The sequence below is a fragment of the Marinobacterium aestuarii genome (assembly GCF_001651805.1).
Taxonomy (GTDB): domain Bacteria; phylum Pseudomonadota; class Gammaproteobacteria; order Pseudomonadales; family Balneatricaceae; genus Marinobacterium_A; species Marinobacterium_A aestuarii.
In genome coordinates this window covers 3,739,144-3,796,814 of sequence record NZ_CP015839.1, presented here as the reverse complement: position 1 = coordinate 3,796,814, position 57,671 = coordinate 3,739,144, and the positions used below count along the sequence as shown (strand labels likewise).

Genomic DNA, 57,671 nt, shown 5'->3' with positions numbered 1-57,671 from the left:
GAACTCGGCCTGAAAATGCTTTTGGTTGCCCAGGTAACCCCGGTTGCTGAAGTCGAACAGGCTCCAGTATTCCAGCAGCCGGTTTTCCACCGGGGTGCCGCTCATGCCGATGCGGATATCCGCCCGTATTTTCTTGATGGCCTTGGTCTGGGCGCTGCCCGGGTTCTTGATGTTCTGGGCCTCATCAATCACCAGCGCGCGCCAGTCGGGCTTGCCCAGCACTTTGGCGTCTGTGCGCACCAGGCCATAACTGGTGAGGATAATGTCGTGCTCAGCCAGTGCCAGGTTGCGGGCACCGCCGTGGTAGATCTGTACGCGCAAATCGGGGGCAAAGCGCGTGATCTCGCGGCTCCAGTTAGTCAGCAGGGAGGTAGGCGCCACCACCAGAGCCTTTTGTGTGTCGAGCTGGCCGGTTTCTTTCAGATGCAGCAGGGCGGCGATGACCTGCAGCGTTTTGCCCAGGCCCATATCGTCGGCGAGCAGCGAGCCAAAGCCGATGCGTGCGTTTTGCACCAGCCATTCATATCCGCGCAGCTGGTAAGGGCGCAGGCTTGCATTGAGTCCTGCGGGCAGCGGGGCGGGTTGGCGCTGCTGCAGCTGATTAAACAGTGACTGGGCACCGCCCACCAGATCCACCCGGGTATCATCCAGTTCTTCGGCCAGCCCGGCCTTGAGCAGCTCGACGCGCGACAGCGATTCGGGCAGCGCATCCAGGCGGGTCATCAGACGCTGCAGCTCGGTATCGTCGACCAAAACGTACTGATCCAGCAGCCGCACTATGCCGGAGGAGGCCTGCACCAGCTGCCGGAATTCACTCAGCCCCAGGCGTTGATCACCGATGGCGATCTGCCAGTCGAACTGCAATAGCTGATCCAGATTCAGATAGTTGACGGCGGCCTCGGTGCCCTCGCCGGACAGCGCCAGGCTGAGACGAGGCTGGGCCAGGTCGCGCAGGGCCTTGGGCAAAATGACCTGAATGCCGAGCATGCGCAGCGCCGGCAGGGTCTGGCGGAAGATGGGGGTGAACTCCGCCAGGCTGAAGTCGAGCTCGGCAAGCCGGTCCTGCTGGCGGTAAAGCTGCTCGATCTGCGGCAGGTAGTCTGCCAGTACCGCAAGGTCGGCCAGCACCTCTACCCGGGTTTGCGACAGCTCGGGCGCGGCCAGCAGGCTGTCCAGAGTTTGCAGTGGACCGTCTGCAGCGGTCGCTGTGGGTTGGTGGGTGCCGTTGCTGCGCTGCTCAATGCGGATATCCACGCTGAGGCGATCATCGAGGCGCTCTTCAACCTGCAGGAACAGTCTGTGGCTGCGCTCGCTCAGGGACAGGCGGTTGAGCCAGTGGCGGATAACACGGGGCGTTTCGGCGCTTTCAAAGCGCTCGAATCGTTGCGCTTTGCCGCCGAAAAACAACTGCTCGATGGGCTCGCAGGCGACGGTCGCCGACGCCGGGCTATAACCCCGGGCGATAAAATGGGAAAGGATCAGCTGTAGCGCCGCCTGAATCTGTGTCTGTGCATCGCCATACAGCTGCACTGTTGTGCGACGCCCTTTGGGCTTGTGCTGCAGCTGTATCAGGTTGGGTGGGCAAAGTGATTGCAGGGCACTTATCAGTGCCAGAACCGGGGCACTGCTGGTGGCGGGGCGCCAGTGTATCAGGGTCTCATCAGCACTATTATTCAGCACCGCCGGAACATAGGCACGCTGTTCAATCAGCTTCAGTGCGACGCGTAGCAGCAGGCGCCAGAGTAGCAGCGGGTGCGACAGATAGGGCTCAAGACCCGGCGGCAGGGCATTCAGACGCTGCAGCCAGGTATCCAGCGATGTATCGATCGTATCGGGTGCGGCGGCCGTTGGGCGCTGGGTCTCATCGTTGTGGTTGAGCGCGTGCAGGAAGTGGCCGTTTTCATCAATGATGAATGTTAGCCCCCGCAACTGATCCGCCGCCATCCAGGGTTCCTGAGCTTCGTCATCAAAGCGGCTGGCTTCGCGGGCCGTGCGCTTGTACTGGCTGGCGAGGGTGGCGCGAAAATCTTTCGGGTAAAACAGCGGCTTGCCAGACAGTATGGTCAGGACTTTGTCCTGCAGCGGCGGTATTCCGGTCAGGTCGATGGCATCAAACTGACAGGCCTCGGCCGGTGTCCAGCCTTCAACAGCCGGCGTCTGAGCCCAGAATGTTAGCGGTGTAGGCAATGCCTCCAGGGTTTCCAGCCGCATGCCCACTCGGGCTTCCAGCTCCGCGGCCAGATCCAGCCCGTGAAGCTCAAACACCCGGAAGGGGTTCTTGTCGATTTCATTGGCAATCAGATAGATCACGGCGGCGATGTGCTTGCAGGGCATGGCCCAGTCGGGGCAGGAGCAGTTGGCCCTGATGTCATGCCAGCGCCTTGGAAACAGTTGAATATCGAGCGCCCGGGCAATATCCAGCACCGGCTGCGGCAATTGTCGGTTCAGCAGCCGGGACAGTATTGCAGGGTCATCACTGATCGCCACTAACAGCTGCTGGCGTTGTGCTGCGTTAAAGGCATCCAGGCTAATGGCCACTCTATAGGGTGTGCGCTGGCTGCCCCGTACCCTTGCGTCCACGCGGGTGCCCTGGATCTCAATGCGCAGCACTGAGCCGTTGGCGGCATAACGTCGGCCGCGGGGCAGTCGGTTAGTGTCATCGATGCCGTTGAAGGCGCTGAGCCATTGCTCGCCCCACCAGGTGTGGCCGAATGTTGCCATGTGTGGAAGCTCGGTCGGTAAAGTGCGTCAAGGCTAAAAGGTGTCAATCCCAAAAGCCAGAGCCTTTTGGCAGGGCCAGACCAGATAGCTGCTTTTGGTCGGTTGGAATGAGCTTGCGAATTCCGACAACCATCGCGCAGCGGTGGCGTTATTGGCTTGAGTCTCGCAGCCGCGGTGCGGCGGGGGTTCAATCGGCCGGGCTGCAGCCAGGCTCTGCCAGGGTTTTGAGGGACAGCAGCCAGGCCAGCACGAGGCCGATGAGGGCACCTGCCAGTATGCGCTGAAAGCTGATGTCCCAGTCGATCAGAAAACCCAGCAGCGCCGGTGCAATACCGGTGGCAAAGACCATGCAGGCACTGAGGGTGGAGCGCACCCGGCCGAGGTTTTCACCCCCCCAGAGGCTGACCAGCAGGCTGTTGACCACCGGTTCCTGCATGCCCATGGTCAGGCCGCCGCCAATCAACAGCAGCCAGATGCCGAGATCGCCGCCAACCAGCAGGGCGAGTATCAGCGCCAGCGCAAAGGGCAGAATAAACAGCCGGGCGATACGCTGCGGACCTATCTGGTCCACCCAGCGCCCCGCCAGCAGTGCCCCTGGCAGTCGTGCTGCGCCCATGGCGGTCAGGGCCAGGGCATAGGTGGTGAGGGAGGCGCCAAAGTCACTGGTCATCTGGGCCTGGTAGATGAAAATGCCGGTCATGGTGATGGGCAGCGTCATCAGCAGCGGCAGCAGGCGCCAGAAACGCCGTTCGCGCAAAGGTCTGGGGCCATTGTGGCGCTGGTTGCGATCAGGTCTTGCTGCCGGGGCGCTGGGCCAGGGTAACAGTGTCATCATCGTCAGCCAGGCCAGCAGCAAGACGCCGATAAAGCTCCACCAGAGCGCCTGCCAGCCAAGCACCAGCAGTACCAGCGCCACCAAAGGCGGCAGCAGCATTTCCCCCATGGGCACTCCCAGGCTCACCAGCCCCAGGGCTCTGCCGCGGGCGATGGTGAACTCACGCCCGGCCAGGGTATTGCCCAGGTGCGTAAAAAGCCCCTGGCCACAGAGGCGCACCAGCCCCAGACCCAGTACTGCCGGCAGAAACCAGGGTGACAGCGTCAGCAGCAGGATGCCGCCGGTCATGCCGGCCAGTACCATCAGGGCAAAGCGTCTGGGGGGAATCCAGTCCAGGGTCGGACCTATATTCAGCACCAGAAAGCCGGCGCACAGGGTAACAGCCGCATAGGCGCTGCCAAATTCACCGGCGCTCAGACCGAGCTTTTCAGCCAGCGGTGCCTGAAACAGGCCGATAAAAAAGCTTTGCCCCAGGTTACCGGAGAACACGGCCAGCAAGGCAATGCCCAGCAAACCCTTTTGATTTTGCAGCAGATATCCGTATCCCGGCGTGCTCATTCAGGTTCCCTGTGACGGCTGAACAGAAATAGTGTGGCAAATTGGGTGCCCGGCCACTGTGATGCTGGTCTTTGATGCCGGGGCGGGTACTATTCTATGCCAAGCAACAGCGCGCGTTGACCGCTTTTTGCGTTCGCTGCATCAAAGCTCGTTTGAACCACATTTTTTAGAGTTGCGCCCGCCCGCAAGAATGGAGTCACAACATGGAAACCACGGCGATATTTCTCACCATCATTCTGCCGGTCTTGGCGTTTATTGCTGCCTGGGCCATCGCCCGCTGGCGGGCCCAGGGTGACACTCAGCAGCTGCACAGGGATCTGGATATGGCACGGGCGGAACTTGCCCGCGTGCAGCAAGTGCAGAGCGAGCAGCAGACTGCGTTGGCGGCCCTGACCCAGGCCAAGGCCGCGCGGGATATGGACGCCGTGAGGCTGGAGTCGGAGCGTGACAGTGCCCTGAAACAGCTGGCGGCTCAGGAGCGAATCAGCGCTGAGCAAAAAGCGGAAATCGGCCAGCTGCGCCAGTCCGAGCACCAGGCGCGGGAGGCACTCAAGGGTGCTCAGATCCAGGTACAGGAAAAACAGCAGGCGCAGGACAGTTACCAGCGCTGGTGGGAGGAGGCCAAGGCGGAGCTCAAAGTACTGGAGGCACGCTATGGTGACTTGTCGAATCAGCACAGTGAGCTTAAAACCTCGCTGGAGGAAAAGCAGCAGAACTTCGCCGCGCAGCTCAAGTTGCTGCAGGACAGCCGTGAGTCTCTGAAAAAGGAATTTGAACACCTGGCCAGCGAAATACTCGAGCGCAAGGGCAAGGCCTTCAAGGAGCTGAATCAGGAAAGCATCAGCAATCTGCTGAGTCCGCTGCATACCGAGATGAAAGGCTTCAAGGCCAAGGTGGAGGATATCCATGCACGGGATGCGGAGCAGCGCGTGCAGCTGCGTACTGAGCTGCAGAACATGCAAAAGCTCAACCGGGAGATCACCGATCAGGCCGACAAGCTAACCACGGCGCTGCGCGGGCAGAAGAAGGTGCAGGGCAACTGGGGTGAGCTGATGCTGGAGAACGTGCTGGATAACTCCGGTCTGCGCCTTGGCATCGATTACAGACGCGAGGTCAGCTTCAACACCGACGAGGGCCGGCAGCGCCCCGATGCCATCGTTTATCTGCCGCAGAACAAGCATCTGATTATCGACGCCAAGACATCGCTGGTGGCTTACACCGAGTATGTGAATGCTGATACTGATCTGGTGCGCAACCAGGCAATTGCCGCCCATGCCCAGGCGGTGGGCGATCGTATCTCCGAGCTGGCCGACCGGGATTACTTCAAGCTGCCAGGGCTGAATTCACCGGAAGTGGTGGTCATGTTCATTCCCATCGAGTCCGCCTATGTTGAGGCGCTGAAGTACGACGACACCCTGTTTCAGCGCGCCATCGAGCGCAATGTGCTGGTGGCCACTCCGACCACCCTGCTGACCAGCCTGAATATAGTGCGCCAGCTGTGGCGCTTTGAAGACCAGAACAAGCACACCGCTGAGCTGGCGAGCCGGGCGGAAAAATTCTACAGCAAGCTTAACGGCTTTCTGACCAGCATGCAGGGCGTCGGCAACCAGCTCGACCGCGCCCGGGCCAGCTACGACAAGGCCTTCGGCCAGCTCTACAGCGGCAAGGCCAACCTGATCAAGCAGGCGTCCGAGTTCAAGGACCTGGGTGTTTCGGTACAAAAGGAGCTGCCGGCCGAGCTGGTGGAGCGGGCCAACCTGGAACTGGGGGAGGAGTTGCAGGAATTGCAGGGCGTGCAGGTGGAGTAAGCGGAAAATCGGCGCCGATACAGTGGTTGTATCGGTATGCAGGTTGGGTGCAGGCCCGAAGGGGCGTAACCCAACAAGGGGCGTAACCCAACAATGGGCGTAACCCAACAATGGGCGTAACCCAGCACCGAATCTGCCACCGATTGATGGGTTTCGCTTCGCGGCACCACATCCTACTGGGTGGGAATACTCCGTGCGGGGCTGGGCGCAGTATTTGAACGGCCGCGTTTACCCAAAGGAGCCTATTTCATCGGTGCTGAGATAGCGCCATTGCCCCACGGCAACATCCAGGCCTATCTGGCCGATTCTTTCACGGTGTAGCGACAGCACGCGATTGCCCACGGCGGCAAACATGCGCTTTACCTGGTGAAATCTGCCTTCGGTGATGGTCAGCAGCACTTCCTTTGGGGTTACCACTTCCAGCACCGCAGGCCGGGTCAGCTTCTGTTCGCCCTGTAACTGCAGGCCATCGGCAAATCTTTGGGCAACATCATCGGCAATGGGGTAGCTCAGCCCCACGCGGTAAACCTTTTCACAGCGCCTGGTGGGCCTGATGATATCGAAGGACCAGCGGCCATCGTCGGTGACCAGCACCAGCCCGGTAGTATCAGCATCCAGGCGCCCGGCCACATGCAGCTCTGCGGGGTTCTCAACGTCTATATGCGTGAAGACGGATGGGTAGACTTCGTCCACATTAGAGCAGATGGTGTTGGCGGGCTTGTGAAGCAGGATATAGCGAAAGTCCCGTGCCTTCAGAATCTGGCCATAAAGGCTGATGCGGTTGTTTTCATGCACCTGAGTTGCGGCGTCCAGAACAACGTTGCCATTAACGCTCAGCTCCCCAGCATTGATAGCCCGGGTGGCTTCAGTTCTGGTCAAGGCAGTGCTTTTACAAACAAATTTATCCAGACGCATGGCAGGCAGCATTTCAGGGTGTGAGGGTGGAGGCTCATTATCCCTGGCTTGCGGCTGGAAACAAGGGCCGGATACGCCAGGGTGACGTCGATCTGTGCAGGGAAACTCTCTTTGCGCTGGCGGGACGCTGGACATTGGTGCTGGGAGCTACAGCTGCGCGCTGTTAGCGGGCAGCGCGAACCATCAGGGAGCATTGTTTCGTCAGGGGGCAGGTGGTACAGGCTCGCTTGAAGGGCCCCGAGTGTCACTCAGGCAGGCATTTTTCGGGCCACCAGCTGCATTGCAGGCCCCGCTGGCCTGCGTTTTGCTGCCTTTTTCAGACGATGGCGCGGCGCCGGCGAGTCTGGCGATGGCCGTAATCAAAGTGGCGGTATAGGTGATTGATAATCAAATCTCAACGCACCGAGTCTGTTTGGGTACAATGTGCGCCCTCGGTGCCCGGGATTTGAACATTAACAGGAGCTTGGAATGACTTTTAATCTGACAATGATGCCGACGACTCTGGATGCGGGGCACCTTGGCCTTGCGGTGCTGGCATTGATATTACTGCTTCTGTGGCTGGCCAAGGGCACCGGCGGCGCTACGGATTCCGCTACCGAGCAGGCTCCGGCTGCTGCGCCTGCGGTAGCAGCCAAGGCCGAAAGCGCGCCCGCGTCTGAGCCCCAGGTGCCGGCGCAGGCCAAGCCCGCGCCCCAGGCTGCGGTACAGCTGAAGGAAATCACCCCGGATACGGCGCTGCAGCTGTTGTCGCTGTTGCAGCAGGAAGCGCGCTTTGTGGATTTCGTGCGTGAAGACCTTGGCAGCTTCTCCGATGCCGATATTGGCGCCGCCGCCCGTGTAGTGCACGAGGGCAGCCAGAAAGCGCTGAACAGCTACTTTAGGCTGGAGCCGGTGCGTACCGAGGATGAAGAGACTCGCGTTACCCTGGCCGAAGGCTTTAACGCCCAGGAAGTGCGCCTGACCGGCAATGTCGTGGGCACGGCGCCCTTTACCGGCACCCTGGTACACCGTGGCTGGAAAGTGACCGAGGTTAAATTGCCCAAGCTGGCCTCCGGTCATGATACCCGCGTTATAGCCCCGGCAGAGGTTGAGCTATGACCACCGAGCAGAATTCAGGCGCCAGCCGCTATGCCGTCGGTATAGACCTTGGCACCACCCACTGTGTGCTGTCCTATGCCGACCTGCAGTCCGATACCGCGCAGCCGGATGAAGCCCCGCGGCTCGAAGTCATGCCGATTCCGCAACTCACGACTCCCGGTACCATAGACGAGAAATGGCAGCTGCCATCCTTCCTGTATCAGGCCCATGAGGCCGAGCTGTCGGCCGATGAGATTCGCCTGCCCTGGGCTCAGGCGCCGGTGATCGTGGGTACCCTGGCGCGCGAGCTGGGCAGCAAGACCCCGATCCGCCTGGTCTCCAGCGCCAAGAGCTGGTTATGCCACGGCGATGTCGACCGTCATTCCGCCTTTCTGCCGCTGAACAGCCCGGAGGAGGTGCCCCGCGTATCACCGCTGGATGCCACCGGCCTCTACCTTGAGCACCTGCGCGAGGCCTGGGACTACTGGTATCCCGAGGCGCCGCTGAGCGAACAGGATGTCACCCTTACGGTGCCTGCGTCCTTTGACCCGGCCGCACGGGAGTTGACCGCCAAGGCTGCCAGCAAGGTCGGCTTCAGGCATCTGACCCTGCTCGAGGAGCCCCAGGCGGCGGTATACAGCTGGATTGAAGCCAGCAACGGCAGCTGGCGTGACCAGGTGGGCGTGGGCGATATCATCCTGGTGGTGGATATAGGCGGCGGTACCTCCGACTTTTCCCTGGTGGCGGTAACCGAAGACGACGGCAACCTGGTGCTGAACCGTGTGGCGGTGGGGGATCATATACTGCTCGGCGGTGACAACATGGATCTGGCGCTGGCCTATCGCCTCAAGGCGAAGCTGGCCCAGCAGGGCACCCAGTTGCAGCCCTGGCAGGTTCTGGGTATTACCCAGGGCTGCCGCGATGCCAAGGAAGCGCTGCTGGCAGATCCCGAGCTTGCCTCGGTCGCCATCTCGGTGCCGAGCCGCGGCTCGAAATTGCTCGGCGGCACCCTGCGTACCGAACTGACCCAGGAAGAAGTACAGCAAACTCTGGTGGACGGGTTTTTCCCCCAGGTGTCCATCGCCGAGCACCCGGCCCAGCAGACCCGCAGCGCCCTGACCCGCATGGGCTTGCCCTATGCGCAGGATGCCGGCATTTCGCGCCATCTGGCGGCTTTCCTGAGCCGTCAGCACGCCGCGGCCGATGAGCTGTTCGAGGCGGTAGAAACGCCTGAACAGGGCGACGACTTTATTCGCCCCACCCGGGTGCTGTTCAACGGCGGTGTGCTCAAGGCGCCGCTGCTGGCCGATCGCATGATGGGCATTATCAATAGCTGGCTGGATGACGCCGCTGCCCCCAGGGCAACCTTGCTGCCGGGGCTGGATCTGGACCTGGCGGTGGCCCGGGGTTCGGCCTATTACGGTGCCGTACGCCGTGGCCAGGGCGTACGTATTCGTGGCGGTATCGCCAGTGCCTTCTACGTGGGTATCGAGAGTTCTATGCCGGCCATTCCGGGTATGGAACCGCCGTTGCAGGCGCTCTGTGTGGCACCTTTTGGCATGGAAGAAGGTACTGAAGTAAGCGTGCCTGGGCTGGAGTTTGGTCTGGTCGTGGGGGCGCCGGTGCGCTTTCGCTTCTTCGGCTCCACCACCCGGCGTGACGACGCCGCCGGCATGTTGCTTGAGTACTGGGAGCCGCAGGAACTGGAAGAGCTGCCCGAGGTGCAGGCGGAGCTGCCGGTGGAAGGGCGTACGCGCGGTGAGGTGGTCGCGGTGACGGTGGCCTCAAGGGTGACGGAACTTGGCACTCTGCGCCTGGAAGCCATTGCGCTTGACGGCGGTCAGCGCTGGCAGGTTGAACTGGATGTAAGGGAAGGATAATTACACGGATGCAGTCTCCCCGCTTTATCGTTGGCATTGACCTTGGCACCACCCACACGGCGGTGGCGTTTGCGGATATCAGCCAGGGCGCCGCTGCGGCGCGGCCTTTGATTTTCGAAATCGAGCAGCTGGTAGCACCCGGTGAAGTGGCGAAAAAGCCGCTGTTGCCGTCGTTCCGCTACCACCCCACCGAGGGTGAACTGGTGGCCGAAGACCTGCTGCTGCCCTGGCCCAAACCGGCATTGCCGGGCGAGCTGGATCAGCTGGTGGTGGGGGAGTGGGCCCGGGAGCTGGGTTCAAGGGTGGAGGGTCGGCAGGTCAGCAGTGCCAAGAGCTGGCTGTCCCATACCCAGGTCGATCAGAGTGCGGCCATTCTGCCTTGGGCGGCGGCCGAAGGTGTGGCCCGGGTTTCCCCGGTGCTGGCCAGTGCCAGTTACCTGAGTCACGTACGCCAGGCCTGGAACCATGAATATCCCGCCGATCGGCTGGAGCAGCAGGAGGTTGTTATCACGGTGCCGGCGTCCTTCGATGAAGGCGCGCGGGCGCTGACGGTCGAGGCCGCGACCCTGGCGGGCTTGCCCGACGTGCTGCTGGTGGAGGAGCCCCAGGCGGCCTGTTACGACTGGCACGCGCAGAACCAGCAGCAGGCGGTGGCGTTGCTGGATAAGGTGCGCCTGCTGCTGGTGTGTGATGTCGGCGGTGGCACCACGGACCTCAGCCTGATCAAGGTGGCGGTAAAAGACGGCGCCCTGACACTGAACCGGGTCGGGGTGGGGGATCACCTGATGCTCGGCGGCGACAATATCGATCTGGCGCTGGCCCATACGGCTGAGCAGCGCATTACCCGCGGTGGCAAGAAGCTGCGCGCCGCCAGCCTGTCACAGTTGATCCAGCAGACCCGCAAGGCCAAGGAACGCCTGCTGCAGCAAAATGCCCCCGACAGCGCCGCCGTAACGGTACTGGGTGCCGGCGCCTCCCTGATTGGCGGTGCCAAGAGCTGCGAGCTGAGCCGGGACGAAGTGCGCGCGATTGCGCTTGATGGCTTTTTCCCTATCGAAGCCTTCAGTGCCCGGCCGCAACAGCGGCGCAACGCCGTGGTGGAATTTGGTCTGCCCTATGCGGCGGACGCCGCCATCAGCAAGCATATCGCCGAGTTTCTGGGTCGTCATGGCGCGGCCTGTCGTGACGCCCTGGGGCTGAGTGATGTGAATGCAGCTGCGGTGCCCGATGCCGTGCTCTTTAATGGTGGCGTCTTTAACAGCGAAGCCATCAGTACGCGGTTGCTCGAAACGCTGAATCTGTGGCGCGGGGAGGCGGTGCAGCAGCTGTATAACAGCCAGCCGGATCTGGCGGTGGCCTGCGGTGCCGTGGCCTATGGCCTGGCGCGGCGCGGCGCTGCGTTGCGTATCGGTGGCGGTTCGGCGCGCAGTTATTTTATGCGCCTGGATGATGCTCAGAGTGGTGCTGCCGAATCCCCGCAGGGGGTCTGTCTGTTGCCAAGGGGGGCTGAAGAAGGGCAGGAAATCGTGCTCAGCGAGCGTCGCTTTGCGCTGCGCCTCGGTCAGCCGGTGCGCTTTCATTTGCTCTCCTCCAGTGCCGATACCGCATTTAAAGCGGGCGAGCTGGTCGGGCTGACGGATGACAGCTTCGTTGATCTGCCGCCGCTGATGGCTGCGCTCGAGCACGATAAGGCCGCGGGCAAGCAGGCGGTCGACGAGGTCGAAGTCGAACTGGTGACCCGCCTGACCGAGGTCGGCACCCTGAAGATCGAATGCGTCGCTCTGGCCGACAGTCGCCAGCGCTGGAATGTCGAGTTCCAGATCAGGCGCGACCTTGCACGCCAGCGTGCCGGCAAGAGCGCGCTGGCCGAGCTGCCAGCGGGCTTTGAGGCGGCCAGGGCGCTGATCGAGGGCGTATTTGGCCAGAGCAACAAAGAGTTCGACCCCAAGGCGGTCAAAACCCTGCGCAACGATCTGGACAAGTTGCTCGGCAAGCGCGACAGCTGGAGCACGCCGCTGCTGCGCGCCCTGTTCGATAGCGTGCTTGAAGGCCAGGCGAAGCGTCGCCGCTCCGAAGCCCATGAGCGCGTCTGGTTTAACCTGGCCGGCTACGGCCTGCGCCCGGGATTCGGCTATCCGCTGGACGACTGGCGCATTCAGCAGGCCTGGCAGCTGTATGACCAGGGCCTGCAGTTCGACAAGGGCAATCCGGCCTGGAGCAACTGGTGGGTGTTCTGGCGCCGCGCCGCCGGTGGTCTGGATCAGCAGCAGCAACAGCAGCTGTTCGATGACATGGCCCGCTACCTTGACCCTGCGGTGCTGCGCAATCGCAAGTTGCTGGCCGAACTCCAGACCCGCAGTTATGACGATATGGTGCAGCTGGTGGCAGGGCTTGAGCGCCTGCCGGTGGACACCAAAATTCAGATCGGCAACTGGCTGCTCAAACGGCTGGAGAAAAAAGGTGAGCCTGGGACCAGCTGGTGGGCGTTGGGGCGTATAGGTGCGCGAGTGCTGTTTCACCGCAGCGCCCATAACGTTATCCCGGCGGAGGTGGCGACGACCTGGTTGCAGCGTCTTTTAAAAGAAGACTGGAAGAAAAACCAGCAGATCGCCTTTGCCGCCGTGATGCTGGCGCGCATGAGCGGTGATCGCAGCCGCGAGCTGGAGCCGGACGACCGACAAAGAGTGATCGCAAAACTGCAGGAGGCCAAAGCCCCGGCGCTCTGGATTGAGCTGGTGGCCGAGGCCCGTGAACTCAACGATGCCGAAACTCAGCTTATCTTCGGTGAAAAACTGCCTTCCGGGCTTAAACTAATCGACTGAGGGGCATAAGTGACAGGGAGGCCCTAGTGTACTGCTTCGCTCTTAGAGGCGCTTTTAGCGGCGCATTTTCGAAGGCATAGTGGGCCTATGTCGAGGAAATGCAACACCGCGGACGGCCTTCTGGCGGCTCGCCCGCAGGGAGCGCGCCAATGCGCGCCCTGCTGTGTTGCCGCTCTTGGCAAGAGCCCCACTATTACCGGCGAACGGCGCCTTGCCGGACACGCATTGGCGGGCTCTATAAGCACCCATTAGGGCGAAGCAGTACACTAGCAGCCTGTCTCGCAGTGGTGTGTTATCGACGCAGTTTGTTGCCAAGATACTCAAGGGCTTCGGCTGCCTTTTTAGCCTTGTCAGAGCCCTTGTCGGTACCATTGATCGAGGACGTGGTCATCGCGAAGGTGTAGATCGCGTGGGCAGCGGCATCGGACATTTGATCCAGCGCTTGCAGGCTGATGTTGTCATAGGTATCGCAGGCCAGGTGATAGCAGGGATCGTACTGCTCCCCGGCGATACCGCCGTATAGTGCGGCTTCTTCTTCGGATTTGATATCTTCGGCGCCAGTGAAGAGGCCTCCTGCGGGTATGCCGGCGGCAATGAAGGGTCCATAATCGGAGCGGCCGTCGAAAGCGGTGGCCTCGACCGGCAGAGCCTGGGCGGCAAAGTAGTCGAGGAATACCTGTTCGATATTGCTCGAGCCGTTCGGGCCTGCGGCTTCGGTGGCCGATCCGTCGCCGTCGTATACAAAGCGCACGAAATTGGGCGAACCTATCATGTCGAAATTGAGATTCAACGCAATGTTCTTGATCTCGCGCGGTGTCAATCCGTCGACGTAGGCCTGTGAACCCTGTAGTCCGGACTCTTCAGCGCCCCACCAGGCAAAGCGAACCTTGTTACGAGGTTCTGTGGTCATGGCCGCCATCTGCAGTGCAATCTCGAGGATCGCCGCCGAGCCGCTGCCATTATCCTGAATACCAGGGCCTTCGGGTACAGAGTCCAGGTGGGCACCGACTACAACAACTCGGTCATCCCGGCCACCCAGGGTTTCGGCAATTACATTATCAGTGGTACGAATCTCAGATACGGCGTCGACGCTGAGTTTAGCCATCACGCCTCCGGCAGCAAGGTCCTCCCCCACGGAGAAGGCGGCGCCCACGACAGGTATGCCAACCACAGGGTCTGACAGGGTACCGTTGAAGGCGTCTGTTCGCCCTGGCTGACCTTCATTAAATATCACGACCCCAACTGCACCGGCGTTTTCGGCATTGAGTGCCTTTAGCTGAAAGCTGCAGCTGCCCCGCTGAATCACTGCAATATTCCCAACAGGGAAGCCGGCGAAATCTGTCGCTTCACAGCCACTTGTTGAATTGTTGGCATCAGCGCCGGGTGGCAATTGCAGATCAACGCCTGTGGCCGTTGCCGTTACGTTACCGCCACCGGAATACGTCATGGTGACAAAACCACTGATATCGGCATAGGGGTATACCCTGGGGACAGGTGCTGTCTGCTCCAGTTTTGCAGGCGAAAACTCCTCGAAATATGGAAAGTCAAAGGGTTCTATCGAGACATCATAACCGGCGTCCAGCATCATTTGCGCAACATAGGTGGCTGATGCGTCGTAGCCCACGGTCGTGGCAGCGCGCGTGCCTCCATTGGCGTCGGCAAAATCCTGGAAGGCCAGTTGATGGCTTCTCACGCCTTCCACGGTGACGGCGCTGCGCAGAGTCTCGGTGTCGATCGGCACCGCGGTCCAGCCAGTTGGGCTAGCGGCTGCTACAGCGGCCATCAGCGCATATCTGATACTTTTCATTTAGTACTCCTCTACGGATATTCCACCGAAGACGGCGCATTGAGCACTTCAGTGAGTGTCAAACTAAACGGGTATTGTGACCGGGGGCACCAAGTATCAAACAATGGTTTCATACACTGGGTTGCCTGGCGGTCATGAAAGCGTAGAGCAAATTTGTAGTATTGGCCTGGCGGACAAAAAGGATCCTTCCCAGTCATCCGTTCTGTAGAGGAAGTGTGGTCTTTTAACTTTTATTCCTGAGTCGTCTATTAACCCGCCGGGTTAATAGCGCGAAATGATGATATAGCGTAGCCATCGCATGCAAACCGGCATTCCAGAGAAAAGCGTCGCTGAGCAGCGGATGGGTTTCGGCGATCAACTCTCCGGTGGCATGGTGCGCGGCCATGGGCGGCGCAATCCGAATGTCGAACAGGAATGTCAGGGCGCGCCCGTCAAACCAGGTGTCCTGCGATAGTGCTGAGCCGCACCATTAGGCAAAGTTTCCTGGCTGAGCGGATGGCTTTGCTGATTGCGGCGGTGCCAAGCTAAGGCACGGCAGATGAGAAGCTTCCGGCGGCGATTAGAGTACGAAACACAGGGAGCTGGGGTGAAGTTATTGGTTACCTGGATGGCAATAAAACGTTTATCGCTTACGCTTGTTTAACGGGTTTCATACTAGACTAAACCAACCGGTACGTATATTATTGCGTGTCTAACGATTTTAGATTCTATCTTGGCAAGGAGCTAGACCTTCATGCATTTCAAACGTACCGCGATCGCCGCCGCTGTCCTGGCGTCTACAACCCTGAGCCTGCAGGCGACTGCCGCCGGTTCTGGCCTGTTTGAAGACGACAGCCTGACGGCCAGTTTCCGTACTTTCTACTTCAACCGTGACAAGGATTCCGGCAACGCCGATTCCGAAGCTCTGGGTCAGGCCCTGCGCCTGGATTACCAGTCCGGTTATGCCAACGGCCTGATCGGCTTTGATGCTTCCCTGTTCAGCGTCGCCAAGCTGGCGGGCGATCGGGGTGAAGGTGGTACAGGCGTACTGCAGACCAACGCTGACGGCTCTCAGAGCGGTTACACCAAGCTCGGTCAGGCGCTGGTCAAGCTGAAACTGGGTGAAAACGCGGAACTGCGCGCCGGTCGCATGGTGCTGGGTACGCCGCTGTTTAATGATTCTGATTCCCGTGCAACGCCCAGCGCTACCCAGGCAGTCATGGCGACCGGTAACTTCAACGGTGTCGATCTGTACGGTATCTGGTCCGACAAAGGCACTTCCAAGACTGAAGACGATTTTGAATCCTACACCGATAACACCGGCAACGATTACGAAGTTGCGGTGATCGGTGGTGGCTACAGCTTCGACAACGGCCTGGCGGTACAGCTGGCCTATGGTGAAGCCGACAACGTGCTGCAGCAGACCTACGTCAATGCCAGCTACCCGATACAGCTGTCCGGCGATGCTGAGCTGATGCTGGACCTGCACCACTACCACGGTGAAGCCGATGGCGCCGGTGCGCTGGACTCCGTAGGTTCGGATTACGAAAGTGATCTGACTAACCTGGCAGCCCAGCTGAAGATCGACAATGCCAAATTCACTCTGTCCTGGCAGAACGTCGATGGCGACGAGTATGAAGAGTCCTGGGATGGTTTCAATCACGACGACAACGGTCTGAGCAGCTGGAACTCGGTTCAGCGTCTGGACTTTGATCGCGCCAACGAGCAGTCCTGGCAGGCACGTGTTGACTACGATTTCGAGGCGGTTCCGGGCCTGTCCTTCATGACCCGTTACACCCGCGGCACCGATATCCGTCGCAGCGATGCCACCGAAGGCAAGGAGTGGGAACGTGATGTGGAGCTGAAGTACAGCTTCCAGGCCATCGAAGGCCTGTCCCTGCGCCTGCGCAACGCCAGCGTTCGCTCCAGCGAAACCTACAACTCGGACGAAAACCGTCTGATCCTGAACTACACCATCGCCGTGCTCTAACCGCATGACGCTCCTGTAGAGCAGCTTTTTCAGGCCTGTGACGCTATTTCCCCGGCGCACAGGCCTTCTTCGTTTCTGGCCCCGGCTTGGTTATTGGCCATTAGTCATTATTCATTAGTGGGTTGGTAATTGATAAGTGGTTATTGGTAAATAGTTATTGGTTATTGGTAGATTGGCCCTGCACGCTGATCACGAATCACGAATCACGAATCACGAATCACGAATCACGAATCACGAATCACGAATCACGAATCACGAATCACGAATCACGAATCACGAATCACGAATCACGAATCACGAATCACGAATCACGAATCCAGGCTGCCTTTTACCTTTTACCTTTTACCTTTTACCCGCACCTTGCTGTTGCCACTTGCCCCTCTGTGGATGAATGATTTGCACCGGTGCCTGTAATGGGTGCAAGCTGCAGGCTCACTGTTACACGCAAGGAACTGTTGCATGCCTGAGCTAATCCCCGGCGAATATGATGTCGTTTTGAATGGCAGCCGCATTCATTACAGCGTGCGGGGTCAGGGGCCTGCACTGATCGCGCATTCCGGTGGGCCTGGCTGGGATGCACGTTCCTGGGATGATCTTGCCGGGATTGATGCTTTCGCGAGCGTTATTGTTATGCATCCGCGGGGTTCAGGCCTGTCGGCAGCGCCCGTCAATGGCGCCTACGGACTGGCGGATTATGCCGCCGATCTGGATGGGCTGCGCCGACATTTGGAGCTGGAAAAACCCGTCATCCTGGGTTGGTCCCACGGTGGCATGGTGGCCCAGGAATATGCCAGTCGGCACCCCGATGGGCCTGGCAAACTCATTCTGTACAGTAGCAGCGCCTGCTTTGGTGCCAGCCTCACGGATCCGCAGCAGATGCTCAGTGCCCTGATGGCATATCAGAATCAACCCTGGTTTGCGGATTCAATGGCGGCACTGCAGGATTGGTGGTCGGGCCGCTGCACGACCGATGAGGAAGCCAGCAAGTTGTGGTCGCGGATGGTGAAGTTTTATTTTAGCGCCTTTGATGGCAAGGCCGAGCAGTATCTGCAGCGTACCGCACAGCTGCCTCTGCATATTACGCCGCTGCTGACCTTTATGGGCAGTGAGGCCGCCAGCATGGACCTGAGGCCAGCGCTGAAAAAACTGCAGATTCCGAGTCTGGTGATTGCCGGACGCCAGGATTGTGTGACGCCCCTGGCCATGTCCGAAGAGATAGCCGGGGAAATCCCCGGCGCTCAACTGGAAGTGTTCGAGAATTCCGGGCACTTCGCCCATGTGGAAGAGCCGGAGCGATTTTGTGAAGTGCTGCGGCGCTTTCTGAGCGAGTAGTCGCCTGTAGAGAGATACGCCCAGGCGTTACTGACGCCGGTACAGGCGCGTTATAGCCAGCCCATGAGCCAGTGGTCGTCGTTCTGCAGGGCCTGCCAGGGCAGGCGCTGGTTGCGCCTGGACAGCACAGCCTGAAGCTCGATGTCCAGCACAGTGCCTTCATCATCCCGATACAACTGAGTCACCATGAAGTGCTTCTCGCGCTGCGCAGGCCTTGCTGCGGTCCACTTGGACAGCAGCAGCTTTTGTGGATTGAGTGAGTGCATTGATGATCTCCAGCGGGCGCTCGCCCTTGTCAGTGCTCGTCGTCAGCACGCAGATGCAGGCTTAGGCAGCTGCGATACGAAATAGCCTAAGCGCCCATGCGTGTTCTCAGGGTGGCTAACGGGTTCCAGAGGGGCATACGAGAAAAATGCGAATTTGGTCTGATTTGCAGCGGTATTCGTATGTGGAGGTGGGCAAGGTTTCCGGCACCTCGACGCTGGGGGCGTTCAGGTCGTGATGCTGTGGGGTTATACTGGCGCAGTTTTGTGAATCGGGCCTTTGGCGCCCGGGGGCATCGTAATATTGCGGCAACCGGCAGTAATCGGGGGTGGCACTGAAACAGGATATGACATGAAGGATCAGGCGTTACTGTTGGTTAACCTGGGCTCGCCGGCCTCGACCGAGGTGGCGGATGTGCGCCGTTACCTGAATCAGTTCCTGATGGATCCTTATGTGATCGATCTGCCCTGGCCGGTGCGCCGGCTGCTGGTGTCGCTGATTCTGATTCGCCGGCCCAGGGATTCGGCCCATGCCTACGCCTCCATCTGGTGGGAGCAGGGCTCGCCGCTGGTGGTGCTGAGCCAGCGCCTGCAGCAGGCCATGGCAAATGCCTGGCGGCATGGCCCGGTGGAGCTGGCGATGCGCTATGGCGAGCCGTCGATCGAAACCCAGCTGTGCAAACTCGCCGATCAGGGGATTACCCGGGTAACGCTGGCGCCGCTCTATCCACAGTTCGCCGACAGTACCGTGACCACGGTGATAGAGGAGGCGAGGCGGGTACTGCGCGAGCGCAAGCTGGCGCTGGAGTTGTCGCTGCTGCAGCCTTTTTATGACCAGCCGGAATACCTGGATGCACTGGTGGCGAGCGCCAAGCCGCACCTGGCGCAGGATTATGACCACCTGCTGCTGAGCTTCCACGGCCTGCCGGAGCGGCACCTGAAAAAGCTCGATCTGACCGGCAGTCATTGCTGCGGCGCCGCCGATTGCTGTGCTACAGCGCCCGCCGAGGTATTGCAGCACTGCTACCGTGCCCAGTGCATGCACAGTGCCGAGGTGTTCGCCGCCCAACTGGGCTTGCCCGCTGATAAATGGTCAGTGTCCTTTCAGTCCCGCCTGGGGCGCGCCAAATGGATAGAGCCTTACACTGAACAGCGCCTTGAAGAGCTGGCCCGCCAGGGCGTAAAAAAGGTACTGGTCATGTGTCCGGCTTTTGTCGCGGACTGTATCGAGACGCTGGAGGAGATCGGTGACCGGGGCAGCGAACAGTTTCGCAGCGCCGGTGGCGAAGAGCTGGTACTGGTGCCCTGCCTGAATGATCACCCCGACTGGGTGGCGGCGCTGAACAGCCTGTGCGAGCGGGCACAGCCGCTGAAATAACCCGCAGCTGCGCTCTGTCGCAGACATTACGCCATCGTGACCCATATAAAAACGGCTCTGCTTTTGCAGGGCTGTTTTTATATGGGGCTGCTCCAGTGGGATCTTGTCTTCTGAGAGCCTGGGCAACCCGCTGCCCGATTACAGGCCTGCCAGGTGCTCAATAGCAAGAAAGTGAAGTTACTGGCCTTGTCCAGATGCATACCAGGTACTGGGCCAGAAGGCGAGCTTTGCTTCTGTCGGCATTCGCACCTTTCAGTGCTCCCTTAAAAAGCGCGCGCTTCAGGCCGCTGAGTAGCCAATATTGAGTATTTCTGCGCGATTTTTACCGCGCTTGTGCTGCGCATTACATCCTGAAAATGAGCAAGAATTCAAACGTCGATACCGGTCCTGCCTGATTAAATATGCACTATCCGCTGGCAAGGTTTGATAGGGCATTGCACTGCAGGCTGATTGTCGTGCCGCATCCAGGGCCAGGCCAGGGCAATCCGTGTTACCCAATTCGAGGCACACTAATGAGCATAAAAATTTCCAGTGCACCCTGCTGCTGGGGTGTCGACGATCCCCGTAACCCCCACCTTCCGCCCTGGCAGAAAGTGCTCGATGAAGCTGCCATTGCTGGTTACAAGGGCGTAGAGCTGGGCCCCTATGGCTACCTGCCGCTTGATATCGAAACGGTGAGCGCGGCGCTTGAACAGCGGGGGTTGAGTATCGTCGCAGGCACCATTTTCGACAACCTGGTTGACCCCGCCAATCTCGACAGTCTGCTCCGGCAGACCCATGAGATCTGCGCGCTGCTCTCGAGCCTGCCGAAGCTGGCGCAGGAAAAAGGTCAGCATTATCCGGCGCCCTACCTGGTGCTGATCGATCATGTGCACGCAGAGCGCAGCCTGGCGGCCGGGCACCCCGAGGCGGCGCCGCGCCTGAGTGCGGAAAAATGGGCGCAAACCATGGCGCATATCCGTGCCATTGCCGAGCTGGCCCGGGACGAATACGGCATCCGCGCCGTGGTGCACCCCCATGCCGGCGGCTATATCGAGTTTGAGGACGAAATTCGTCAGCTGCTGCGGGATGTGCCCTACGCTATCGCGGGCCTGTGCCTGGATACCGGCCATCTGTACTACTCGAAGATGGATCCGGTGGCGTGGATTCGTGAACACAAGGATCGCATCGACTACCTGCACTTCAAGGATATCGAGCCTGGGATCTATAGCGCCGTCATGGGCCAGCCCATCGACTTCTTTGCCGCCTGTGCCAAGGGCGTCATGTGTCCCATCGGCCAGGGGGTGGTGGATTACGACGCCATCTATCAGTTGCTCAGGGATATCGATTATCAGGGCTATATCACCATCGAACAGGAACGTGATCCGCGCAATGCCGCCGGCAGCCTTGAGGATGTGACGGCGAGTCTTGCGTATCTGCAGGGCAAAGGTTTTTAACCAACAACAATAAAAACGCTGAGGTAAACAACATGATCAATGGTGAACTGAAAGTCGCACGCCCGATTCGCTGGGCCATGGTGGGGGGCGGCCGCGCGAGCCAGATAGGCTACATTCATCGCTCGGCTGCACTGCGAGACAATGTCTTCAAACTGGTAGCCGGAGCCTTCGATATAGACCCTGAGCGTGGGCGTGATTTTGGCTTGCGCCTGCAGGTGGAGGCTGAGCGCTGCTATGGCGATTACCAGGCCATGTTTGACGCCGAAGCGAAAAGGCCCGATGGCATTCAGGCCGTCTCGATCGCGACGCCCAATGGTACCCACTTCGCCATCTGCAAGGCGGCGCTGCACGCCGGGCTGCATGTGGTGTGTGAAAAGCCGCTCTGCTTCACGCTGGCAGAAGCCCAGGAGCTGCGCGCTCTGGCAGAGGCAAAGGGGCGAATCGTCGGCGTCACCTATGGCTACGCAGGGCACCAGTTGATCCGCCAGGCCCGGGCGATGATCGCCAATGGCGACCTGGGCGAGATTCGCATCATTAATATGCAGTTTGCCCACGGTTTTCACAGCGAAGCGGTGGAGGGGGCCAACCCCAGCACTCAATGGCGGGTCGATCCCCGCTTTGCCGGGCCCAGCTATGTGCTGGGGGATGTCGGTACCCACCCGCTGTATCTATCGGAGGTCATGTTGCCTGCGCTTAAAATCAAGCGCCTGCTGTGCAGCCGGCAGAGCTTCGTCAAAAGCCGGGCGCCGCTGGAGGATAACGCCTTTGTGATGATGGAGTACGAGGGCGGCGCGGTGGGCACGCTCTGGGCGTCGGCAGTTAACGCAGGTTCCATGCATGGCCAGAAAATCAGGGTAATCGGCTCCAAAGCCAGCCTGGAGTGGTGGGATGAGCACCCCAATCAGCTGATCTACGAAGTGCAGGGCAAACCCGCTCAGGTACTGGAGCGTGGCATGGATTACCTTTATCCCGATGCGCTGGAAGATGACCGTATCGGTGCCGGTCATCCTGAAGGTCTGTTCGAGGCCTGGTCCAATCTGTATTACCGCTTTGCCCTGGCCATGGAAGCCATGGACAAGGGGGATGCGGCACTGGCCGGTACCTTGGGTATTCCGGATATCGAGGCTGGATGCGAGGGGGTGCGCTGGGTCGAGAACTGCGTGCGTTCTGCAGATCTGGGGGCCACCTGGGTCGATTACGCATAGCGCCCTGGCGCGAAGGCGCACAGGGTTGCGTCATCGGCGGGGCTCTGCGAGCATTGGCGCAGGCGGCATGGCGCCGTCGCCGTCGCCTGCGCCGTCCGCCACCTGGCGGTGATCCTCAGGCTCTGTTGTTGCGGAGACAGGCAGTATGATGCAGCGGTTCGCAAAGCGGAAATCCCGCAGTCGGCTGGAGATCGAAAGCCAGGCCGAGCTTATGTACATGTGCGCCGCCGACGCCACTCATACCCGGCTGCCCCGTGCCATGCACCGGCACGAGGATTGTATCGAGATTCTGTTTATCCGCGAGGGTAGCTGTTCTCATATTATTGATGGGCGCCAGTATCAGACCCGCAAGGGGGATGTGCTGATCTACAACAGCGGCGTGCTGCACGACGAGTCCGCCAGCCCCTATGCTGATATGAGCGTTTTCTGCTGTGCTTTCAGAAACCTGAAACTCAAGGGCCTGGGCAGGAACCGCATAACGGAACCGGGCGATAGTGTGGTGCTGCAAAGTAGCACGCTCTATGCCGAATTCGATCAGCTACTGCAGGTGCTTTATAGCCGGGTGTGCTGGGAGCACAGGTACGGGGGCGAGTTTTGCAATCAGCTGCTGCAGGCACTGATCGTGCTTGTGCTGAGCCTGATTCGCGATAATGAACCGAGTGTCGCTTCGGAGCATTTTGATATCGGGCAGCAGGTGAAAAACTATATTGACGAACATTACCGCGAAGCCATAGGCTTGAAGTCAATGGCGGCGGATATGCGTATCAGTCATTATTACCTGGCGCATAAGTTCAAAGCAGCCGTCGGCTGCTCCCCCATTCAGTATCTGATCAGACGGCGGATTGGCGAAGCCCAGTCGCTGCTGATCAATACCGATCTGAGCGCGACCGAAATCGCTACCATGGTCGGCTATGATAACTCGAATTATTTCATTACAGCCTTTAAAAAGGTGGTTGGCATTACCCCGAGTAATTACCGGGTGCAGTGCCTGAAATAATATTTTTATGGAGATCGATATTACCGTTTAATTTTTTCACCTTTCACCTTTCACCTTTCACCTTTCACCTTTCACCTTTCACCTGGTTTCTATTCATACCTCACTTTCAATCTCGTCCTGCAGTTTTTCCAGTTCATCCAGAATGCGCACAAATTTTTCCCCAAAAGGTGTGACCTGGTATTCAACGCGCGGTGGCGCTTCGTTATAGGTCAGGCGCTGAGCTCGGGAGCGGACTTTCTGGAAAATAATTTATCCTGATTTGATCGTAGGTGGTTCCAGTGGCATGGGCCAGGCAACGGCGCGCCAGTTACTGAATCGCGGTATTGATACGCTGATTATCGGCAGTTCCGGTGCCAGACTAGTGTACTGCTTCGCCCTAATGGGTGCTTATAGAGCCCGCCAATGCGTGTCCGGCAAGGCGCCGTTCGCCGGTAATAGTGGGGCTCTTGCCAAGAGCGGCAACACAGCAGGGCGCGCATTGGCGCGCTCCCTGCGGGCGAGCCGCCAGAAGGCCGTCCGCGGTGTTGCATTTCCTCGACATAGGCCCACTATGCCTTCGAAAATGCGCCGTGCGGCCCACCTCCTGGCGACTCGCTAAAAGCGCCTCTAAGAGCGAAGCAGTACACTAGACGCCGCTAAAAAATCCCTCGTCGATATCGGCCAGGTTGAAACTCTGCAGGCCGATTTATACGACGCGAGCGATATTCAGCGTGTCATTGATTATGTCGCCAATGAACAGCGCCATATAAAGTATCTGGTGAATGCGGCGGGCAAGTTCAAACCCACCGCTTTTCTGGAGCATGGCCACGAAGATTACGATGCCTATATGGATCTGAATCGTGCCACTTTCTTTATCTCCCATGCCGTGGCACAAAATATGGCGGCACACCAGGGAGGCTCAATCGTGCATATTGGTTCCATGTGGGCCAGGCAGGCAATCAAGGCCACGCCCTCGTCCGCATATTCAATGGCCAAGGCCGGGCTGCACTCGCTGACACAGCATATGGCAATGGAGCTGGCGGAGCACAATATTCGGGTGAATGCAGTCTCTCCGGCGGTTGTGAAAACGCCCATCTATGAAGCCTTTATTAATCCGGCCGTACTGGATGCAACTCTTGCGACCTTCGATAGCTTTCACCCCATTGGCCGTATCGGCACATCGGATGATGTGGCCAATGCGATCCGTTTCCTGCTGGGGGAAGAATCCAGCTGGGTCACCGGTGCCATCTGGGATGTCGACGGCGGTGTGATTGCCGGACGCAACTGATATTAAGTCTGGGGGGCTGAGTTTTCAGATCCTGGTGCCGCGATTCAATTCGGCGCTGACAAGGGCGCGCAGGCGATTGGCGATGGGAGAGAGCTGGCGGCCTTTTACCAGCAACAGGTAGTAGGGCGACAGCACTATGGGCCTTTTGATCGGCAGCACGCTGAGTTTGGCACCGACGCGATTGCCGACCAGCAGGTCCGAGACTTCGCTCGCCAGCGGTGCTATGGCCGAAGTGGATACCAGCACGGCAATCATGGCCAGCAGGGAGGTGGTGTTGATGATGTTGCTGGGCGGCTGTGCCCGCGCCTCCAGAAAGGCGGAGTCCACGGCTTCGCGGATGGGGGCGCGGTGGGTCTGCATGACCCATTCATAGTGCGTCAGGTCGCCAATGGCGACTTCCCGTGCCCGCGCCAGCGGATGGTCACTGCGCACCACCAGTTTCACGGTTTCGGTGCGCGCCGGCATCAGCTCGAATTCATTGGCGTTGAAGCCGGGCGGCAGTCGTGCCAGTACGAAGTCGTTCTTGCCGCCGATCAGGTCTCGCACCAGTACCTCGCTGGCCTCGACATTCACATGGATGTCGGCCCTGGGGGAGGTGGCCTTGAGCTGGTTGATCGCCGGAATTACAAAGCCCACCGCGGCACCGGTTACGGCGCCCACGGTGGCGATACCGCCTTCACCGCTTTTCAGTTCATCCAGATCCCGCGACAGATCCCGCAGCTCAACCAGCATGTTATGCGCCCGCTGGGCCAGAGCGCGGCCGATCAGGGTTGGCACCATGCCCTTGGGGTGACGCTCGAACAGTTTGGCCCCCAGATGCTGTTCGGTGTCGGCCAGCATGCGTGATGCCGCCGGCTGGGTGATGGCCAGCGCATCGGCGGCCAGGCGTATCTGGCCGTGTTCGGCGATGGCGCTGATCAGGCGCAGCTGGCTGATCTTCAGGTTTCTGGCGACGCCGAGTTCCATAAAGCACCTGTCATATCAATATTGGTATGTATTTAGACATAAAATGAATTTGATTGGTATGCCTTTGGCGCACTATCTTGAGGGGGCTCGCAGCCTTTCGGGCTTGGCCGATCGTAGCGAGGGAAAGACCGATTAGCGGCAGTTTTTGAGCTCTTTTGAGGCGAATAGTGGTTCTATTTAACAAAAAAGAGGTCGGAAAATGACCAAATCGGCTTTCCCGCAGTAGATCAGTGGTAAGTCCGACAGACTGCCAAATTGGCTCAACGATAAAAATAATGTGTGCCCGGCAGCCCGGATTCAGATTCGGCGGCGGGTGCAACACTGGAGAAGCTAATGAAACACTTCAAGAAACTCATGGCGAGCGTTGCACTGGGTACCGTCATGCTGTCTGGCGCCGTAGTTGCCGCCGAGAAGGGCTATGTGGGTATTTCGATGCCTACCAAGTCGTCGGCACGCTGGATTACCGATGGCGACTCCATGGTCAAGCAGCTCGAGGCCGCGGGTTTCAAGGCGGACCTGCAGTATGCCGAGGATGATATTCCCAACCAGCTGGCCCAGATTGAAAACATGATCGTCAAGGGCGTCAATGTACTGGTGATCGCGGCGATCGACGGCACCACCCTGTCCAATGCGCTGGAAAATGCCCATGCGTCCGATATCAAGGTCATTTCCTATGATCGCCTGATTCGTGAAAGCGCCTACGTGGATTACTACGCCACCTTCGACAACTTCAAGGTCGGTGTACAGCAGGCATCCACTCTGGTTGAGGGCATGAAAAAGCGCGGCCAGGGCCCCTATAACGTCGAGCTGTTTGGCGGCTCGCCGGATGATAACAATGCCTACTTCTTCTATAACGGCGCCATGTCGGTGCTGCAGCCACTGATTGATTCCGGTGACATAGTGATAGTGTCCGGTCAGATGGGCATGGATACCGTAGGTACGCTGCGCTGGGATGGCGCTGTGGCCCAGGCACGCATGGATAACCTGATGTCGGCGCACTACACTGATAGTAAGGTGCAGGGTGTACTGTCGCCCTACGATGGCCTGTCCATCGGCATACTGTCGTCGCTCAAGGGTGTGGGTTATGGCTCCGGCGATATGGCGATGCCGGTTGTGTCGGGCCAGGATGCCGAGGTGCAATCGGTTAAATCCATACTGGCCGGTGAGCAGTATTCCACCGTGTTTAAGGACACCCGCGAGCTGGCTCGCGTCACCGTGGGCATGGTCGAAGCCGTACTGGCCGGCACCGATCCCGAAATTAACGACACCACCACTTACGACAACGGCGTAAAAGTCGTTCCCGCCTATCTGCTTGAACCGGTACCCGTCGATGCCTCCAACTGGGAAGAAGTCCTGATCGGCAGCGGCTACTACAGCATGGATCAGATCAAGTAAGTCACTGCAACTGCACGTAACTTGGCCCGCCGGCTACTCCGGCGGGCCAGCATGATCGGGTTATTTCTATGCAAGATATCATTCTGGAGATGCGCGGCATCACCAAGAGTTTCCCGGGTGTGAAGGCGCTGAGCGACGTCAGCCTCAAGGTTAGACGTGGTGAAATCCATGCACTGTGCGGCGAAAACGGCGCCGGCAAGTCCACCCTGATGAAGGTCCTCAGCGGCGTTTATCCCCACGGCAGCTATGATGGCGATATCGTCTATGAAGGCAATACAGTGGCCTTCGGCGGTATTTCCGATAGTGAAGACCAGGGCATCATCATTATTCACCAGGAGCTGGCGCTGGTGCCGCAGCTCTCGATTGCGGAAAACATTTTCCTGGGCAACGAGATCGCCCACAAGGGCGTTATCGACTGGCCCCAGGTGTATGCCACCACCGCAGAACTGCTGCGCAAGGTCGGGCTGAGCGAATCCTCTTCCACCCAGATCGGCAAGCTGGGGGTGGGCAAGCAGCAGCTGGTGGAGATCGCCAAGGCGCTGTCCAAGAAGGTCAAACTGCTGATTCTGGACGAGCCCACGGCGGCACTGCAGGAAAACGACAGTCAGAAGCTGCTGGATCTGCTGCTGGAGTTCAAGGCGCAGGGCATAGCCTCGATTCTGATTTCCCACAAGCTCAACGAGATCAGCCGCGTTGCCGACACCATCACGGTGATCCGGGATGGCATGGCCGTGGCCACGCTGGATTGCCACGCCGAGGAGATCAGCGAAGACCGCATTATCCGCGGCATGGTGGGGCGGGACATGGAGCATCGCTATCCGCAGCGTATACCCAATATAGGCGCCACCCTGCTGGAAGTGTCGGACTGGAACGTCTGGCATCCCGAATCCGCCGAACGCCAGATGATCAGCGATATCAATCTCAAGGTGGCGGCGGGGGAGGTGGTTGGCATTGCGGGCCTGATGGGCTCCGGGCGCACCGAGTTTGCCATGAGCCTGTTCGGCAAAAGTTACGGCCAGAACATCAGCGGCACTGTGCAGCTGCGCGGTCAGCCGGTGGATGTCTCCACGGTGCGCAAGGCGGTGGCCAATGGCCTGGCCTATGTCACCGAGGATCGCAAGGAGCTGGGGCTGGTGCTGGATGAAAGCATACTGCGCAACACTACACTGGCGAACCTTGGCGGCGTATCGACGCGCGGTGTGATCGACGATACGCAGGAGCGGCGTGTGGCCGAGGACTATCGCAAGGCGCTTAACATTCGTACGCCCAGCGTGTTTCAGAAGGTCATGAACCTGTCCGGCGGCAACCAGCAGAAGGTGGTGCTGAGCAAGTGGCTGTTCACCGAACCCGATGTACTGATTCTGGATGAGCCGACCCGGGGTATCGATGTAGGCGCGAAATTCGAAATCTACAGCATCATCAACCAGCTGGCCGACGAGGGCAAAGGCGTGATCGTGATCTCGTCCGAGATGCCAGAGTTGCTGGGTATTTGTGATCGTATCTATGTCATGAACGAAGGCGCTTTCCTGGGTGAACTGGCGGCGGCAGAGGCCAGCCAGGAAAAAATCATGTCCATGATCGTGACGGCGTAAGCGGAGTAAACAAGATGGAACAAGCTAAACCCCTGAACGAGACGCGCCCGGAGCCACAGGCTCGGCCGTCGGTTGGTGCCTATTTGGCGAGTCATCTGCGCGACTACGGCATGTTGCTGGCGCTGGTGGTCATCATGGCGCTGTTCGAGTATCTGACCGACGGCACCCTGATGCGCCCGGTCAACCTGACCAATCTGTTCCTGCAGAACAGTTACATCATCATCATGGCCATCGGCATGCTGCTGGTCATCGTCGCCGGGCATATCGATCTGTCTGTCGGCTCAGTGGTGGGTTTTATCGGCGCCCTGGCGGCGGTGATGATGGTGGAGTGGGAGCTGCCGCCACTGGTGGTGGTGCCGGTCTGCCTGCTGGTGGGCTTTATGATCGGGGCGGCCCAGGGCTACTGGATCGCCTACTGGAAAATACCCTCCTTTATCGTCACCCTGGCCGGCATGCTGGTGTTCCGCGGTCTGACCCTGGCGCTGCTGGAAGGGCAGTCGGTGGGGCCTTTCCCGAAAAACTTTCAGCTGCTGAGCACCGGTTTCGTACCCGATCTGTTTGGCGCCGGCAAACCCAATGTCACCGCCATTCTGCTCGGCGTGATCGCGGCCTCGGCCATAGTGCTGCTGGCGGCGCGGGCCCGTTCCCGGGCGCTGAAGTTCGGTATTGAAGATGAGCCCTTCAGCTTCTTTGTTGCCAAGAATGCACTGCTGGCCGGGGCCATCATCTTTGTGGCCTACCTGCTCGCCACTTACCGCGGCCTGCCGAACGTACTGATCACCATGGCGGTGCTGATTTCGGCCTATACCTTCCTCACCAACAGCACCACTCTGGGGCGGCGCATCTATGCCCTGGGTGGCAACGAAAAAGCCGCCCGGCTGTCGGGTATCAATACCGAACGCCTGACCTTCCTGACCTTTGCCAACATGGGCATGCTCGCGGCCCTGGCCGGGCTGATCTTTGCCGCCCGGCTGAATACCGCGACGCCCAAGGGCGGGGTGGCGTTCGAGCTGGATGTGATCGCGGCGGTCTTTATCGGTGGCGCCTCCATGTCCGGTGGTGTTGGCAAGATTATTGGCGCCGTGGTCGGTGCTTTCATTATGGGTGTCATGAATAACGGCATGTCGATTCTGGGAATTGGCATCGACTGGCAACAGGTCATCAAGGGCCTGGTGCTGCTGGCCGCCGTTATTTTCGATGTCTACAACAAGAACAAGTCCAGGTAAGGAGATCACAGATGCATTTGTCTCAGTTAAAGGGCGGCGGTGTGATCTGCCGCCAGGGTGAAAACGCACGCCTGGTTAAAGATGCGAACAGCACCTACGACCTGGCCATGGAAGCCATAGCTGCGGCATGCCGCCTGGCCGATATTATCGAGCGTCATGGTCTGGGTGAGTCGGTTGAACTGCTGGCCCTGGCCGAACAGGGCCAGCTCGACTGCCCGGTGCGCCATCCGGACAGCGCGCACATGTTTCTGACCGGCACCGGCCTGACCCATTTGGGGTCGGCCTCTACCCGCGATGCCATGCACGCCAGCGGCGAGGGCATGAGCGATTCGATGAAGATGTTCCGCGCAGGGGTTGAGGGTGGCAAGCCCGCCCCGGGTGAAATCGGCGTGCAGCCGGAATGGTTCTACAAGGGCACCGGCGCCGTGGCTGTGGCGCCCGGGGAGGCGCTGACATCACCGTCCTTTGCACTGGACGGTGGCGAAGAGCCGGAGATCGCCGGTGCCTATGTGATCGGGCCCGATGGCAGGCCCCATCGCATTGGCTTTGCGCTGGCCAACGAGTTTTCCGATCATGTGACCGAGCGGCTTAACTATCTGTTCCTGGCCCATTCCAAGCTGCGCCCGGCTTCTTTCGGTCCCGAGCTGTTGATCGGGGATTTGCCACGGGACATTCAGGGTACCTCGCGCATTGTGCGTGATGGCTCCGTGCTGTGGGAAAAGCCGTTCCTGTCGGGGGAGGACAACATGTCCCACACGATTGCCAACCTGGAGTACCACCACTTCAAGTACGGGCTCTTTCGCGAACCTGGAGATCTGCACCTGCACATGTTCGGCACCGCGACCCTGTCGGTGGCCGACGGCATAGTGACCCAGGAAGGGGACAGGTTCGAGATCGAGGCGCCGGACTTTGGCCTGACGCTGCGCAACCCGCTTAAGCGCGCTGCAGCGCAGACTCCCGAGGTACGGCCCTTATGACGGCGCAGACAGGCCCGGAGCGCGGGGCCAGAAGCGGACTTAAGGCGCTGTACCCGGATCTTGAGGGGCGCACGGTCCTCATTAGTGGCGGTGCTACCGGTATAGGTAAAGCCGTGGTTGAGGGGTTCGCTCGCCAGGGTGCGCGCACCGCCTTTGTGGATCTGGCCGAAGCTGCGGGCCAGGCGCTGGAGCAACAGCTGCGGGCCGAGGGCTGCGAGGCGCAGTTCTGGTGCTGCGATATCACCGATACGGTGGCCTATCAGCAGCTGATCCAGCAGGTGGCAGAAGAGTACGGTCCCATTACCGTGCTGGCCAACAATGCCGCCAACGATGTGCGCCATTCGCTGGATGGGCTTGGGCTTGAACAGTTTGATGCCCTGGTTTCAGTGAATCTCAAGCACGCGATGTTCGCCGCCCAGGCCGTGGCGCCCATGATGCGCAAGGCCGGCGGTGGTTCGATTATCAATTTCGGCTCGGTGGGCTGGATGATGGCCACCGCAGGTTATCCGGTCTATGCCGCCAGCAAGGCGGCGGTGCACGGCATGACGCGCGCTCTGGCACGGGAGCTCGGAGCGGATCATATACGCGTCAATACCCTGGTGCCCGGCTGGGTCATGACCGAGAAACAGCTGCAGCTGTGGGTCGATGAGAGCGCCAGGGAGCTGATCAAGCGCAGCCAGTGTCTGGCAGGCTCAGTGATGTCTGACGATATTGCCGATATGGCGCTGTTTCTGGCGTCCGATGCGGCGTCCATGTGCTCGGCACAGAATTTCATAGTTGACGGAGGCTGGGTATGAGCGAATTCAAACCTGCAGCATGGCCGCGCAAATTGCGCTCCACCGAATGGTTCGGCGGTACCTCGCGGGATCATATCTATCATCGCAGCTGGATGAAGAATCAGGGCCTGCCGGCGGATCTGTTCGACGGCCGCCCGGTGATTGGCATCTGCAATACCTGGTCCCAGTTGACGCCCTGCAATGCCCATCTGCGCGATCTGGCGGAACGGGTGGCCCACGGCATCTATGAAGCCGGCGGCCTGCCGCTGGAGTTTCCGGTGTTCTCGGCCGGCGAGAGCTCGCTGCGTCCCACCGCCATGATGTACCGCAACCTGGCGGCCATGGATGTGGAGGAAGCCCTGCGGGCCAATCCGCTGGATGGGGTGGTGCTGCTGGCGGGCTGCGACAAAACCACACCGGCCCTGCTGATGGGCGCAAGCAGCGTGGATATTCCGGCCATCATGGTCTCCGGTGGCCCTATGCTCAATGGCTGGTTCCGTGGCGAGCGGGTCGGCTCCGGCACCGCCCTGTGGCAGATGTCGGAAGAGATCAAGGCCGGCACCATGTCCCAGGAGGACTTTCTGGAAGCCGAGCAGGCCATGTCCCGTTCGTCGGGGTCCTGCAACACCATGGGTACGGCCAGCACCATGGCGAGCATGGCCGAAGCGCTGGGCATGGCGCTGTCTGGCAATGCGGCCATTCCCGCGGTGGACAGCCGGCGCAGGGTGATGGCGCATCTGACCGGGCGGCGCATCGTGCAGATGGTGAAGGACGACCTCAAACCGTCCGACATCCTGACCCGCCAGGCGTTCGAGAATGCCATTCGCGTGAACGGTGCCATCGGCGGTTCCACCAATGCCGTGATTCACCTGCTGGCCATTGCCGGTCGTGTGGGGGTTGATCTGACGCTGGATGACTGGGACAAACTGGGGCAGGACATTGCCACCATCGTTAATCTCATGCCCTCCGGCAAGTACCTGATGGAAGAATTCTTCTATGCCGGCGGCCTGCCGGTGGTCATGCGCATGCTGGGCGAGGGCGGCAAGCTGCACAAGGATGCCATCAGCGTATCCGGTCAGCCGATCTGGAACGAGGTCAAGGATGTACGCAACTGGAACCAAGATGTCATCCGGCCGGTCGACAGGGCGCTGACCGCCAAGGGCGGCATTGCCGTGCTGCGCGGCAATCTGGCACCCAGGGGGGCGGTGCTGAAACCCTCAGCCGCCTCGCCGCATCTGTTGCAGCACCGTGGCCGCGCCGTGGTGTTCGAAGGCATCGATGACTACAAGGCGCGCATCAACGACGAGAGTCTTGATATCGACGAACACTGCGTCATGGTGCTCAAGTACTGTGGCCCCAGGGGCTATCCGGGTATGGCGGAGGTCGGCAATATGGGCCTGCCGCCCAAGGTACTGCGCAAGGGCATCAAGGATATGGTGCGCATTTCCGATGCCCGTATGTCCGGTACGGCCTACGGCACAGTGGTGCTGCATACCTCGCCGGAAGCCGCCATGGGCGGGCCTCTGGCCGTGGTACGGGATGGCGACATGATAGAGCTGGATGTCGAAAACCGCCGTTTGCACCTGGATATTTCCGATGAAGAGCTGGCCGGCCGGCTGGCGGACTGGTCGGTACCCCAGGAGCCGCCTGCCAGTGGTTATATCAAGCTGTTCCACGACCATGTGCAGGGCGCGGATACCGGTGCGGATTTTGATTTTCTGCGTGGGTGCCGCGGGTCTGCCGTACCCAGGGACAGTCACTGAAGCCTGAAGCTGCAACAGCGGGCTTTCTATTTCCAGCAGTAACAGGAGTTAAGTATTTAATGACGTTAACTGGCAAGCACTATCTGGCAGGAAACTGGGTGTCCAGCGACAGCCACTTCATGTCCACTCCGGCCTTTGGCCCGGCCCATCAGTTTGCCGTCGGCACGCCCGCCATGGCGGATACCGCGGCCCGCGCCGCAGAAGTGGCATTTGAGAGCTACGGCTATTGCAGTCGTAGCCTGAGGGCGGTTTTTTTGAACCGCATCGCCGATGAAATCGATGCCCGTGGCGATGCCATTACTGAGATTGGCTGTCAGGAAACCGGCCTGCCCGAAGCCCGCCTGATCGGCGAACGTGGCCGTACCGTGGGCCAGCTGCGTCTGTTCGCACAGCATATCGAGTCCGGCGACTACCTGGAGCGCAAGCAGGATGGCGCCTTGCCCGGGCGTGCATTGCCGCGGCCTGATCTGCGCCTGATGCAGCGCCCCATCGGCCCGGTGGCCGTGTTTGGTGCCTCCAACTTCCCGCTGGCCTTTTCGGTGGCAGGCGGCGATACGGCGGCAGCATTGGCGGCGGGTTGCCCGGTGGTGGTGAAGGGGCATGGGGGCCATCCCGGTACCGGCGAAATCGTCGCCCAGGCCATTGCGGCGGCGGTCGAGGCCTGTGAGCTGGATCCCGGCGTATTCTCGCTGATTCAGGATGGCGGCCGCGAGCTGGGCCAGGCGCTGGTGCAGCATCCGCTGATTCGGGCGGTGGGTTTTACCGGCAGTCTGGCTGGGGGGCGGGCGCTGTTTGATCTCTGTGCGCAGCGCCCAGAGCCCATTCCGTTCTTTGGCGAGCTGGGGTCGGTGAATCCGATGTTCCTGCTGCCGGGCGCGGTGTCGGCCCGTGTCGCCAGCCTTGCGGCCGGCTGGGCCGGTGCCCTGACGATGGGGGCCGGGCAGTTCTGTACCAATCCTGGTCTGGCGATTGTGATTGACGGGCCCGAAGCCGATGCCTTTGTCGCTGCGGCCCGGGAGGCGCTGTCCGGCGTTGCCCCCCAGACCATGCTGACCGACGGCATTGCCCAGGCGTATCGCAGCGGTGCCCACCGGCTGCAGACCAGTACCGGTGTACAAACGCTGCTGGCCAGCGACACTGGCCTGCGTGACGCGGGGCCCTGGCTGTTGGAAACAACGGGCCAGGCATGGCTGGCGAACCCAAGTCTGGCCGAAGAGGTGTTTGGCCCCCTGGGGCTGGTGGTGCGGGTGGCGGACTTTGAGGAAATGCTGACCCTTGCGCGATCTCTGCAGGGGCAACTGACCTGCACCCTGCAGCTTGATAGCAGCGACAGTGAACGGGCTCGGGCGCTGTTGCCTATCCTTGAGCGCAAGGCCGGCCGCGTACTCGCCAATGGCTTCCCTACCGGGGTGGAGGTCTGCGACAGCATGGTGCACGGTGGTCCATATCCGGCCTCCACCAACTTTGGTGCGACCTCGGTGGGTACTCTGTCGATCCGCCGTTTTCTGCGCCCGGTGTGCTACCAGAATATTCCGTCCGACATACTGCCGGCGGATCTGCGCTAGGGTATTCCTCTTTCGTTTTTATGAGTCCCTGCAATAACCCTGTGCCCGGAGTATCGCCTGTGTGCGATGCCTCCGGGGTGTTTTACGTCTGTATTTTCTGTATCTGAAACGCCTTCGTTCAACCCCTTTCCCTAATATCTGCCAGGCGCAGCTACCGCACGACTATTCCTCTGGACCCACTGCCTATAAATCCGCCTGCGTTTCCGTGTTTCAATGATTAAGCCCGATTATTTCTTGTGCGCAGAATAGTTTGCTGGCGCACTCTATTGAGCTAATCAGCCATTAAGGCTGCGTTGGTGCGCAGGGCTCGCTGTAATATTCCAGCGCCGCTTGAGGCTTGGAAATAATATAGGTATTGGATGCCTGTTTTACTGGTGTGCGCTGGGTTTACCCGCAGCCTGTGGTATAGGCGGAGTTTGCCGTAATGAACCCGGTTGTATGGCGGTAACTACGTGGAAAAGGCGTAATTTTATTGACAAAATTCAATAAGTAAACAGGGTTGTCTGTTGCTGTTTTTGTGTTCAAAAAGCGTTGCGCCTGACGTGCCAGAGCTATAAAGTTGGACCTGATGCAAAACGGTTCAGCGACTGTTAACGCAAGCGTAAGGTGCTGCTGATATTTGAGTCGAGCAGGAAAGCGCGGCGCTAAAGCTGAAACGGCTGTATTGGATTATCGGCCTATTTACACCGACCCGGTGCGACCGATAGTCCGGCCCCATTATCTTGGGTGCAGGGAGTGCTGAAATATTGGCCTGAGTGTCAATGTTTTTTTAGTCTCCACAGGGACGTCAGGACAGGTTTTGTACAGGTTGTTGCCTTATGTAAGTGATCAGACCTCTTTGGATCTGCCGGTATAGGGAATTTTGTGCAGACTCTGTTTCTCGACCGATAACATGACCGCCTGTAGCTATTGTACGCTGCAGGCGCGTTTTACTTTGCCAGATTGGCTGTGCCCCGAGGCGTTACAGGGGATGTTTAACAGGACAATGGCTGCGAACAGCGCCAGGGGAATAACAAGAATGCGACTTAACAAGCTGGTTCGATTGTGCGCAGGGACGGGTGTTTTGTGCTGGAGCGCGTCGGCGTCGCTGGTTCAGGCCGAAAACCTGCTGGAGCTTTATCAGTCGGCGCTGCAGTCCGACCCGCGTCTGGGCAGCGCTACCTATGATCATGCCGCCGGTGCCGAGGTCGTCACCCAGGCCTGGGCCGGTTACAGGCCGGTGATCACGCTGGATTACGACAGCATCGACACCACCCAGGATATCCTGCGCAGCGACAATGCGGCTTTCGAGCAGGGTAGCACGACCTTCCCCACTACCAGCTGGACCCTCAGCGTAACCCAGCCCATTTTTCGCTGGGCCAACTACAAGCGTATCGGCCAGGCCAAGGACGAGTTGCTGCAGGCCGATGCCGAACTGGTTCAGGCCGAGCAGGATCTTATTCTGCGCGTGAGTGGAGCCTACCTGACGGCACTGTCCGCCGCCGATGAACTGGGCTTCCTGGATGCCGAGCGCAGCGCCGTTGCCAAGCAGCTGGAACTGGCCCGCGGCCGTGAGCAGGCGTCTATCGGGCGTGCGGTGGATCGCTACGATGCCGAGGCCCGCATGGCGTCGGTGGAAGCCGATTACGCGGTGGCCGAAGTCGCGTTGCGTGACTCCTATGAAGCGCTCTATGAAATGGCGGGCCGTGATCCTGAAGTGCTGGCGACCCTGCAGGATGATATCGACCTGCAGCCACCGCAGCCAGCGGACGATCAGTACTGGATCACCGCGGCCATGAAGAACAACCCGGCCCTGGTAGTACAGCGCCATGTGGTCAGCGTCTCGCGCACCGAAATTTCCCGCCAGAACGCCGGCCACTTCCCGACCCTGGATGCGGTACTGCGCCAGAACAACCGCGATACCCAGGGCACCCTCTTTGGTGGCGGCAGTGAGGTCGAAACCCAGGAGCTGATGCTGCGCCTGAGTGTACCCATTTACGCCGGCGGCTCCGTCAGTTCGAAGAAGCGCGAGGCGGTTGCCCGTTACCAGAGCTCCGAGCAGGAACTGACCCGCTTGCTGCGCGAATCGCGCCGCCAGTCCCGTGATGCCTACTGGGGTGTCATGAATGCGGTGAAACGTACCCAAGCGCTGAACAAGGCGGTGACCGCACAACAGGCCACGCTGGATCTGCGCCGCGCGGCTTACAAGTCGCGCCTGGAAACGGCCATCAGCGTGCTGGACGCCGAGCGTGATCTGTATTCGGCCAAGCGTGATCTGGCCCAGGCCAAATACGATTACCTGCTCAACAGCCTGCGCCTCAAGGCGCTGGTGGGCGTGCTGACGCAGGATGATCTGAATCTGGTAAATGACTGGCTGCAAGGCTGATCCATAAAAACACAGGCACGTGGTGTTTTTGCCCGATGTTTCGGTAAAGGCATAGCATGAGTGACTGACGCGGGGGCGTTGCTATGAACAACATTTTTTACCAGGGCAAAAAGGCCAAAAAGGCCGGCAAGAAAAAGCAGAATCTGCAGTTTGAAGCGCTGGAGAACCGGGTGCTGCTGTCGGCGGACCTGGGTATTACCGCCGCCGACCTGCAGCAGCCGGATGAGTCCTCCACTGGGGTTATCGAATCCGAACTGCAGCTGAGCACGCTGGAAAGTGCCGAGTTTGAACCCGCCAGCATCGCTGTGGACGACAGTCTGACGCGGCTGCTCGGTGAGGGTGCCGCACTTGATATGAGCGCAGCTGCGGACGCAGACCCAGACGCAAAGGCAGAAGCGGATGCTGCCAGCCCCGACGACCTTGTGCCCGCTGACGCGGCTGAGCAAGACGCGGGTCCCGTGCTGAGCGCGGGTGAAATTTATCTGGTCGAGCGCATGATGGCGTCCCAGATCGTGATCCTGGATGCCGGCATCCCCCAGCTGGAATCCGTGATCAACGAGCTGTTCAACAGCGCTGACACTCAGCTTGTCGCCACCCTGGAATCCCTGCAGGGCAGTCCGCTGACGCTGGCGCCTGCGTCTGTATCCGGCGTTGATCAGCCTGCCACCGATATGGGTGCTCAGCTGGCCGGGGCCGATCTGCAGCAACAGTTGCTGCTTAATGCCGATCGGGACATCAAGGTGTTTGTGCTGGATGCCGAGCGGAACGGTGTTGAGCAGATCAGCAGCATTCTGGACTACTTCGAGAACGTCGCCGCCATCCACCTGCTCAGCCACGGCGCCGCCGGTGCCCTGTTCCTGGGCAACACCAAGCTCAACAGTCAGCAGCTTAAAACCAATCAGCAGCAGCTCAAGCGCTGGGGCAATGCCTTGTCCCCCGACGGTGATCTGCTGCTGTACGGCTGCGATGTCGCCGACGGTGAGCTGGGGCTGGCGTTTGTCGAGCAGCTGTCTGATGTGACCGGCGCCGATGTGGCCGCCTCCCAGGACGATACCGGCAATCTGCCGGGCGCCGACTGGGACCTGGAAAGCACCACCGGTGTCATCGAGACCCAGAGCCTCAGCATTGCCGCCATGCAGGGCGTACTGGCGACCACGCCGACCGATGGCAACGATACGCTGACCAACCCTACCGGCACCATCAAGGGGCTCAAGGGTGACGATGCCTATGTGTTTAGCAGCAACACCTTTGGTGTGGTTACCGTCACAGAGCTGAAAAACGAAGGCACCGATACCCTCGATTTGTCGGCCCTCAGCGTCGATCTGACCTTCACCATCAAGAAAGATAATGTGGTTGTGGTGACCTACTCCAGCGGAGGAAGCGCCCACAAAATTACCGCCACCCAGATCGAAAACATCAAGGGTGGTTCGGGTAACGATACCTTTATCGTCCAAAAGGGGGCTGAGCTCAAAGGCACTCTGGATGGCGGCGGCGGTATCAATACCCTGAGTTATACCGACCCCGCTGCCAGCCTTATCTTCGACAAAAGCTATAGCGGCGCCGTCGCGGTGGATTTCACCGTAGGCAGCGCCGCTGACAGCGCCAGGGCCACCGCCATTGCGGGCTTTGCCGTGGGCAAAGTGACCAATATCCAGCAGGTGATTGGCGGCAACGGCGATGATTTTCTCAAGGGCTTTAGCGGTGCCGATGATCTTTCCGGCGGCAAGGGTGCGGATACGCTGCAAGGCGGCGCCGGCATTGATCTTCTCAAGGGTGATGCCGGAGATGATCACCTGGATGGTGGTGCCGATACCGATACGCTGGAGGGCGGGGCTGGCAATGATACCCTGGTGGCCAGTACCGGCGGCGATACGCTTAAAGGCGGCGCCGGCGATGATCTTTATGAGTTCAGCGATACCGCGGACTGGAATGGCACCACTGTCACCGAGCTTGCAGGCGAGGGCACCGATACGCTGGATTTCAGCGCCGTTAGCGCGGACCTGGTCTTTACCATCAATGATCTTGCCCTGACCGGGCTTGCGGTGAGTGCCGGTGCCAGCAGCCTCAGCGGCGCACTTTATATTGAGCGCATTGTTGCCGGCAGTGGCATCAACACATTCAATTTCAAGAACAACTGGGCCGAGCAGCTGGTGATCAGCGCCACCGCCGGTGCCACTGTGACGGCGGATTTCAGCGCCGTGACCACGGACCTCTACTTCACCATCAAGGCCGATGGCACCCTGGTGGTGGCGGATACCAGCAATCGCAGCGGTGGTCATAGGGTGACGCTCAGCAATGTCGATAACCTTGTCGGCGGCCAGGGCACCAATACTTTCAGTTTCGCGGCAGGCGGCTCCATCAGCGGCAACCTTAACGGCGGCAGCGGTACGGGCATTCTGGATTACAGCCAGTTTGATCTGACCGTGGTAGTGGATCTTGCCAATGCGGCGACAGGGGTACCGGGCGTCGGTGGCACGCTCAGCAACATTGATGAACTGGTGGGGAGCGAGAAACAGGATCACCTGAGCGCGGCCGACAGTGGCCAGAGCCTGTCGGGGGATCGCGGTGACGACTTCCTCTTCGGTGGCAGCGGCGCCGATGTGCTGGCCGGTGACCAGGGCGACGACATCCTTGTTGGCGGCGCTGGCAACGACAGCTTCAGCGGTGGCACGGGCGACGATACTTACCTGTTCAGCGGCAGCTGGGGTCAGGACGCGGCCGTGACCGAGCTGGCCAATGGTGGCAACGATAGCATCAGCTTTGCCGGCCAGGATCTGCAGGCGGCCACGGCGTCCATGCCGCAGATCGATGCGATAGCGGCGGTCAGCGCCGATTTGACCCTTACGTTTAACAGCGACGGCTCACTCAATGTGGCCGACGACAGCGCCACGGCCAACACCCTGGCGGTGGCCGCCAGCAGCCTGCCTGAAATAGAAAGTCTGCTCGGTGGCAGCGGCGCCAATGACTATGTGTTCCAGGATAACTGGGGCAACGGCAGCGGCACCTCTATTCTGCTGGATGACACCGCCTCTACGGCGGGTACGCTGGATTTTTCCGCCGTCAGCAGCGATCTGAAATTTGTTATCACGGATGACAACGGTGTGACGGTGATGACCGTCACCACAGCGGTGAACGGCAAGGTCTATAGCGTGACGGCCCGTGGCGTCGAGAACCTGATTGGCGGCACCGGCGACAACCAGTACCGCTTCGAAGGTGCGGCGGTGCTGGGCGGAAGCCTCACGGGCTTCTCCGGTGCCGGCGCCAATGCCGGCACGGCGACGCTGGACTTTTCCGCCTACGATGGCGGCAGCGGCCATGGTGTGAAACTGGATCTGACCGCGGCCACGGCCAAGGCCATCGTCGATCCAGCGGACGCCGCCCAGGATACCGCGCTGATCGCAGGTACGCTTAGCAACATCAATGACCTCATCGGCAGCGGCTTTGACGATGAGCTCACCGGGGATGCGCAGGCTAACCGTCTTGATGGTGGTGCCGGTGACGATACCCTCAAGGGCGGCGCCGAGAGCGACACCCTCATCGGTGGCAAGGGCAGTGACAGCCTGCAGGGCGAAGCGGGTGACGATACCTATACAGTGGAGTCCAAGTGGACGTCCCTGGACCTGAGCCTGTCGCCCACCCAGACCGATACCATCAGCGACAGCGAGGGTGCCAACACCCTGGATTTGTCCGACATCAGCAAGGATCTGCAGGTCACCTTCACCGATGTGGCTGCCGGTGGCACCAATGTGTCCGTCAAGGTGGCGCTTAATGCTCTGCTCAGCAACAAGATCAATATCGACAATGCCGGCAATGGCACCGATAGCTGGACCCTCAAGACCGGTGACGGCGACGATACCGTTGTCATCAAGGATGGCGTGGATTCCACCGTCAGCATTGAGGCGGGCGAGGGCAGCAATACCCTGGATTATTTCAACGGCAGCGATATCAGCGGTGGCTACAAGTCCTCGGTGAGCGTCGATCTGGATGCGGGCACCGCTACGGGTCTGGCCGGCATCAGTGACTTCCAGCACATTTACGGCTCCTTCTTCGGTGGCGCCGATCAGCTGACCGGCGATGCTGGCGATAACAATTTCTATGTGGGTATCTGGGGCGAGCTGGACGGTGCGGCCAACCGTAATCACGTGATCGACGGTGGTGATGGCACCGATACCATCAGCTTCGTCAACTTTGATCAGTCCGATTTCGATCTGGTGCTGGATCTGAGCAACAGCATCGTCACCCATGAAGATGCCCTGAGTACGGTGATGACCGTGGCGACCCTGGCCGGCATCGAAAATCTTGTCGGCGGCGCCGGCAATGACCGACTCATTGGCGATGCGGCGGCCAATGTGCTCAATGGCGGTGGCGGTGACGACAGCCTTGAAGGTGGCGACGGCGATGATACCTATGCGTTTGATTCCGACTGGGGGCTGGACAGCATCGTCGAGAACCTGGTCGAGGGCACCGATGTACTGGATTTCTCCGGTGTTACCGAGGCGCTCACCTTCAGTAATGGCTTCACGACTGACACCACCGCAGTGGATCTTGCTACGGCACTGACACGCGCGGTTACCGTCACCGATGGCAGCAGCATCCTGACGGCTGACTTCAATGTTGAGACCTTCGCCGGCGTCAAGGACACCGATACGCTGCTGCAGGCCAATGTCATTCTTACCACGGCGGTGCAGGATGAGATGATCAGCGGCCTGGAAGCACTCAAGGCCATGGCCGAGGGGCTCTCCACGGGGTACTCGGAATTCGATGCTCTGCTGGACCTGCAGCTGCCACTGGTGGGGGAGACCCTGTCGGGCCTGCTGGTGGACGACAGCGGTGTGGCGGTGAACATCGCCGATCAGCTGGCGCTGCGCATTCAGGCCCAGATAGATGCGCTTAAAATCCTGTTCTGGGGCAGCACTACCGAGCCTGATGCGGCGGATAAAACGGACTCCAATACCGATGCGCTCTTTGCCCTGACCGATGCCGGCGGCGAGCCGTTGTTCTTTATTACCGAAAATACCCGCCTGCTGGAATTTGGCTCCAGCCTGGAGCTGTTTACCCGCACTCAGTCGCTGGGGATTGATTTTGGCGGTACCCTCAGTGAGATACCGGGTGTCGAGGTCGAACTGAATCCTGATGTCACCACTACGCTCAAGTTCGATTATGCCTTTGGTGTCTTGCCTAGCGACCCTGCGGACCCTGCCGCGGATCTGGCGTTCCATGTCTCCAATCCGGGGCTGAACTTCGCCGTTTCCCTGTTTGATGATGCCATCTATGCCGGGCTCGATTTTGGCGTTATAGCGGCGTCCATCGGCGGCCCCGCCATCGATGATGCCAAGGGCATGCTGGCGCTGAATATCGACCTGACGATAGGGGCCCAGGGCGATCTGAGCGAGCAGATCCTGCTGGATACGGTGACCAACAGCAGCTACGACAGCCTGTTCAGTCTGCAGGCTGACCGCAATACCGGCGTGAGTGCGTCCCTGCCGGTGGTGGTTGATGCCGCCGGGCTGGGGCTGGATATTCCAAGCCTGCCCACCATTACACTCAACACGCCGCAATTGCCCGAACTGCCGAGCCTGGGAGACCTGAGCACGCTGTTCGGCAACCTGGACTGGAGCCTGCCGGATCTGTCCGAACTGTTTGATCTGGGCTCCATCAGCCTGGACCAGATTTTCGAGATGATGCGCAGCGGCCTCAACTATCTGGTCAATAATTTCGACTTCAGCCTCAATATTCCGGGGCTGAACCTGTCACTGGATGACATCTTCAAGAACCTGCCGGGCTTTGATCTGGGGCTGGAAGATTTCCTCTCCGGCCTGCTGGAGCCGCTGAATAACTTTGATGTATCCCTCGGCTTGCAGGGGCTGGAAGACTGGCTCAATGCCCAGCTGGCGGACCTGTTGCCGGATCTGTGGCCTGACTGGTCACTGCCGAGCTTTGACTTCAGCTACGATGGCTTTGATCTGGGCATCGATTTCGACTTCGATCTGAATCTGGGCGATCTGTTCGGCGCTCTGGGCCTGCCGCAGCTGGAACTGGGGTTGGATTTTGACCTGGCGGATCTGGCGGCCTTCCTTAACCTGCCGGCGGGCTTTGATCCGGCTCAGCTTGGCATCACCATGGCGGCCGATGGCACCCTGCTGGTGGATGCCGATCTGGATATAGCGCTGGAACTGGATCTGGCGCTGCAGGAATATGCCCTGGCGGTGATCGGCAATGCCGGCCCCGCGGGTCTGAATGTGCAGGATTACGCTTTTATCGGCGACGACACCCAGGTCTCGCTCGCCGTGCGCGCCGGTGCCGACGACATCGATGTGGAGGCATCCCTGAGTATCAGCGACAGCCTGCCGGACATCGGTTTCTGGATCGAAAACGGCAGCGCCATAGTCGAAGCCGTGGCGGCCATCACGCTGCCCCAGGTGGGCAACGGTCGCTATCAGCTCAGCAGCTTCGATATCAGTAATTTCAGTTTTACGGCCGGCGGTGAAGCCAGCCTGGATCTGCCCATGTTCCTGGGCACCGGCAGCCTGCCCATGGGCGGCTCGGAGCTCGATCGCAACGGCGACAGCTACGCGGATAACGTGCTGCACGCGGGCTTTGATTTCGATCTCTCCGGCCTGTCGACACCTGAAGTCATAGCCCCCAACTTTGCAGGCTTCAGCCTGATTGCCTTCCTGAACGACCCGGCCACTGTACTGGCGGGCATGGAAGGCATGTTCGAGGGCATCAAGTCCCTGATGGTCGGTGAGCTGGGCCGCCTTGGCCTGCCACTGGTGGGCGATGTACTTAACCAGTCCGGCGCTTTCGTTGATCAGCTGCGCGACAGCCTGCTGGGGGATAAAAGCAGCGGCAGCTACGTTGATGGCCTGGGCAAGGAACTCACCGATGCCGCGGCCAATGGCGATGATGTTATCAGCCTGATCCGTGATGCGCTGTTCAACGCCCTGGGCGCCTACTTGCAGGTGGCCAAGACCGATGCCAATGGTGACCCGGCCTACGATGAGCTGGGCAAGCTGATTTACGGCGATGTGGAAAGCGCCGACGACATTGGCCTGGTACTGACCGCCGAAGGCGAACTGACCTTTAACGTCCTGCTGGCCGGCAGCGTGTTCGAGGGGCTGGACGACTATATCGAGCGCATGGGGGATACCGACGGTGATGGCATCGATGATGCGATCATCAAGCGCTTCCTCGAAGTACCTATCAATTTTGATCTTTCAGCGCCGGGCCTGGGGCTGAAAACCGGGCCTACCGATACCATCGAAGTGAGCCTGGACTACTTCTTCGGGCTGGGCTTTGGTCTGGATACCAGCGGTTTCTTCCTGGATACCGCCGGTGTCACCGAAGCCGGCGAAGAACTGGGTCTTACGCTGGATGCCTCTCTCAGCGATGGCGCCAGCCTGCTGGGTACCCTGGGTTTCCTGCAGATGCGCATGACCGAAGTCGACGACGACGATGGTAACAGCGGCCTGCGCGGCAAGATCGCCATGGATTTGAAGGCCACGGCGGATCGCTGGCGCATCGGTGAGGCGCTGACCATGTCGGCGCAGATCTCGGCCGAGGCCAATGTCGATCTGTTCGCTACCCTGGAAATGGATTTTGGCGACGATATAGCGCTGCCCAATGCCTTTACCACTGTGCATTACGATCAGCTGCTGGCGGATATCACCTGGGAGAGCGGCAGCAGCTTCAGCGCTGATTTCCTGGCACCGCCTGAGGTGGTGCTCGAAGACGTGACCCTGGATGTGGGTGACCTGTTCAGCGGCTTTATCGGCCCCATAGCGCTGGAACTGGATCCCTTCCTGGGCGCGGACTCCGAGCTGCGCCGGGTTATTGATATTCTCACCACCGATATTGATCTGGGTGTTGACCAGATCAACCTGCTGGATATCGCCGTACTGGCGATGAACGTCAAGGCGGCGGGCACCGGCGATATACTGCGCACCACCATAACGGCGCTGCTGGAGGTATCGGACTTTATCACCCTGGCGGCGGACGCGGCGCGGGACGGTGGCTCCATCGAGGTCAACTTCGGCACCTTTGTGCTGGGTGCAAGTCTGATGACCTCGGACAGCACCGAAATTTCCAATGCGGATCTGAACCAGACCGGCGGCCAGTCGGCCACCGATACCGTTGCCAACGACCCCAATGCCTCGGCGAATCAGAAAAACCTGGTAGCGAACCTGGGCACCAGCCCAGGCTCCATCATGTTCCCGATTCTGTACGACCCCATGACGGCGGTCGGGCTGCTGCTGGGCAAGGATGTTGACCTCTTCATCTACGATACGCCGGATATCGACTTCTCGATTCTGTACGAGCAGTCGTTCCCGATCTTTGCCGGCCTGAATGCGGTTATCAAGGGCGAACTGCAGGCCTACAGCGACTTCTACTTTGGCTTTGATACCACCGGTATTCGCAGCTGGTTCAATGAGTTCGAAGCCAACGATTACGACTTTGGTGCTTCGGTCAGTCATCTGGGCGATATATTCGATGGCTTCTTTATCGCCGACTGGGCCGTGTCCGACACCGGCCAGCTGATCCAGGGTGATGATGTCCCCGAGGTCACCCTCAAGGTGACCTTCGCCGCAGGGGCGGCGCTGGGTATCGGCGGCCTGGTGGAAGCCGGTGTGCTGGGCGGCATCGAGGCCGAGATTGGCCTGAACCTGCATGACTTGCCCAAGACAGGGACCGGTGGCAATACCGGTATCGAGGCCGTTTACGATGGCAAGATCCGCTTCGAGGAAGTGGCCAGCATCCTGCAGGAAAATCCGCTCTGCCTGTTCGACATGGAAGGCACCATCAAGGCCTTCCTTGAAGGCTACCTCTGGGTCGGGGTCAAGGTATTCGGCTCCAAGATCACCCTGTTCGAAGCCAGCAAGCGCTTCGTGGAAGTGACCCTGGCGCGCTTTGAATGGATCTGCCCGGATCTGCCGGACCCGACAGTGGCGACACTGAACGAGGATACTGGCGTGCTGACCCTGGCCTACACCGATGCCGATGGCAACACCCAGGCCAACCTGCCGGAAATCTACAAGGTGTACCTGGATAATATCGACGTCACACCCAGCGATGGCATCGATAACGAGGTTGAGCGCATCTTCGTCACCGGCAACGGTCATACCCAGGTATTTGACCCGACCCTGGTAACCTCGATCCGCGCCGCCGGTACTGCCAACAACGACGAGTACGAAATCAGTACCGAAATTGTGGCCAACCTGGAAATTCACGGCGCTGGTGGCAATGACATCATCACCCTGACCGGTAACAGCAACGCTGACAAGAGCCGTCGTATCTACGGTGAAGACGGCAACGATACCCTGATCGGCACCGCCATGGCGGACCTGATCGTGGGTGGCGATGGCAACGACAACATCAAGGCGCAGGACGGCGCCGATGTGATCTTCGGCGACAACGAAGATGGCACCGGGACCGGCAGTGACTTTATCTGGGCCACGGGTACGACCCTGGGCACCAGTGGCCTTGCCAATGGCTTTGCCAACTATATCGATGCCGGCGCTGGCAGCGACCAGATCCTCACCGGTGAGGGCAATGACCGCATTCTGGGCGGGGCGGGCGATGACTTTATCAATGCCGGCGGCGGCATTGATACCATTGATGGCGGTGCCGACGCCGACCATATCATTGCCGGTACAGGCGCCGATATTGTGCTGGGCGGCAGTGGTGACGATACCCTGAGCTGGGAAAGTGGCGATGGCGCCGACAGCTTTGACGGTGGCCAGGGCAATGATGAAATCTTCATGGCCGGCTACAGCGTCAATCCGGACGAGTTCTACAAGGCCGATACCAGTAACTACATCGTCGATGATGGCGCTGTGGATACCGTGGTCGTATCGGCCAGCGGCGGCGATACCCATATCAACTGGCAGCACGGCGCCAGCGCCGGCATCACGCTCAGTGGCAGCGGTGTCGAGATCCTCAGCATGGATACCGGCATGGGCGCCGACGATATCGTCATCGGCAGCCTGGCGACGACCAGCGTGGGCAGCGTCAAGCTCAGCACCGGTACCCAGCGCTCGCTGGTGGTGGAAAACCGTTTCGTGAAGGAGCGCAATGACGCCGGTGATCTGGTGGATACCGCCCAGACGCTGGACTTCAAGATGCTGCAGGTGGCCGATGACAATGCCATCGACAGCGTGCGGATCGAGGGCACCCAGGGTGCTGACGATTACCTGGTCAGCACCGTGGAGTCCACCGGGGTTGATGGCAATACCCAGACCGCCATGCGCTACGAACAGCTGGATGGCAACACGGACATTGCCGGCAATCCGACCAGTCATGTCATCGTTGATGTCTATGATCTGGAAACCGCCGACAAGACGCGCCTCAATACCCTGGGCGGCAACGACTCCATCGATGCCCTGGGCGTAACCCAGGCGCTGGTATCGCATATTTACCTGGACGGCGGCGCCGACGATGACCGCATCATCGGCACCAACCTGGCCAGCCTGTCCGATGTCATTATCGGCGGCAGCGGTTCCGACCGCATGACCGGCGGTGCCGGCATCGATCAGTTCTACGAGCAGTCCGATACCGGTGCTGATGACAATATTGACGGTGATGTCGACGTGCTGGTGGAAAGCCGCGACGCCGACTTTATCCTCAGCGATACCCAGCTGGTGATCGATGATTCCGAACCCCTGCGCGCAGCGGGTGATCCGCAGCGTCTGTCCAACACGTTCGGCAATGAAACCGAAACCTTCACGAACCTGTTCGAGAATGCAGAGCTGTCTGGTTTTGACAGCGCCAACTGGTTTGAACTGACCGGCTGGTCCGGCGGCGGCCTGCTCGATGGCGGCAAGGGTGGCGACAGCTATACGCTGGAACTGGCCCAGCTGGCCAGCGGGCGCCAGTACCTGAATATTGCCGACTCCGGTGGTACGGCCGGCATGGATACCCTGATCTACAAGGGCAGCGCAGGCCAGGACACCATTCAGCTGGATACCGTCTACAAGCGTGCCGAAGATGTCGAGAAGCGCTTCACCGATGATCGCTGGAGCAGCTACGGCAACCATGGCGACGGCCTGCTGATTGCCCACTTCGATGCCAGCGATACCTTTGGCAAGGTGGATCTTGATGACGAAGAATCGCTGATGCATGTGCGTGAAGCCAGCCTGTCCGAAGGCGCCGACTACCAGGTCGTCAACTACCACTCCGTCGAGCAGGTGACGGTGTTCGGGGGTGAAGAGGCTGACAAGTTTATCTCCGACAGCACCGAGTCCCAGATTGATGTTTACGGTGATGCCGGCGATGACCAGTTCTATATAGGCTCGGTGCTGACAACCGATACCGTGCTGGTGGAAGGCCAGGAAGTCACCATAGTGCTGGAGATTACCGACGGCGCCAACGTCAACAATTCCAACTTCTTTGGTGGTGAAGGCGATGACTACTTCGAGGTGAACCACAACGTTGCCGATATCGGCCTCTATGGCGACAACGGCAACGACACCTTCTTTATCAAGGCGCTGCTGACGCTGGATGACGATGGCGAACTGCTGGATCTGGATTCCGGCGTGTCCTCGGTCAGCGGTGTGTCCCAGGACCCCACCGCGGACACCCGCGAAGTGGATGTTGATACCCTGGTCTATGTCGAAAACGCCAATATCATTATTAACGGCGGGGCAGGCTTTGACAGCGTAGCCCTGGTCGGTACGGTGCTGAGCGATACCTTCTACGTCTTCGTAGAGCGGGACCCGGTGACCGGCGATAGCGTGCAGCGCATCTACGGCGCCGGCGTCAAATTGCAGAAACTGCTGAATATCGAGCGCCTGCAGCTGCTCACCGGCGGCGGCGACGATACTGTCTACCTCTACGGTGTGGATATGGGGCTGATCGGCGATATGGTGATCAAGACTGGTTCCGGCAGCGACCTGGTGCAGATCGGCGGCCCCGAGCAGGTGATCAACCTCAATTACCCGAAAAACCGCGACCAGTTCTACGCCGCGGTGGAAGGCTACGAGGTGGATCAGGATGCGCTCGGCAACTTCCTCTCCGTCGATACGGTCAGCGGCATGCCGTTCTACCAGATCGATGAGACCGGTCGCATTGTCGGCTTCCAGGTGGAAAACCCGGCGGTAACCCTGCAGGTCACCATGCCGGAATCCACCGATATTGATGCCTTCGTATCCCCGGTACTGATCGACGGCGGTGAAGGGGCCAACGACCGCGTTATCGTCAATAACCAGGCCGGCAACAACCGTATCCGTTTCGCCAACGTCGAGCTTGAGCGCAAGGAAGTGGTGTTTGATTACACCGATTTCACGCTCACCAGTACGGCCACCGACTTTGTCGATACGGTCCTGGGCAATGCCACCACCGGTGCCATTGCCCAGGATCTGCTGGCCAGTGCCGCCGGCGATTACCTGCGTTTCCAGGATCGTTACTACGATACTGAACTGCTGAACAACATTGCCAATGGCAGCCAGACGGAGCTAACGATTCCGGCGGGTCTGAGCTACTTCAATATTCAGAATACGCTTAAGGCCGATGGCACCATCAGCTATGCCCGTGCCGAGCTGGAGCAGTTTGCCTCCGACTTTGGCCTGGTGCTGGATACCACCATAGTGGCGCACCCGGATCCGTCCCGCGCCGGTGAAACCCTGTACCAGCTCAATGGCATCAGCAAGAACGGTGTGGCCGTGGCCTTCGAGGCGCAGCACAAGGAAACCGTGGTCTATGACCTGGGGGGCAATCGCATTGTCTTCCAGGACCTCACAGCCCTGACTCTGAAAACCACAGCGCCCCTGCGGGTGCAGTTTGGTGCCAGTGCCATCAGCAGCATCGAAAGCGTTCGCAGCGATGCCATGGATACCCTGCACGGGGTTGATGCGGCCGCCGCCTTGCACTTCACCGGCATGGATGAAGTCACCCTCAACCTGACCGACGAAACCGGCGGCGTGCAGGGTTCTGAACTGCATATAGACAACAGTCTCTTCACCGGACGCCTGCAGGTGCAGGGCGGCATCAATAGCGACCGCATCTTCGTGGAGCAGACACAGGCGGTGACTACCGTGCACGGCAATGCCGGCAACGACGAGATTATCGTCGGCAAGAACGGCATGCTCGATCAACTGGGGCAGTCGATCTACCTGTTTGGCGATGAGGGCACCGACAGCATTGAAGTGGATCGCGCAGGCGATGCCAGCGCAGCCGACGTCAGCGTTGATCAGAACCTGCTGGAACACAGCACCAGCTTTGAGCAGCTGAGCCGCATTACCAGCGCCATCAGCCTGCAGGGCATTACCGACGACGAAAACGATCTGCTGGAAGCGGAACTCAAGAGCGCGTCCGAGGCTTACGCGGACGCGGCCTTTGCCGTCAGCCAGGGTGACCTGGGCACAGCCCTTGGTGAAATATCCGAAGCCACTCTGGCACAACTGCTGGATGTCCTGAACAGCAGCAAGACGCAGCTGGCCACCTCGGTGACCGAGGCTGCCGATACCCTGCGCCTGAATGACCAGCAGCTGCTGGAAAACCAGATCAAGCTCTACACAAGGGCGCGCTATTACGAATCGAACGCTATCGACGATGCGTTGCTGGATCGAATGTCGGCGCTGGGGCTCAAGGCCCAGTTTAGCGTCACCTATTCCTACGAGATCTTCGGTATCACCTTTGATGACATAGTGGCCCATTCCGCTGTTACTGGGCTGCAGAGCGGTTTCAATGTCGCCGAAGACTGGCTGCGCAACTTCGGCAGTCGGGTCAATATTACCGATGATGATGGCAATGCCCAGGACATCACCCTGGATGCCAGCGGCAACCGTAGTGCCCTGCAGCAGTTGCTGGAAAATGCATCGGGCCAGAGCGATATCTACGACCTGATCAACGGCGCCCTGAACCAGAATCGCCAGACCGTCTTCACCGCCACCGAGGATGATGGCGGTTGGCTGGATGTAACCTTCAAGCTGGAACTGGTGTCCACCAATGTACACCAGGCCAATGACAGCAATGTCCGGGCCCTTGCCCAGCTGTACGACACCCTGGTGAACGATTACCTGGGCAGCCAGGACATCTACGCGGACCTGCTCAAGGCGCGCAGCTATAACGGCAGCTATATCACCCAGGCCGATCTGAACAGTTTCTACAATAGCTACCAGAGCAACGCGGATATTCGCGGCTTTAATGTCAATGACCCGCTGGCCGGTGGCAAAACGCTGTCCAGTGAACTGATTGCCTCGGTGGATGCGGTCAACCTGGACCTGTCGGCATCGGTACTGGCCAAGCAGAGCGCCACTGTGATCGCGCAGCTGCAGCAGTTTGACCTGACGCGCAGCAACAGCTTCGCCGATATCTACGATGACAAGCTCGATGTCCTGATCGCCCAGGTCAGCGCCGTCCTTGGCAGTGATGATTACAGCCAGAGTACTCTGGCCAGTATCAGTGCCGATCTCGATACATTGCTGGCCCAGTTCAACCCTTATGACGCCGGCAATGGCTTTGCTGCCGACAGGCAGATGGTACTGGCGCCGGTGTACAACGCCCTGGCGGCCAATACCAGCAATGGCTTGATCGAGGTGCTGGCCGGCATTAACCAGCTGCACACCGATCTCGTTGGCGCCGATTTCGCCGCCATTCTGAACGCGGCCGCCGCCGCCGCGGGTTACGATGATTTCGAAACCCTGTTCAACAGCGCCGGCTACACCCAGGTGCGCGCGGCCTATGCCACGGCGTCCGAGCTGATCGACAGTTTCCTGATCTATAGCGCCGGTCAGCCGGACATGGAAGATCTGCCGGTTGTGGTTACCGATACACTGCGCGCTATCAAGGTGCTGGATCGCGCCGCCGAGCGCTTTGAAGCCTTCGTGGATGCGCTGGAGCCGGGCTTTGACTTTGCCACTTTCCGCGCCAGCTACCTGGCCAATCAGGCGGCGGTGCAGCAGTTTGTCGCCAATAACCCAGAGTACATCGCCTATCTGCAGTCCGAGGCCCGCTACGAGGCCATGACCGCGTCCCTGACGCGGGACGCCAATGATGTCGTCACCCTGGCGGCACTGAATGAGCAGCAGTACCAGCTGCTGGTGGCGGCACGGGACGCGGCTGTGGCTCAGTTCGCCAGCCTCAAGACAAGCCTGTATACGCAGTACACCTTCACGCTCAACTACTGGTGGTTCACCCGCACGGTGCATCTGGATTACACCGTCGATTTCCGCTATGTACAGCAGCAGGCGCTGGTGGCAAACCTGGAGGCTCAGGTCACCGCCGCTAAGGCCTACTTTGATGGCAGCGAATCCCAGACCGACGAGCTTCTGGCACTGCGCCAGGCCTACAGCGATCAGGAAGAGAACTTTGAAGACCTGATCGATACGCTGGGCAGCACCTACGAAGCGCAGAAAAAAGCGCTCAATGCCCAGTACCTGGTACTCAAGGAAATCAGCGGCCTGGCGGTAGAGATCATCAAGGCACGGGGGCCTGATCAGGATATCGAGGGCTTTGCCGATGACAGCAGCCTGATCTCCGAGATCATCAGTTTCAACGATGAATATCGCATCCTGGATGAAGATGCGGCTCAGGATCCGCTGGATCTGACCCAGTTCGCCAGCGTCAGTGCAGACGGCAGCCGCGAAGCGACCAAGAGCTCGGTGATCTTCCAGACCGAGCAGCGCGACTACACCGCCGTAACCTCGGTGGCGGGCATGACAGGCGCAGATGTGTTTATTCACATTGGCTACGACGATGTTGAAAGCCTGACCCTGAACCTGGGCGACGGTGCCGACAACGTGCAGGTGCTGGATACCCTGGGTCAGGCCAGCGCCGAAGTGTTTGTTAATACCGGCGGCGGCAACGACAGCATCACAGTCAGCGATGAAAACGGCACCACCGATGGCATAGTTTCAAGCCTCATCATCGATGCCGGCAGCGACAGCAACTTCCTGCATATCAACGATATCAATGATGCCAGTGCCGACAGCATCCTGATGACCAATGGTGCTCGTGGCGGCTACACCTCGGTGACCGGTATCGCCGCCGGCAATATTCACTACCGCGGCGCCTTCGGCCAGGGCGTGCTGCTACAGGCCGGCATGGACGCAGACAGCATCCGTATCGAAGCGGTGATCGACGACGCTCATACCACTGTGCAGGGCGGGGAAGGGGATGACGACATGACTGCCGTGCAGGCGCTGGCCAACAATGCCAGCCTCACACTGCGCGGTGAAGACGGTCTGGATCTGATCGACGCCAAGCTGGCGGGTTTTGGTGTCGCGCTTGAGGGTAACCTCGGCAACGATACTATCTACGGCTCGATCCACGCCGATACGATCGACGGCAACGAAGGCGATGACCTGATCATGGCGGGGCTTGGCGGCGATACCGTGCGCGGCGGCGCCGACAACGACCTGATCTTCGGCGATCTGGGGTCGGTACAGGATGCGGCCGGCAACGAACTGACACGCCGGGCCGGCATTATTGCCAAGGTCGAATCCATCGCCGGTGCCGGTGAAGACAACCTCGATGGTGGCAGCGGCAACGACACCCTGATCGGTGGCGGTGCGCTGGATATCATCACCGATACGGGCGGCAATAACCTGGTGTTTGGTGACCACGCCCTGGTGACCTACCTGGCAGGCTTTGCGCTTGGCGCCTCCACGCTGCATATTGCCGATGCTGCGGCGGACCGTATCAGCCTCAGTGACAGCAACAACTGGATCTTCGGTGGTGCAGGCGGCGACGAAATCACCACCACCACAGGTACCGATTATGTGATCGGCGACCTGGGCAGCCTGAGCTTTGCGTCAGGCCAGCTTGTCAGCATGACCAGCGATCAGCTGACCCTGGGTGGCAACGACATTATCCATCTGGGTGATGGCGTCAAAACGGTGATCGGCGGACGTGGCGCGGACACGATCAGCAGCGGCAATGGCAAGGCACTGATCTTTGGCGACAATGGTCTGCTGAGTTACCAGGCCGGGGTACTGAATCGTCTGGAAAGCATCGATGTGGATGCCAGCACCGGCGGTATCGATGATATTGACAGCGGTAATGGCGATCACATCATCATGGGCGGCACCCACGGAGACTTCATCGACTCCGGCATTGGCAACAGCATACTGCTGGGGGACAACGGCACGGTGCAGCTGAACCTGGCCGGCGACAAGCGCGTGCTGGTGGTCAGCGAGCTCAGCACCCTGGGCGGTGCGGACTTTATAACCGCGCTGGGCGGTAACAACCTGGCCTTCGGCAGTGTCGGCGATGACCGTATCGAAACCGCGGCCGGCGATGACGTTATCTTCGGCGACAATGGCCGTGCCGAATACATCAAGGGTCTGGCGGATCGCTATCTGACCACCGATACCAGCCTGGATACCTCCGGCAACGACACCCTGATCAGCGGCGCGGGCCGGGATCTGATCTTTGGTGGCCTGGGCAACGAGCTGATCGAGGCCGGTGCCGGCAATGATGCCGTGGTGGGGGATCTGGGTGTGGCGCTGTACAACAGCAACGATACCGATCCGCTGACGCTGGATCAGCTGGACAGTGTTTCGTCGGACATCGGCGGCAGCGACGAAATTCACGGCGGCGACGGCGATGATGTGCTGATCGGCGGTGGTGGCGACGACTTCCTGTTCGGTGATGCCAACAACGACTTCCTGTCCGGTGACGGCGGCCGCGCCACCTATGTTGAAGGCGTGCTGCATATCGCTGAAACCACCGAACTCTTTATCGGTGGTGATGACGAGCTGGATGGCGGCGCTGACAACGATATCCTGCTCGGCGGCTTTGGCAGTGACCTGTTCTTTGCCTCACTGTCCGAGGATGTACTGGCCGGTGAATATGCCTACATCGAGAAGGACCTGTCCCAGACCGATACCGGCAAGATACTCTTTGTCACACGACTGGCCCAGGGCAGCCTCGATCTGCTGGCCAGCACCCAGTTCACGCTCTACGGCGAATCGGAAAAAGGTCAGGTATACGCACCTGAAACGGCCGCAGATGAGAGCGATGATGGCGGCCTTATCGCCGATGGCAGCAAGAGCCTGTTCAGCACCCAAAGCGAGCCCAGGCACCACAGCAGTGCCTCGGCCGGCACGGCGGGAAGCTCGGGTAACGGAGATACTGGCGAGAACGGCGACATCCCCGAAGACGAGTGCTACGACGAGCTGGGCCAGCCGATGGCCTGTGCGCCCGAAGCAGATCCGGATGCCACTGAGGATGCGCAGGCTACAGCGGACGATACAAGCGAGCAGTCGGTGGCACCGACTCAGCCTGTAGAGGAAGAAGTACCGCTTGAGACTGCACCCGCGGAAGAAGCCCCGGCCGCTGATGGCGCACAGCCGAGTGCTGACACTGGAGCGGGCGCCGCAGCCGCTGCCATTGCCGGTTTGGCCGGATGGAAGCTGGCAAGCGGGGAGCGATCTGGTACTGTGAAGCTTGCACGCCAGAGCTTTGAGTCGCTGCGCCACAAGCAGCGTAATCTGATGCACTGGGATGAGGCCAAGCAGTGCTTCGTTGGTGACGACAATATCAAACAGGCGGCTACCCTCGATTGGGAAAAGGCCGCCGGTAATATCCGTACACACTGATCAATTTAAGGAAGAAACATGGACAAGCCCAAGCAGAAAGTTGCAACACCCACTATCAAGTGGGATGACTCTCGCATGAAAAGTACCTATGCCAATGTGTGTAATGTCTCCAGTACCCGGGAAGAAATTACCCTGCTGTTCGGCCTGAACCAGGCCTGGAATGCACAGCAGAAGGAACTGTCCATCGAACTGTCGGATCGCATCATCCTTAATCCCTTTGCCGCCAAGCGCATGGCAACCCTGCTGAACAATGTGCTGGCACAGTACGAAGAACGCTTTGGCGAAGTGGGTGAAACCGCTGCAGTACCGGCCGCAACCGAGGCTGAAACTCAGCCCAGCCACTAAAGCTGCACTGTTACACGCAAGGCCCTGGCGGACACTGTCCGTTCAGGGCTGTTTTCGTCCTGCCCGCTCTGGTTAATGTACCCCATTGATGCAAACAGATTCCGATACCGCCCAGGATGGCCTGCGCCAGGCCTGGGTTCAGTTCAGCGCCGCCTCCAGTCATCAAGAGTACTGCCAGCACTGGCTGGCATTGATCTGCACCCGCATCGGCAATGTCGATCTGGCCGCCCTGGTACTGGACAGCGCTGAAGCAGGCTTTCAGCCCACCGCCATCTGGCCGGAAAAGTCCCAGCCCGACGCCGACTTTACCGCCCTGATAGAGGAGGGCATCGAAGAGGCTTCGGGCCTGGTGCACTCCCTTGGCAGCGGCGCCTTTGGCGTGGCTTTCCCGGTGCGCCTGGATGGCGAACTGGTGGGCGTGGTGGCCTTGTCGCTGCGCGTGCCCAGTGCGCGCCTGCCCGCGGTGATGGAACAGGTGCAGTGGGGCAGCGCCTGGATCGAGTTGATGCTGCGTCGCCACCGTGGCCAGGAGCAGGGTCTGCAGTTTGAACGCCTGTCGGGCGCGGTGGACCTGCTGGGGGCCGTGCTGGCAGAGCCGGATTTCAATGCCGCGTCCATGACCTTCGTCAACGAGCTGGCCAGCGCCCATGGCTGTGACCGCGTCAGTTTTGGCCTCTGCAAGGGGGCCCAGGTGCAGATCAGCGCACTGTCCCACAGCGCCCAGTTCGGCAAGAAAATGAACCTGATCCGGCGCCTGAGTGGTGTCATGGATGAGGCGGTGCTACAGCGCGGCCATATCAATTACCCCGGCAGCGGCGACAGTGGCAACATGCTGGTGCAGCGCGAGCACATGCAGTTTTCCCTCAGTTATGGCAATGCCCGCCTGCTGACGGTGCCGCTGCATTCGGGGGAGGATTATTTTGGTGCCGTGACCCTGGAGCGCGAAGCCGACAGGCCTTTTCTTGAGGACGAGGTGGATCGTATCCGCAGCATAGTGGCGCTGTCGGGCGAGGCGCTGAAGAACAAGCATGGCCAGGATAGGCGCTGGTATCAGCAGCTGGGCTCGGCCTGCCTGACCCAGTTCAAGCGCCTGTTCGGCAAGGGCTACCCCGGGCGCAAGCTCAGCCTGTTGCTGCTGATCGCCCTGGTGGTGTTTTTCAGCCTGGCCACCGGCACTTACCGGGTGGCGGCGGACAGCGTGCTGGAAGGCTCGGTGCGCCGCGCCATAGTGGCGCCGTTCGAGGGCTATCTGGACACCGCCGCCGTCAAGGCGGGGGAGCGGGTGACGGCGGAGCAGGAAATGAGCCGGCTGGATGACCGCGACTTGACGCTGGAAAAGCTCGGCTTTCTCAGTGAGCAGGCCAAGCTGCAGCGCCAGTATGAGGAGGCGGTGGCCAATCGCGACCGCTCCGAAGCCAAGGTGGTGCAGGCCCAGCTGGAACAGAACCGGGCCGAGCTGGACCTGGTGATCAGCAAGCTGTCCCGCACGCGGCTGCGGGCGCCCTTTGATGGTCTGGTGGTCAGTGGTGATCTGAGCCAGCGTCTGGGCAGTGCCGTGGAGCAGGGCGAGGTGCTGTTTGAAGTGGCGCCGCTGGACAGCTACCGGGTCATTCTGTGGGTCGATGAACACCGCATGGCGGATATTCGCGAAGGTCTGCAGGGCCGCCTGGTGCTCAATGCATTGCCGGAAACAGCCTTTGATTTCGACCTAAGCCAGGTGACGCCGGTAACCGAGGCGCGTGATGGCGGCAATTTCTTTCGGGTCGAGGCGGCACTGACGGCACCCTTGCCGGAGCTGCGCCCGGGCATGGAGGGTGTCGGCAAGATAGATGTGGATGACCGCAAGCTGATCTGGATCTGGACCTACCCGCTGCAGCAGTGGCTGCGCCTCAAAA

Annotated in this window: 28 protein-coding genes and 1 pseudogene (2 of these 29 only partly in view); 22 read left to right on the top strand and 7 right to left on the bottom strand. The window is 59.9% G+C overall.

The window, feature by feature from the left end:
* Positions 1 to 2,721, bottom strand: the 5' portion of a protein-coding gene (locus A8C75_RS16500; RefSeq protein WP_067384918.1) for a DEAD/DEAH box helicase. It extends 843 nt beyond the left edge of the window; 2,721 of the gene's 3,564 nt are visible here — the first part of the coding sequence; it begins with the start codon at positions 2,719 to 2,721; the stop codon falls past the left edge of the window.
* Between the two features lie 187 nt (positions 2,722 to 2,908).
* Positions 2,909 to 4,114, bottom strand: coding sequence for an MFS transporter (locus A8C75_RS16495; RefSeq protein WP_067384915.1), 1,206 nt, complete (start codon positions 4,112 to 4,114; stop codon positions 2,909 to 2,911).
* 203 nt (positions 4,115 to 4,317) lie between these two features.
* Between A8C75_RS16495 and A8C75_RS16490 the strand changes: the two genes are divergently transcribed.
* Positions 4,318 to 5,922, top strand: a complete 1,605-nt coding sequence (locus A8C75_RS16490; protein WP_120785206.1) for a DNA recombination protein RmuC — start codon at positions 4,318 to 4,320, stop codon at positions 5,920 to 5,922.
* 228 nt (positions 5,923 to 6,150) lie between these two features.
* On the opposite strand, the gene A8C75_RS16485 is transcribed toward A8C75_RS16490, so the two are convergent.
* Entirely contained in the window at positions 6,151 to 6,837 is a 687-nt protein-coding gene (locus A8C75_RS16485; protein ID WP_067387419.1) for a pseudouridine synthase, read from the bottom strand.
* Between the two features lie 468 nt (positions 6,838 to 7,305).
* On the opposite strand from A8C75_RS16485, the gene A8C75_RS16480 reads away from it, so the two are divergent.
* Genes A8C75_RS16480 through A8C75_RS16470 form a run of 3 tightly spaced genes read left to right on the top strand, consistent with a single transcriptional unit; the run spans position 7,306 to position 12,616 of the window.
* Positions 7,306 to 7,935 carry a DUF2760 domain-containing protein gene (locus A8C75_RS16480; protein WP_067384912.1) on the top strand — a complete coding sequence of 210 codons (630 nt, stop codon included), beginning with the start codon at positions 7,306 to 7,308 and terminating at the stop codon, positions 7,933 to 7,935.
* The gene (locus tag A8C75_RS16475) at positions 7,932 to 9,794 is read left to right on the top strand and encodes an Hsp70 family protein (RefSeq protein WP_067384909.1); all 1,863 of its coding nucleotides are present in this window, start codon (positions 7,932 to 7,934) and stop codon (positions 9,792 to 9,794) included. The genes A8C75_RS16480 and A8C75_RS16475 overlap by 4 nt, the downstream gene beginning before the upstream one ends.
* 8 nt (positions 9,795 to 9,802) lie before the next feature.
* Positions 9,803 to 12,616, top strand: a complete 2,814-nt coding sequence (locus A8C75_RS16470) for an Hsp70 family protein (protein ID WP_067384906.1) — start codon at positions 9,803 to 9,805, stop codon at positions 12,614 to 12,616.
* A 292-nt stretch (positions 12,617 to 12,908) separates the two neighbouring features.
* Here the strand turns inward: A8C75_RS16470 and A8C75_RS24190 are convergent, their stop codons facing one another.
* Positions 12,909 to 14,423, bottom strand: coding sequence for a M20/M25/M40 family metallo-hydrolase (locus A8C75_RS24190; protein ID WP_193788201.1), 1,515 nt, complete (start codon positions 14,421 to 14,423; stop codon positions 12,909 to 12,911).
* Between the two features lie 733 nt (positions 14,424 to 15,156).
* Between A8C75_RS24190 and A8C75_RS16460 the strand changes: the two genes are divergently transcribed.
* Entirely contained in the window at positions 15,157 to 16,392 is a 1,236-nt protein-coding gene (locus A8C75_RS16460; RefSeq protein ID WP_067384903.1) for an OprD family outer membrane porin, read from the top strand.
* A 459-nt stretch (positions 16,393 to 16,851) separates the two neighbouring features.
* Complete coding sequence (locus A8C75_RS16455) at positions 16,852 to 17,724, top strand: alpha/beta fold hydrolase (protein WP_067384900.1); 873 nt, start codon at positions 16,852 to 16,854, stop codon at positions 17,722 to 17,724.
* 50 nt (positions 17,725 to 17,774) lie between these two features.
* Here A8C75_RS16455 and A8C75_RS16450 read toward each other — a convergent pair whose 3' ends face one another.
* Positions 17,775 to 17,990, bottom strand: a complete 216-nt coding sequence (locus tag A8C75_RS16450) for a TIGR02450 family Trp-rich protein (protein WP_067384897.1) — start codon at positions 17,988 to 17,990, stop codon at positions 17,775 to 17,777.
* A gap of 349 nt (positions 17,991 to 18,339) precedes the next feature.
* Here A8C75_RS16450 and hemH point away from each other — a divergent pair, with 349 nt between their 5' ends.
* The 4 genes from hemH to A8C75_RS16430 all read left to right on the top strand — a co-directional run bounded on the left by hemH (position 18,340) and on the right by A8C75_RS16430 (position 23,003).
* On the top strand, positions 18,340 to 19,365 hold the full coding sequence (gene hemH, locus A8C75_RS16445) for a ferrochelatase (RefSeq protein ID WP_067384895.1): 1,026 nt from the start codon (positions 18,340 to 18,342) through the stop codon (positions 19,363 to 19,365).
* A gap of 512 nt (positions 19,366 to 19,877) precedes the next feature.
* Entirely contained in the window at positions 19,878 to 20,801 is a 924-nt protein-coding gene (locus A8C75_RS16440; protein WP_067384892.1) for a sugar phosphate isomerase/epimerase family protein, read from the top strand.
* A 32-nt stretch (positions 20,802 to 20,833) separates the two neighbouring features.
* Complete coding sequence (locus A8C75_RS16435) at positions 20,834 to 22,006, top strand: Gfo/Idh/MocA family protein (RefSeq protein WP_067384889.1); 1,173 nt, start codon at positions 20,834 to 20,836, stop codon at positions 22,004 to 22,006.
* 145 nt (positions 22,007 to 22,151) lie between these two features.
* Positions 22,152 to 23,003 carry an AraC family transcriptional regulator gene (locus A8C75_RS16430; RefSeq protein WP_067384886.1) on the top strand — a complete coding sequence of 284 codons (852 nt, stop codon included), beginning with the start codon at positions 22,152 to 22,154 and terminating at the stop codon, positions 23,001 to 23,003.
* 93 nt (positions 23,004 to 23,096) lie between these two features.
* On the opposite strand, the gene A8C75_RS23170 is transcribed toward A8C75_RS16430, so the two are convergent.
* Positions 23,097 to 23,216: a winged helix-turn-helix transcriptional regulator gene (locus tag A8C75_RS23170; protein WP_227820026.1), complete on the bottom strand. Its 120-nt coding sequence runs from the start codon at positions 23,214 to 23,216 to the stop codon at positions 23,097 to 23,099.
* Between the two features lie 418 nt (positions 23,217 to 23,634).
* On the opposite strand from A8C75_RS23170, the pseudogene A8C75_RS16425 reads away from it, so the two are divergent.
* Positions 23,635 to 24,270: pseudogene (locus A8C75_RS16425) on the top strand (SDR family NAD(P)-dependent oxidoreductase); the annotation flags it as partial.
* A gap of 24 nt (positions 24,271 to 24,294) precedes the next feature.
* On the opposite strand, the gene A8C75_RS16420 reads toward A8C75_RS16425, so the two are convergent.
* Positions 24,295 to 25,236, bottom strand: a complete 942-nt coding sequence (locus A8C75_RS16420) for a LysR family transcriptional regulator (protein ID WP_067384883.1) — start codon at positions 25,234 to 25,236, stop codon at positions 24,295 to 24,297.
* Positions 25,237 to 25,569: 333 nt separating this feature from the next.
* On the opposite strand from A8C75_RS16420, the gene chvE reads away from it, so the two are divergent.
* The 11 genes from chvE to A8C75_RS16365 all read left to right on the top strand — a co-directional run.
* The gene (chvE, locus tag A8C75_RS16415; RefSeq protein ID WP_067384880.1) at positions 25,570 to 26,631 is read left to right on the top strand and encodes a multiple monosaccharide ABC transporter substrate-binding protein; all 1,062 of its coding nucleotides are present in this window, start codon (positions 25,570 to 25,572) and stop codon (positions 26,629 to 26,631) included.
* 68 nt (positions 26,632 to 26,699) lie between these two features.
* Positions 26,700 to 28,223, top strand: coding sequence for a multiple monosaccharide ABC transporter ATP-binding protein (gene mmsA / locus A8C75_RS16410; protein WP_067384877.1), 1,524 nt, complete (start codon positions 26,700 to 26,702; stop codon positions 28,221 to 28,223).
* 14 nt (positions 28,224 to 28,237) lie between these two features.
* A complete protein-coding gene (gene mmsB, locus A8C75_RS16405) occupies positions 28,238 to 29,449 on the top strand; it encodes a multiple monosaccharide ABC transporter permease (protein ID WP_067384874.1) in 1,212 nt (403 codons plus the stop codon).
* An 11-nt stretch (positions 29,450 to 29,460) separates the two neighbouring features.
* Positions 29,461 to 30,426, top strand: coding sequence for an AraD1 family protein (araD1, locus tag A8C75_RS16400; protein WP_067384871.1), 966 nt, complete (start codon positions 29,461 to 29,463; stop codon positions 30,424 to 30,426).
* A complete protein-coding gene (locus tag A8C75_RS16395) occupies positions 30,423 to 31,223 on the top strand; it encodes an SDR family NAD(P)-dependent oxidoreductase (RefSeq protein WP_067384868.1) in 801 nt (266 codons plus the stop codon). Before araD1 ends, A8C75_RS16395 begins: the two co-directional genes overlap by 4 nt.
* The gene (gene araD / locus A8C75_RS16390) at positions 31,220 to 32,965 is read left to right on the top strand and encodes an L-arabinonate dehydratase (RefSeq protein ID WP_067384865.1); all 1,746 of its coding nucleotides are present in this window, start codon (positions 31,220 to 31,222) and stop codon (positions 32,963 to 32,965) included. The genes A8C75_RS16395 and araD overlap by 4 nt, the downstream gene beginning before the upstream one ends.
* Before the next feature lie 59 nt (positions 32,966 to 33,024).
* The gene (locus A8C75_RS16385; RefSeq protein WP_067384862.1) at positions 33,025 to 34,530 is read left to right on the top strand and encodes an aldehyde dehydrogenase (NADP(+)); all 1,506 of its coding nucleotides are present in this window, start codon (positions 33,025 to 33,027) and stop codon (positions 34,528 to 34,530) included.
* A gap of 1,018 nt (positions 34,531 to 35,548) precedes the next feature.
* Positions 35,549 to 36,895: a TolC family outer membrane protein gene (locus A8C75_RS16380; RefSeq protein WP_067384858.1), complete on the top strand. Its 1,347-nt coding sequence runs from the start codon at positions 35,549 to 35,551 to the stop codon at positions 36,893 to 36,895.
* An 83-nt stretch (positions 36,896 to 36,978) separates the two neighbouring features.
* The gene (locus A8C75_RS16375) at positions 36,979 to 55,431 is read left to right on the top strand and encodes a DUF4347 domain-containing protein (RefSeq protein WP_067384855.1); all 18,453 of its coding nucleotides are present in this window, start codon (positions 36,979 to 36,981) and stop codon (positions 55,429 to 55,431) included.
* 18 nt (positions 55,432 to 55,449) lie between these two features.
* The gene (locus tag A8C75_RS16370; protein WP_067384852.1) at positions 55,450 to 55,776 is read left to right on the top strand and encodes a DUF3467 domain-containing protein; all 327 of its coding nucleotides are present in this window, start codon (positions 55,450 to 55,452) and stop codon (positions 55,774 to 55,776) included.
* An 88-nt stretch (positions 55,777 to 55,864) separates the two neighbouring features.
* A protein-coding gene (locus A8C75_RS16365; RefSeq protein ID WP_067384849.1) for a GAF domain-containing protein crosses the window boundary here: on the top strand, positions 55,865 to 57,671 show its 5' portion. It continues 20 nt past the right edge of the window; 1,807 of the gene's 1,827 nt are visible here — the first part of the coding sequence; it begins with the start codon at positions 55,865 to 55,867; its stop codon lies beyond the right edge, outside the window.

Coding starts and splice junctions, on each gene's coding strand:
- A8C75_RS16495 (WP_067384915.1), bottom strand. CDS start 4,114: ATGAGCACGCCGGGATACGGATATCTGCTGCAAAATCAAAAGGGTTTG.
- A8C75_RS16490 (WP_120785206.1), top strand. CDS start 4,318: ATGGAAACCACGGCGATATTTCTCACCATCATTCTGCCGGTCTTGGCG.
- A8C75_RS16485 (WP_067387419.1), bottom strand. CDS start 6,837: ATGCGTCTGGATAAATTTGTTTGTAAAAGCACTGCCTTGACCAGAACT.
- A8C75_RS16480 (WP_067384912.1), top strand. CDS start 7,306: ATGACTTTTAATCTGACAATGATGCCGACGACTCTGGATGCGGGGCAC.
- A8C75_RS16475 (WP_067384909.1), top strand. CDS start 7,932: ATGACCACCGAGCAGAATTCAGGCGCCAGCCGCTATGCCGTCGGTATA.
- A8C75_RS16470 (WP_067384906.1), top strand. CDS start 9,803: ATGCAGTCTCCCCGCTTTATCGTTGGCATTGACCTTGGCACCACCCAC.
- A8C75_RS24190 (WP_193788201.1), bottom strand. CDS start 14,423: ATGAAAAGTATCAGATATGCGCTGATGGCCGCTGTAGCAGCCGCTAGC.
- A8C75_RS16460 (WP_067384903.1), top strand. CDS start 15,157: ATGCATTTCAAACGTACCGCGATCGCCGCCGCTGTCCTGGCGTCTACA.
- A8C75_RS16455 (WP_067384900.1), top strand. CDS start 16,852: ATGCCTGAGCTAATCCCCGGCGAATATGATGTCGTTTTGAATGGCAGC.
- A8C75_RS16450 (WP_067384897.1), bottom strand. CDS start 17,990: ATGCACTCACTCAATCCACAAAAGCTGCTGCTGTCCAAGTGGACCGCA.
- hemH (WP_067384895.1), top strand. CDS start 18,340: ATGAAGGATCAGGCGTTACTGTTGGTTAACCTGGGCTCGCCGGCCTCG.
- A8C75_RS16440 (WP_067384892.1), top strand. CDS start 19,878: ATGAGCATAAAAATTTCCAGTGCACCCTGCTGCTGGGGTGTCGACGAT.
- A8C75_RS16435 (WP_067384889.1), top strand. CDS start 20,834: ATGATCAATGGTGAACTGAAAGTCGCACGCCCGATTCGCTGGGCCATG.
- A8C75_RS16430 (WP_067384886.1), top strand. CDS start 22,152: ATGATGCAGCGGTTCGCAAAGCGGAAATCCCGCAGTCGGCTGGAGATC.
- A8C75_RS16420 (WP_067384883.1), bottom strand. CDS start 25,236: ATGGAACTCGGCGTCGCCAGAAACCTGAAGATCAGCCAGCTGCGCCTG.
- chvE (WP_067384880.1), top strand. CDS start 25,570: ATGAAACACTTCAAGAAACTCATGGCGAGCGTTGCACTGGGTACCGTC.
- mmsA (WP_067384877.1), top strand. CDS start 26,700: ATGCAAGATATCATTCTGGAGATGCGCGGCATCACCAAGAGTTTCCCG.
- mmsB (WP_067384874.1), top strand. CDS start 28,238: ATGGAACAAGCTAAACCCCTGAACGAGACGCGCCCGGAGCCACAGGCT.
- araD1 (WP_067384871.1), top strand. CDS start 29,461: ATGCATTTGTCTCAGTTAAAGGGCGGCGGTGTGATCTGCCGCCAGGGT.
- A8C75_RS16395 (WP_067384868.1), top strand. CDS start 30,423: ATGACGGCGCAGACAGGCCCGGAGCGCGGGGCCAGAAGCGGACTTAAG.
- araD (WP_067384865.1), top strand. CDS start 31,220: ATGAGCGAATTCAAACCTGCAGCATGGCCGCGCAAATTGCGCTCCACC.
- A8C75_RS16385 (WP_067384862.1), top strand. CDS start 33,025: ATGACGTTAACTGGCAAGCACTATCTGGCAGGAAACTGGGTGTCCAGC.
- A8C75_RS16380 (WP_067384858.1), top strand. CDS start 35,549: ATGCGACTTAACAAGCTGGTTCGATTGTGCGCAGGGACGGGTGTTTTG.
- A8C75_RS16375 (WP_067384855.1), top strand. CDS start 36,979: ATGAACAACATTTTTTACCAGGGCAAAAAGGCCAAAAAGGCCGGCAAG.
- A8C75_RS16370 (WP_067384852.1), top strand. CDS start 55,450: ATGGACAAGCCCAAGCAGAAAGTTGCAACACCCACTATCAAGTGGGAT.